Origin of the sequence: Parabacteroides goldsteinii DSM 19448 = WAL 12034 (assembly GCF_000969835.1) — a bacterium.
GTDB classification, from domain to species: Bacteria; Bacteroidota; Bacteroidia; order Bacteroidales; family Tannerellaceae; genus Parabacteroides; species Parabacteroides goldsteinii.
The window spans coordinates 1,134,216-1,191,886 of sequence record NZ_KQ033912.1 but is presented as its reverse complement, the minus strand read 5'-3'; the positions used below and the strand labels follow the sequence as shown (position 1 = coordinate 1,191,886).

General features: G+C 41.0%; 39 protein-coding genes and 1 pseudogene (1 of these 40 only partly in view). 29 read left to right on the top strand and 11 right to left on the bottom strand.

Annotated elements, in window-relative coordinates:
• Positions 1-1,415, top strand: partial view of a type I DNA topoisomerase gene (topA, locus tag HMPREF1535_RS04630; protein ID WP_010801879.1) — the 3' portion only. 934 nt of this gene lie to the left of the window's left edge; only the last 1,415 of its 2,349 coding nucleotides appear in the window; the start codon falls outside the window, past its left edge; its stop codon occupies positions 1,413-1,415.
• A gap of 82 nt (positions 1,416-1,497) precedes the next feature.
• Here topA and argS read toward each other — a convergent pair whose 3' ends face one another.
• Positions 1,498-3,291, bottom strand: coding sequence for an arginine--tRNA ligase (argS, locus tag HMPREF1535_RS04625; protein WP_046145426.1), 1,794 nt, complete (start codon positions 3,289-3,291; stop codon positions 1,498-1,500).
• Positions 3,292-3,810: 519 nt separating this feature from the next.
• Between argS and HMPREF1535_RS04620 the strand changes: the two genes are divergently transcribed.
• The 6 genes from HMPREF1535_RS04620 to HMPREF1535_RS04595 all read left to right on the top strand — a co-directional run bounded on the left by HMPREF1535_RS04620 (position 3,811) and on the right by HMPREF1535_RS04595 (position 13,854).
• The gene (locus tag HMPREF1535_RS04620) at positions 3,811-6,783 is read left to right on the top strand and encodes a hypothetical protein (protein ID WP_046145425.1); all 2,973 of its coding nucleotides are present in this window, start codon (positions 3,811-3,813) and stop codon (positions 6,781-6,783) included.
• Positions 6,784-6,788: 5 nt separating this feature from the next.
• Positions 6,789-8,645 carry a BACON domain-containing protein gene (locus HMPREF1535_RS04615; protein ID WP_082207495.1) on the top strand — a complete coding sequence of 619 codons (1,857 nt, stop codon included), beginning with the start codon at positions 6,789-6,791 and terminating at the stop codon, positions 8,643-8,645.
• Positions 8,646-8,656: 11 nt separating this feature from the next.
• Positions 8,657-9,223, top strand: coding sequence for a DUF3575 domain-containing protein (locus tag HMPREF1535_RS04610; RefSeq protein WP_007655137.1), 567 nt, complete (start codon positions 8,657-8,659; stop codon positions 9,221-9,223).
• A 7-nt stretch (positions 9,224-9,230) separates the two neighbouring features.
• A complete protein-coding gene (locus HMPREF1535_RS04605; RefSeq protein ID WP_010801884.1) occupies positions 9,231-10,739 on the top strand; it encodes a DUF3868 domain-containing protein in 1,509 nt (502 codons plus the stop codon).
• Between the two features lie 37 nt (positions 10,740-10,776).
• Positions 10,777-12,582: an Mfa1 family fimbria major subunit gene (locus HMPREF1535_RS04600; RefSeq protein WP_046145424.1), complete on the top strand. Its 1,806-nt coding sequence runs from the start codon at positions 10,777-10,779 to the stop codon at positions 12,580-12,582.
• A 306-nt stretch (positions 12,583-12,888) separates the two neighbouring features.
• Positions 12,889-13,854: a FimB/Mfa2 family fimbrial subunit gene (locus tag HMPREF1535_RS04595; protein WP_046145423.1), complete on the top strand. Its 966-nt coding sequence runs from the start codon at positions 12,889-12,891 to the stop codon at positions 13,852-13,854.
• A gap of 530 nt (positions 13,855-14,384) precedes the next feature.
• Here HMPREF1535_RS04595 and HMPREF1535_RS04590 read toward each other — a convergent pair.
• Positions 14,385-14,657 carry an HU family DNA-binding protein gene (locus tag HMPREF1535_RS04590; RefSeq protein WP_007655130.1) on the bottom strand — a complete coding sequence of 91 codons (273 nt, stop codon included), beginning with the start codon at positions 14,655-14,657 and terminating at the stop codon, positions 14,385-14,387.
• Positions 14,658-14,841: 184 nt separating this feature from the next.
• Between HMPREF1535_RS04590 and HMPREF1535_RS04585 the strand changes: the two genes are divergently transcribed.
• From HMPREF1535_RS04585 to HMPREF1535_RS04575, 3 genes are read left to right on the top strand one after another with little or no spacing between them, the layout of a single operon-like run.
• Positions 14,842-15,552 carry a rhomboid family intramembrane serine protease gene (locus HMPREF1535_RS04585; protein WP_007655129.1) on the top strand — a complete coding sequence of 237 codons (711 nt, stop codon included), beginning with the start codon at positions 14,842-14,844 and terminating at the stop codon, positions 15,550-15,552.
• A complete protein-coding gene (locus HMPREF1535_RS04580) occupies positions 15,533-16,411 on the top strand; it encodes a rhomboid family intramembrane serine protease (protein ID WP_044245943.1) in 879 nt (292 codons plus the stop codon). Before HMPREF1535_RS04585 ends, HMPREF1535_RS04580 begins: the two co-directional genes overlap by 20 nt.
• Positions 16,408-17,523, top strand: coding sequence for an endonuclease/exonuclease/phosphatase family protein (locus HMPREF1535_RS04575; RefSeq protein ID WP_007655125.1), 1,116 nt, complete (start codon positions 16,408-16,410; stop codon positions 17,521-17,523). Before HMPREF1535_RS04580 ends, HMPREF1535_RS04575 begins: the two co-directional genes overlap by 4 nt.
• Positions 17,524-17,581: 58 nt before the next feature.
• On the opposite strand, the gene HMPREF1535_RS04570 is transcribed toward HMPREF1535_RS04575, so the two are convergent.
• Both HMPREF1535_RS04570 and HMPREF1535_RS04565 read right to left on the bottom strand, forming a co-directional pair.
• Entirely contained in the window at positions 17,582-18,154 is a 573-nt protein-coding gene (locus HMPREF1535_RS04570) for a DUF4468 domain-containing protein (RefSeq protein WP_010801889.1), read from the bottom strand.
• Positions 18,142-19,179 carry a DUF4468 domain-containing protein gene (locus HMPREF1535_RS04565; RefSeq protein WP_046145422.1) on the bottom strand — a complete coding sequence of 346 codons (1,038 nt, stop codon included), beginning with the start codon at positions 19,177-19,179 and terminating at the stop codon, positions 18,142-18,144. The genes HMPREF1535_RS04570 and HMPREF1535_RS04565 overlap by 13 nt, the downstream gene beginning before the upstream one ends.
• Positions 19,180-19,348: 169 nt before the next feature.
• Between HMPREF1535_RS04565 and secDF the strand changes: the two genes are divergently transcribed.
• The 17 genes from secDF (at position 19,349) to lepB (ending at position 46,728) form a co-directional block, all read left to right on the top strand.
• On the top strand, positions 19,349-22,372 hold the full coding sequence (gene secDF, locus HMPREF1535_RS04560; RefSeq protein ID WP_046145421.1) for a protein translocase subunit SecDF: 3,024 nt from the start codon (positions 19,349-19,351) through the stop codon (positions 22,370-22,372).
• A gap of 184 nt (positions 22,373-22,556) precedes the next feature.
• Entirely contained in the window at positions 22,557-24,554 is a 1,998-nt protein-coding gene (gene hutU, locus HMPREF1535_RS04555; RefSeq protein WP_046145420.1) for a urocanate hydratase, read from the top strand.
• 4 nt (positions 24,555-24,558) lie between these two features.
• Positions 24,559-25,464 (top strand): glutamate formimidoyltransferase, encoded by a 906-nt coding sequence (ftcD, locus tag HMPREF1535_RS04550; RefSeq protein WP_046145419.1) that lies wholly within the window; start codon positions 24,559-24,561, stop codon positions 25,462-25,464.
• A 3-nt stretch (positions 25,465-25,467) separates the two neighbouring features.
• A complete protein-coding gene (gene hutI / locus HMPREF1535_RS04545; protein ID WP_007655114.1) occupies positions 25,468-26,718 on the top strand; it encodes an imidazolonepropionase in 1,251 nt (416 codons plus the stop codon).
• A gap of 42 nt (positions 26,719-26,760) precedes the next feature.
• On the top strand, positions 26,761-27,384 hold the full coding sequence (locus tag HMPREF1535_RS04540) for a cyclodeaminase/cyclohydrolase family protein (RefSeq protein WP_046146402.1): 624 nt from the start codon (positions 26,761-26,763) through the stop codon (positions 27,382-27,384).
• 1 nt (position 27,385) lies between these two features.
• Positions 27,386-28,876 carry a histidine ammonia-lyase gene (gene hutH / locus HMPREF1535_RS04535; protein ID WP_046145418.1) on the top strand — a complete coding sequence of 497 codons (1,491 nt, stop codon included), beginning with the start codon at positions 27,386-27,388 and terminating at the stop codon, positions 28,874-28,876.
• A gap of 474 nt (positions 28,877-29,350) precedes the next feature.
• Positions 29,351-29,905, top strand: coding sequence for an RNA polymerase sigma-70 factor (locus HMPREF1535_RS04530; RefSeq protein ID WP_224263527.1), 555 nt, complete (start codon positions 29,351-29,353; stop codon positions 29,903-29,905).
• Between the two features lie 144 nt (positions 29,906-30,049).
• Positions 30,050-31,180, top strand: coding sequence for a FecR family protein (locus HMPREF1535_RS04525; protein ID WP_046145417.1), 1,131 nt, complete (start codon positions 30,050-30,052; stop codon positions 31,178-31,180).
• A 55-nt stretch (positions 31,181-31,235) separates the two neighbouring features.
• Positions 31,236-34,766: a SusC/RagA family TonB-linked outer membrane protein gene (locus tag HMPREF1535_RS04520; protein WP_046145416.1), complete on the top strand. Its 3,531-nt coding sequence runs from the start codon at positions 31,236-31,238 to the stop codon at positions 34,764-34,766.
• 17 nt (positions 34,767-34,783) lie between these two features.
• Positions 34,784-36,667, top strand: a complete 1,884-nt coding sequence (locus tag HMPREF1535_RS04515) for a RagB/SusD family nutrient uptake outer membrane protein (RefSeq protein ID WP_007655107.1) — start codon at positions 34,784-34,786, stop codon at positions 36,665-36,667.
• Between the two features lie 137 nt (positions 36,668-36,804).
• Positions 36,805-40,410 carry a glycoside hydrolase family 38 N-terminal domain-containing protein gene (locus HMPREF1535_RS04510; RefSeq protein WP_046145415.1) on the top strand — a complete coding sequence of 1,202 codons (3,606 nt, stop codon included), beginning with the start codon at positions 36,805-36,807 and terminating at the stop codon, positions 40,408-40,410.
• 733 nt (positions 40,411-41,143) lie between these two features.
• Positions 41,144-42,433, top strand: coding sequence for a hypothetical protein (locus HMPREF1535_RS04505; RefSeq protein WP_046145414.1), 1,290 nt, complete (start codon positions 41,144-41,146; stop codon positions 42,431-42,433).
• Between the two features lie 17 nt (positions 42,434-42,450).
• Entirely contained in the window at positions 42,451-42,882 is a 432-nt protein-coding gene (locus tag HMPREF1535_RS04500) for a hypothetical protein (protein WP_046145413.1), read from the top strand.
• A gap of 106 nt (positions 42,883-42,988) precedes the next feature.
• Positions 42,989-44,185: a 6-bladed beta-propeller gene (locus HMPREF1535_RS04495; protein ID WP_046145412.1), complete on the top strand. Its 1,197-nt coding sequence runs from the start codon at positions 42,989-42,991 to the stop codon at positions 44,183-44,185.
• 4 nt (positions 44,186-44,189) lie between these two features.
• On the top strand, positions 44,190-44,795 hold the full coding sequence (locus HMPREF1535_RS04490) for a hypothetical protein (RefSeq protein WP_046145411.1): 606 nt from the start codon (positions 44,190-44,192) through the stop codon (positions 44,793-44,795).
• Positions 44,796-44,822: 27 nt separating this feature from the next.
• Complete coding sequence (locus HMPREF1535_RS04485; protein WP_046145410.1) at positions 44,823-46,025, top strand: 6-bladed beta-propeller; 1,203 nt, start codon at positions 44,823-44,825, stop codon at positions 46,023-46,025.
• Between the two features lie 25 nt (positions 46,026-46,050).
• Positions 46,051-46,728: a signal peptidase I gene (gene lepB, locus HMPREF1535_RS04480; RefSeq protein WP_007655091.1), complete on the top strand. Its 678-nt coding sequence runs from the start codon at positions 46,051-46,053 to the stop codon at positions 46,726-46,728.
• Between the two features lie 61 nt (positions 46,729-46,789).
• Here lepB and HMPREF1535_RS04475 read toward each other — a convergent pair.
• Positions 46,790-47,188 (bottom strand): annotated as a pseudogene (locus HMPREF1535_RS04475) (DUF302 domain-containing protein); the annotation flags it as partial.
• 250 nt (positions 47,189-47,438) lie between these two features.
• Here HMPREF1535_RS04475 and HMPREF1535_RS04470 point away from each other — a divergent pair.
• Both HMPREF1535_RS04470 and HMPREF1535_RS04465 read left to right on the top strand, forming a co-directional pair.
• Positions 47,439-47,990: an RNA polymerase sigma factor gene (locus tag HMPREF1535_RS04470; protein ID WP_007655089.1), complete on the top strand. Its 552-nt coding sequence runs from the start codon at positions 47,439-47,441 to the stop codon at positions 47,988-47,990.
• Positions 47,987-49,285, top strand: a complete 1,299-nt coding sequence (locus HMPREF1535_RS04465; protein WP_044214808.1) for an outer membrane beta-barrel protein — start codon at positions 47,987-47,989, stop codon at positions 49,283-49,285. Before HMPREF1535_RS04470 ends, HMPREF1535_RS04465 begins: the two co-directional genes overlap by 4 nt.
• A gap of 106 nt (positions 49,286-49,391) precedes the next feature.
• On the opposite strand, the gene HMPREF1535_RS04460 is transcribed toward HMPREF1535_RS04465, so the two are convergent.
• From HMPREF1535_RS04460 to HMPREF1535_RS04430, 6 genes are all read right to left on the bottom strand, one after another.
• Entirely contained in the window at positions 49,392-49,994 is a 603-nt protein-coding gene (locus HMPREF1535_RS04460) for an RNA polymerase sigma-70 factor (protein ID WP_046145409.1), read from the bottom strand.
• 369 nt (positions 49,995-50,363) lie between these two features.
• Positions 50,364-51,512, bottom strand: coding sequence for a 6-bladed beta-propeller (locus HMPREF1535_RS04455; RefSeq protein ID WP_232312495.1), 1,149 nt, complete (start codon positions 51,510-51,512; stop codon positions 50,364-50,366).
• A gap of 493 nt (positions 51,513-52,005) precedes the next feature.
• Entirely contained in the window at positions 52,006-53,310 is a 1,305-nt protein-coding gene (locus tag HMPREF1535_RS04445) for a hypothetical protein (protein WP_046146401.1), read from the bottom strand.
• 277 nt (positions 53,311-53,587) lie between these two features.
• Positions 53,588-54,697, bottom strand: coding sequence for an Mrp/NBP35 family ATP-binding protein (locus HMPREF1535_RS04440; protein ID WP_046145408.1), 1,110 nt, complete (start codon positions 54,695-54,697; stop codon positions 53,588-53,590).
• A 24-nt stretch (positions 54,698-54,721) separates the two neighbouring features.
• On the bottom strand, positions 54,722-55,480 hold the full coding sequence (gene trmB, locus HMPREF1535_RS04435) for a tRNA (guanosine(46)-N7)-methyltransferase TrmB (protein WP_046145407.1): 759 nt from the start codon (positions 55,478-55,480) through the stop codon (positions 54,722-54,724).
• Positions 55,481-55,497: 17 nt separating this feature from the next.
• A complete protein-coding gene (locus tag HMPREF1535_RS04430) occupies positions 55,498-57,582 on the bottom strand; it encodes a right-handed parallel beta-helix repeat-containing protein (RefSeq protein ID WP_046145406.1) in 2,085 nt (694 codons plus the stop codon).
• Positions 57,583-57,671 lie beyond the last annotated feature (89 nt).

The following is a 57,671-nucleotide window of genomic DNA, read 5'->3' as shown; positions in this document are numbered from 1 at the left end:
AATATTATAAATTCCGCCAGTATCATACAAAGAGTAAAGGTGCACAGGAAGCGCACGAAGCGATCCGTCCTACTTATATAAGTAATACGGAAATCAGCGGATCGGCGCAGGAAAAGAAATTATATGAATTGATCCGTAAACGGACGATCGCGTCACAGATGGCTGATGCTGAACTGGAACGTACGACAATCTCTGTTTGCATCAATAATAAGAAAGAAAAATTCGTGGCTGTCGGTGAAGTAATCACTTTCGACGGTTTCCTTCAGGTATATCGTGAAAGTTACGATGACGAAAACGAAAAGGAACAGGAAAACGGTTTATTGCCGCCGGTTGAGCTGCATGAAGTGTTGACACTGAACGATATTGTGGCTACGGAACGTTTTACGCAACGTCCTCCGCGTTATACGGAAGCCAGCCTGGTTCGCCGCCTGGAAGAATTAGGTATCGGACGTCCTTCTACCTATGCTCCGACTATTCAGACGATACAGAATCGTGAGTATGTGATTAAAGGAGATAAGGAAGGGGTAGAACGTATTTATAGCGTGATCACACTTGCTAAAGATAAGATAAAGGAAGCTGACAAGAAAGAGATCGTAGGTGCCGACCGTAATAAGTTGATGCCGACCGATATCGGTACTGTCGTGAACGACTTTTTGATGGCTTATTTCCCGGATGTGTTGGATTATAATTTTACAGCCAGTGTGGAAAAAGAATTCGATGCTGTTGCTGAAGGAGAAATGGTCTGGACGGAAGCGATTGATAAGTTTTATAAGCTATTTCATCCGATCGTAGAAGAAACGGCTGCCATAAAGACTGAACATAAAGTGGGAGAACGCCAGTTAGGTGTGGACCCGAAGACTGGAAATCCTGTATTTGTAAAGATCGGTCGTTATGGTCCGGTCGTGCAGATCGGACAGGCCCATCCGGATGATAAGGAAGCACCGAAACCTCAGTTCGCTACATTGATGAAGGGACAGTCTATTGAAACGATTACACTGGAAGAGGCACTGAAGTTATTCGATCTTCCCCGTACCATCGGTGAATATGAAGGAAAAGATATGGTTGCAGCCGTAGGCCGGTTCGGACCGTTCATCCGTCATGACGGCAAGTTTATCTCTATCCCGAAAGATCTGAATCCGCTTTCCATCACTGCGGAAGAAGCGATCGAACTGATTGATGAAAAACGGAAAAAAGATGAACAGCGTTATTTGAAGAAGTTTGACGAGGATCCAGAATTGGAGATCCTGAATGGACGTTATGGCCCTTACATTACGTATAAGAAAGCCAATTACCGGATACCGAAGACGGTTACCCAGCCGGAAAAACTGACTTATGAAGAATGTATGAAGATCATAACCGAAGCAGCGGAGAAGCCTGCTACACCGAAGAAGCGGACAACCAAGAAAAAAGCGTAAAAGTAAATATCCTTTGGGATAACAAAATAAAAAACCTCCTGGTGATCATTCAGCAGGAGGTTTTTCGTATTATACTTGGTTGTTACATTCTTTCCGGAACCTCGATGCCCAGTAACGACATGCCTGATTTTACGACTTTGGCGACATTTTCAGATAATACCAGACGGAATTGTTTGATTTCCGGATTCTCTTCACGGAGGATAGAGAAGTCGTGGTAGAACTGGTTGTATTCTTTTACCAGGTCGTAAATGTAATTGGCAATATAAGCCGGGCTGTATTCTTTCCCTGCTTCTTTAACTGTTACAGCGTAATCGGCAATCATCTGGACTAACCCTTCTTCTTTTTCAGAGATGGGAGTATTGGCCGGCAATTGTTTCGGTAATACGATGCCTTGTTCAGCAGCTTTTCGTAAAACAGAACGGATACGTGCATATGTATATTGTATGAATGGTCCTGTATTTCCGTTAAAATCAATAGACTCTTTCGGGTTGAAGGTCATATTTTTGCGCGGATCGACTTTTAAGATGAAGTATTTCAGAGAACCTAATCCGACAATGCGGGAAATATTGGCAGCTTCTTCCGGAGTCATTTCATCCAGTTTACCCAGTTCCTGCGAAATTTCATGAGCAGTACCGATCATTTCTTCCATCAGGTCGTCTGCATCGACAACCGTACCTTCACGGCTCTTCATCTTACCTTCCGGAAGTTCTACCATTCCGTAAGAGAAGTGTACCAGACCTTTTCCGAATTCAAAGCCCAGTTTATCCAGTAAGATGGAAAGAACCTGGAAATGATAGTTCTGTTCGTTTCCGACTACATAGATCATTTTATTGATGGGATAATCGTCGAAGCGCAACTTCGCGGTACCGATATCCTGTGTCATATATACGGAAGTTCCATCGGCACGGAGCAGCAGTTTCTCATCCAGTCCGTCCTTGGTCAGATCAGCCCATACGGAACCGTCTTCGCGGCGGTAAAAGATACCTTTTTCAAGACCTTCCATCACTTTTCCTTTCCCTTCCAGATAAGTTTGTGATTCGTAATAGATCTTGTCGAAGTCTACGCCCATCATCTTATAGGTTTCATCAAAACCTGCATATACCCAACTGTTCATCTTTTCCCACAAGGCACGGACTTCTGCGTCGCCGGCTTCCCATTTGCGGAGCATTTCGCGGGCTTCGGCCATCAAGGTCGACTGCGCTTCTGCTTCTTCTTTGGTAAGGCCTTTTTCTTCCAGTTCTTTTAACTCCTGTTTGTAATGTTTGTCAAACAATACATAAAAATCACCGATCAGGTGGTCACCTTTCTTTCCGGATGATTCGGGAGTAACGCCCTCGCCCCATTTCTGCCAGGCAAGCATAGACTTACAGATATGGATACCGCGGTCGTTTACGATATTGGTCTTAACCACTTTGTTACCATTGGCTTTCAAGATCTCAGACAAGCTATAGCCCAACAGGTTGTTACGTACGTGACCCAGGTGTAACGGTTTGTTTGTATTAGGTGAAGAATATTCGATCATCACCAGCGGAGATTGTTCCGTAACGGGAACTATTCCGTATGAAGGTTGCTCATTGATCGTGTTCAGCAAGTCGATCCAGCACGGGCCGGCAACAGTCAGGTTCAGAAATCCTTTGATTACATTGAACTCAGATACGGCCGGTTCGTTTTTCTGCAAATATTCGCCGATTTCCTGTGCTGTTTGTTCCGGTGATTTCTTCGACGCACGGAGGAATGGGAATACAACCAGGGTAAGATGTCCTTTAAACTCTTTTTTTGTCTTCTGTAACTGTATCTGGGCGGCAGGAACTTCTGCTCCGTACAGTTCTTTTATGCCGGCAATGATCGCACCGGTAATCTGCTGTTCAATAACCATATTCTTACTTCTATATATTCGGATTTTATTTTGCCTGCAAAGGTACATGATTATTTTCTAAAAACCTGCGTATGGATATTTTGAATTAGCAGTTTGTCTATCCTTTGCTATATCCTCCAAAAGAGAGGGAACCGAGTTTACATATTTGTTGGTAATATTTACAAATCGTGCAGTATGTATGCTTATTTTTTCATTTTTTGAAAATGAAGTGAAAATAATCATCATTATTTTCAAAAAAGTGGAATCGTATTTGGATTTACTCTTGAAATGAGTCGTAAAGGGGAGTGTTAACGCATAATATCAGAAACAACAATAGAATAGTAATTTGTTTGATAACAACGATCTTTGTAATTGAAGGGAAGAGTGCTATTAGGATTCTTTTTCTTTGAGATAATAATGGATGCTTGAGTTTTGCTGATTTGGTAGCAAGATTTTGGGATACTACCGAAAGTCGGATAAGCACGAAATGTTATGACTTGGGATAGTTTGTATATGCTGATTTAGAAAGTAATGTTATTAATGATTGTAAGCGAATATAAAATATATAGAGTATTAATTTATTGTTTATTGCTGGTTACCTTTTTCGCTTGCGCGGATGAAAGTTTTGTCGGCGAAAACAATAATGGGGAGTTCTTGTCAATTACTGGTATCGGTCCTCTGAATGTGACACATGACGGGACTGCCGAAGATCATATTGTGAGTACCCTTCGTATTATAGAATTTGATCCTGCAACCGGTATTTGTCTGTCAAATGTTCTGTACACGAAAGAGCAGTGGACCAATAACATAATAAAGCACTCAATAAAACAGGGAACTTATGATTTTGTATTTCTCGCCAATGAGGCTACTAGTACATCTGTCCTTAATCAGTTAAACGGAGTTTTAAAATATGGAGATTTAAATAAAATAGCTTATCCTGCAAGTGCTTTTTCTTCTGATCTTGACATTCCTATGATACAGGAAATCAAGAAGGTTACTGTTTTGCCAAAAGGAGGAGGTATTGAATTGAGTGATGGAACGCAACAATCTTTTTTGAAGCTGGCATTGAACAGATTGGGAGTACGAGTCGATGTCGTATTGGAAGCCGAAGATGATTTTGAAGCCGTTTTTACCGGTGTTGTATTCAGCAATATACCTGATTTAGTCCCTTTGACAGCTAATTATAGCGGAAGTATCGGAAGGAGTATCATACGTAAATTTACATTAAGTGAAAATGGAAGTTATTTTTCAGACGGAACTCCTTCTGCTGTGGGAATAACCTGGGCAAAGAATATAAATCGGATTATTTTACCTTCAAGTGAGCCTGTGGATAAATCAGAGAAATCGGAAGCTGTCGTTTTTACTGTTAATATGGGGACTAATTATAATCCTTCCTGTGAGTTGGAGATAAATTCGAATCCGGTAGATTATAGTCTTCCGATGAATAGTAAGCTTGATTTGACGGGTATTATCCGGGATGCTTTGCATGTAAATGTAAAAGCTTCGGATTGGAGTGAATATGATGGAAACTGGATTATATCCGGCAATAAAAAGCTGAATGTTTCACATACACAAGTCAGTATAACCGATTTTAATGGGGCACGGATTTCATTTTGGTCGAATATGCCTGAAGTGAAGGTGTTGCCTGAAGTCTTTATAGGAGCGAGTACAGTTACGGCAGAAACAGAAAGTATTTTTAATGATTTGGTGTTGAAAGATATAGATGTAACGGATAATGGAACGACAGTTACTTATGCAACTTCCCGGTTTTCTTATACTTATGATAAAGTTTCCGAATCAGGTTCCGGTTATATGGATATCCTGCTTGATGAGCAGAATGCCGCCGGGCAAAATATATACCGGATCATTTTGTCGGCTGAAGATGAATACGGAGGAAAATTGCAAAAAGAGATAGAAGTGAAAACCAGTCAGTATGGCGGACGTCATGCTTTTACAGAAGGAACAAGGTATGTCGGAGCTTTTTACCGGAAAAATGAAACCGGAGAAAGGGTTGTTACCGGACAGCAGGAAAGGAATAATGACTTGCCGGAATATGACGGACTTACAACATGGAAAGCAACCGTTATCGACGGAGATTTTGTTGTACTAAGTACAACTCCCAGCTTCGATCCGGGCATAGGAACATACAGTCCCGGAAACCCGGAGAAATATCCGGTTACTCCAAATGAATATAAGGGAGAAAGTGGGCGTATGGTAGAAGGTAGAGGACGTATTTATTTCCGTATCGGCCTTAATTCGACGCATAGCGGAGACAAGCCGAGATATGCCCTGGTTTTGGTGGAACGGTATGGAGGTATCTGGGGAGGTGGATATTGGACGTATAAAGATTCCGTCTTTATTCGGCAGGGAGAAGATCCGGATTATATTTTAAGGCCAGGCACTGAGGATGCGATAACCTCGGGGCAGTTGCAAGGCCAGCCGCGCAATGCGGCCAGAATGTTTTCACCGTTTAACTTGACCGCTCCTGAATTTAAAAATGGTGGTGAGGCTGCTAATTATCAGGTTGGTCATAAAAATGGAGTTTTTGTTAAATATCCCAGTCAGGCTGGTGCCTTCTTTCAGTGGGGGCTTCCTGACAGTACGCATTTGGAACCGTATTTTCGCCAGGCTTATCATCCGGTTAATCCGGTGATTGCGTCTTACTGGAACAAGACGTTACAGTTTTTAACGACCAACAGTAGACTATTTTTACCAGTATGGAATACTGCAACAGGAACAGCTGATCCGATATATGACTATGGTTATAAAGATATTTTTGAGATTTGTCCGGAGGGGTATCATCGCCCCAGTGATGGATATACTGACCGGATTTCCTGGAATGGTCTGTATCCTAATATGGTTAAGTATGTGAATGGGGTGAAGGTCGGTACTGCATATGTTGATGTGTTTGAAAAACAAAAGGATACAATCGCAGTAGACCACGGGGAGGATATTGCTTATTCTGAATGGAGGCAGTCGCTTTTCAAAAATCCATTGGCCGGTGATGCTGCGCGATTGGAAAATATAGGAGGATGGGACGGTTCATCGGAAAAAAATGGTATTAAAATAGATCGAGAACCTAATTTTTGGCAGGATCCGAATGATACGGAAGAAGCGAAAAGGCACATCACTTTTGCTTTCGGTTTTTATGCAGACGGCTATTTTGACCGCCTTCCGGTTATAAAAAAAAGTGAGTATTCTTTTGGGGTATCTGTTGATAATGCACAGGTTGCTTATCGTGGTATTTTAGTTTATAATAAAGATAATGAGAATGCTTCGGTTTTCTTCCCTTCAGCGGGGAGACGGGCTTCTGTTTCCGGACAGGTTGAATTTTCAGGTTCGACAGGTTATTACCAGTCATCGTCTATCGGTCCTTATTCTGCGAATACACCTCAGAGTGTGTGGAGTATTAGTTTGGGGAAGTGGCCTAATCCGGGGCTCTATTACCAACTACCGACTTTTGCAGAATCAGCCCGTTGTGTCAGGGATGAAACTCTTTCCCCAAATCGTTGACGACTATGTTTTTTGAAGGTAATAAAATGAGGAAAATTATAATACATATAAACTATCTGTTTCTTTTAGCTATTCTGCTATTTGTGACCAGTTGTGAACATGAGGTTTTGATATCGGAAGATCCAGAAGAAATAGTAGATGATAAAGTAAGAATTGAGATTTTTACCCGTGCAGATTCATATAAGCTTCCTGTTACCAAAGGTTTGAATGATGAAAACACGGTAGGTATTACTCCTTGGATACTAGTGTTTAAAGGAAATGACGAAGCTTCAGCGACTTTTGTAGAAGCTGTCCAGGCTTTTGAACTTATAGGGAAGAGATATGTTTTGCTTACTAGGCAACCTTCTGGTACGAAGTATCATTTATTAATATTGGCGAATCCGCAGAGTGAATTTTATTATGGAGATGCCGATTCGGGATATGAATTTGAAATTGAGAGTTTTACAGCTAATCTGAAAGTTGGTGTAACGACTTTGTCAGAGGCATGTTCCAACTTATTAACTGAGCCGTTGGCTATTCCTGCACAGTCGGTTGTTCCTTATAGTGGCGAAGGCGAGACAATTCCTATGAGTTACCTGTTAGAGGTTGATGAGATAAATAATTCGACAAGAATAGAGAATACAGATGGCAGTTCTTTGTTATTGAGCCGGGTTGTGTCTAAAATAGCCATAGTCAATGCTGCATCTAATTTCGATTTCACAGGCATTACGGCGATTGTGAATGTTCCGCGTCAAGGACAGTTACATAAATCCGATGGTGCTGTTTACAATACCTCAGGTTTAACTGAATTACGTTATGATGCGAGCTATTCGTCTCCTTTAATCGCAACCTCTGCTGTTTCCGGCGGTCAAAGTACGGCGGACAAGCCGATTTATTTATATGAATCGCCTGTATCTAATAATACTTATTTTATTATTCAGGGTACTTATGAAGGGCGTAATTATTTTTATAAAATAGCGATCGTGGATGATAATCTGACTTTGATGAATCTGGTGCGTAATAAGTTATATACGTTTACTATAAACAAAGTTCATGGGCCGGGATTTGATACGGTTGCCGATGCTAAAGTTTCCAAGCCATCGAATACGGCACTTGATTATAGCGTACTGGTCGATGATAGTAATACATATGAGATAATAGCCAATAATGATTATTATTTGGGCGTAAGTAACTCCGTCTTTTTTGCTTATACGAATGAAACTGCCGAATATGAGGCTTTTAGGGTAATAACCGATTGTAAGACTATTTTTCCAAATTCGAATAAGATAAGTGATGAAAGAAGTTTGGCTGATTATGCATATAGATTGGTTTCTCCTTTTGGGATTTCTATTGCAGGTGCTGGTTCTTCGGACCCTAATGTAACTCCCGTAAATGTGGAAGTAAAAAATTATTTACAGTTTTATGATGAATTTCAGTTTAATCAGGAGGGTACAGCACTTAGACAAAATGCTTACATCACACTTAAGCTAGGAAATCTGGAGAAGCAGATCCATATTAATCAGAGAAAGGCTATTAATGCCGGAGGGGAGACGATACAATATATGCCGACGACAAACAGGGACCCTCAGTATAGAAAGGTAAACTATACTTGCTTGTCTGGCTATGTGGAAGATAATGCGGTATATAGTCCTAAAAACTGGATAAAGTTGCGTCCTTCTTCCGGTGAAGAACGAAATGATACGGATAATATCACAGTAGATGACGGAGCAATATTTATAGAAGTTTTGCCTAATCCGGGCACAGATACGCGAAACGGAATTGTGTATTTGACAACTATTGATAATAATTCATCATCCGGCATGGCGACACAGCGTATTAAAATAGATATAACTCAGTTAGGAAACAGTATTTCCGTAAATTAAAAGTAATATAGATGAAAAGAGCCTTTATACTCCTGTTCTTCATGCTCGGATGCCTGGTCATCGAGAGTAAAGCGCAGAAAATTGCAGTCAAAAGCAATCTATTATATGATGCAACGACGACGGTGAACTTGGGATTGGAATTTGGACTGGCCCGTAAATGGACATTAGATATTCCTGTCAACTATAACCCGTGGAAACCGGATAATGGCCGCCGCTTGCGTCACTGGGGCGTACAACCGGAGGTGCGTTACTGGTTTTGCGAAAGTTTCAACCGTACGTTCGTAGGGTTGCATGGACATTATGCCGACTTCAATGTCGGTGGCTTGCCGGGTATTTTCAGCAAAAATATGCAAAAGAACCGGTATCAGGGACATCTGTATGGAGGCGGTATTTCGGTCGGGCATTCCTGGATATTGAAAAAACGTTGGAGTATAGAAGCGTCTGTCGGTCTGGGATATGCACGTATAGAATATGAAAAATATCCTTGTGCGGAGTGCGGCTCTAAACTGAAAGATACCGGACGAAATTATTTCGGCCCGACGAAAGCAGCTTTGTCAATTATTTATCTGATTAAATAAAAGAAGAGTGATGAAAAGAAATATACAATTCATTATATGCCTGCTGGCTTTTACCTGTCTGAATGTTCTTCAGGTAAAGGCACAGTCGCGCTCTTTTGAAGGAAGTATTACGGTAAATCCCGTACGGCTGGAACAGGTGGGAGACTCTCTTTATATAGATATGGACATCGTCCTGAATGGAGTGAAAGTCAAATCGACTCGTGGTGTGGACCTTATCCCGCAGCTGGTTTCTTCAGAAAAGAGTTGTAATCTGCCTGAAGTAACAATGAAAGGGAGAGATGAATATCGGGTTTACGAACGTTCGCTTTCTCTGATGAATGCGGCGGAGAAAGCCGGTTATGAAAAACCTTATATTGTTAAGCGAGTGCATAGGCCGACAAGCGAAACGATTCAATATCGTTATATCCTTCCTTATGAATCATGGATGGCTGATGCCCATCTGGATATTCAACGAGATGAATGCGGTTGTGGTGAGACATTATTGATGAAAGTGGAACCGGTTGTAGACAGAGTAACACTGGAATATATACCGGAACCCTACGCTATTGTACCGCATATGGCTTTTATTAAACCGGTAGTCGAAGAAATTAAACGCCGTGATATACAGGTGGAAAGTTTTCTGGATTTTGAGGTGAATAAAGTAGATATTCGTCCTGAATATATGAATAATCCCCAGGAACTGGCTAAGATACGGACGATGATCGATGAGTTGAAGTCGGATCCGAGTGTTGAAGTTAAAAGTCTGGATATTGTAGGATATGCTTCTCCGGAAGGCTCGCTGGCTAACAATAAGCGTTTGTCCGAAGGACGTGCGATGGCATTACGTGACTATCTGGGTTCCCGTTATGACTTCCGCAGGAATCAGTATCAAACCATTTTCGGGGGTGAAAACTGGGACGGTCTGGTGAAAGCACTGGAAGCCGGAGATATGGATTATAAGGAGGAGGTGCTGGCTATCATTGATAACTATCCGCTTGAAACAGAAAGAAAAGCGAAGTTGAAACAGCTTCAGAGCGGTATGCCTTATCAATATTTGCTGAGAAATGTATATCCGCGTCTGCGTGTTGCTGTTTGTAAAGTCAACTTTAACGTAAAGAACTTTGATGTGGAAGAAGCGAAGGAAGTTATTAAAACGCGTCCGCAGAACCTAAGCCTGAATGAAATGTTCATGGTTGCCAATAGTTATCCGGCCGGCTCACAGGAGTTTGTCGATGTATTCGAAGTGGCTGTACGGATGTACCCGGAAAATGAGATAGCCAATATGAATGCGGCAGCGGCAGCTATCTTGCGTAAAGATCTGGTTGCGGCCGAGCGTTATCTGAATAAGGTGGATTCAAAAGAACCTGAATATATTAATTCACGCGGTGTAGTAGCTTTATTGAAAGGAGACTATAAACAAGCTGAAAAATATTTGAAAGCAGCCGCAGGTTCAGGACTGGAAGCTGCCAAAGATAATCTGGATGAGTTGGCAAAGAAAAAGGCGAATATTGCTGAGATTGAGAAGACAATTAGATAAATAAATGAGTGAAAATTACTAATTAAAATTGAGTGAAATGAAAAAGAAGAATCTTTTTATGTTTGCGCTTGCATCCTTTATGTTTGCAGCGTGTAGTGAAAATCTGCCGGATGGTGGAGATGACGGCGGCGGTACTGGAGCAGGAGGTGATGCTTGGGTTTCTCTGAATGTTGTGACAACGACAACTACCAAGGCTTTGCATAATCCTGATCAGGAAAATGGTACGGCTGATGAATCGAAAGTCAATACAATGATGGCTCTTTTCTTTGATAGCCATCTTACAGGATCGAATAATCCGGCATTGTTGACTAAATTGTCATGGGGGACGGGAGAGCCTGAAATAGGAACTCCGGGACAGCCTGACGGAACCCCGACAAAGGCTTTTAAAGTGGATAAGAATTCGAAAGCTTTTATGATCATATTAAATCCATCTACTGAATTTACAACAAATGTGGCTTCTGCCAGTACATTCGATGATGTAAATAAAATTATTGCTAAGACTAGTGTAGGTGCAGTTATCGGCGGTACAAATCAGAATAACTTTATGATGACCAATGCCAAAGGCAAGCTAGAACCGACAACGGTTACAGATGCAGGTGGTTCGGTTACTGTAACAGATAATGATCTGGTAACTTATGCGACTGCAGGTGAGGCGGAAGGCAAACCTTATAAAGTTACCGTAGACCGTGTAGCTGCAAAAGTTCGTTTGTTTGCGGATGTTAATTATCCGCAATCCACCTTGGATATTAATACTGTCGGATGGACATTAAATGTGACGAATAAAAAATATTACCCGATGTCTGAGAGAACTAAGACGTGGTTGGAAACAACGGCTCGTGGTTGTATCACTCCGTTTGATAAATGGCATTTCGGTTCTTACAGGGTAGACCCGAACTATGATGGGCAGAAAACGTCTATGGCGGATATAACAACCACTCCATATACGGATAATTATGATTATTATACGCATGCTACTGTATCGCCATCGACTTGGGTAGCTGCAACAGCCGACTCTACAGGTTCTAATGCCTCTAAGATCCCGGCTTTGTATTGCCTGGAGAATACGCAGGAAGAAAATGATAACTACCAGGCCTACACTACACATGTTTTGTTGAAGGTGGAAAGTCAGCCTAAAGGGTTGCTACTTCCGGATAATGGCGATAATTATACTGGCGGAGTTTATGACGGAACAGCAGCTGCTAACAGCGATGACGATGTGGATGCTTCAGGAAATGTTAAATCTGGAAGTGACTGGATTCAGATTGGTACTAATGGGTATTATTCTTACAAATTGGTACAGAAGTACATTGAGGCGGAATTAACGTCAAAATATAAGGATAAAGACCCGGATAATTACCTTCAGACTACGGTTACCAATTCATTTGGTGCTTACATTGATTCTTTAGTGAAATATAATGTATCAGGTGTGGATCCTGTTACTCTTCCTACCAAAGTTCAGTTTGATGCTAAAATTTCTGATGGAACTTATGCTTCTGTGGAGGATGGAGCGAAGAAAATTGCAACAGAATTCTATCAAACTGAAATTATAGCACATGGAGCAGCCGCTTATGGAAATGTATATTATTACAAAGGAGGAGAAGGCTATCATGTTATTATGATTAAGCATGATAATGATACGGATAACACGAACAATAAACTCGGAGAGTTTGGCGTGGTGCGTAATTCTGTATATGACATTGCTATCAAGGATATAAAGACTCCGGGTTATCCGATTATTCCTGAACCGGATCCAGGCAAGAAAGATGAAGAAGAAGAAAGTTTCATCTCTGTTGAAATTGGCATCAATCCTTGGACTTGGTATAGACAAGAGATAGATTTATAATTACGAAATCTTTTTAATATAAAAGGAGGTGTGTCAAAAGTCACTATCCTGTCATCCCGGGCTTGTCCCGGGATCGCATATTAATAATGTATTTAATCTAGTATGAGTTGGCGGATCAAGTCCGCCATGACAAACAGACTTTTGTGACACCCCCTTTATTTTTAGCAAAAGAGTTGCCGGAGACTTGATAAAACTCTGGGATTTGTATTTGACAGAACAGGCAGTTCTGTCCATTGAATTGGAAATAACGAGAAAAGAAGAAATATCTTTTCCTCTATATATAGAATAATTAGAAAACTGAAAAATATGAAGCTAAAAAGCCTATTACGTCACATAGCCATGTGGTTTGTCCTTATCGGCTCCCTGATAATGACTTCATGCGATAGCTTTAACGAAGATCTGCTGGAGTGCCGTTTGTTTGTTAAGTTTAAGTATGATTACAATATGGAATTTGCTGATGCATTCCATTCGCAGGTGGATAAAGTGGAGCTTTATGTATTTGATAAAGACGGCAAGTTCCTGTTTAAACAAGCAGAGGAAGGGAGTACATTGGGAACAGGCAGTTATTTGATGGAAGTTAAGTTACCTGTCGGACAATACCAGTTTATGGCATGGGCAGGTGCACATGATTCATATGATATAACATCGTTGCAGGCAGGTGTTTCCTCCATCACTGACCTGAAGCTACAATTGAAACGTGAGGAAACACTTATCATCGATAAGGAACTCGAGCCGCTTTGGTATGGCGAGATTAATAACGTGGACTTTACCGGTACCACCGATCAGACGGAGATCATCAACCTGATAAAAGATACCAATAAAGTACGGTTTGTTTTTCAGGGAAGCAATGAAGACTCCTGGGGGGTAGATGTGAATGCCTATACCTATGAAATAATCGAATCCAACGGTTATCTGGCACACGATAATTCGCTGCTTGGAGATGATAATCTTAGTTTCCGTCCTTATCATATCGAACAAAAGAATCTGGCAGCAGGTATTGTCGAACTGAATACGATGCGGTTTCTTGCGAACCGTAACGCCCGTTTTGTGGTAACAGAGAAGGCTACAGGTAAAAAGGTATTCAATATCAATCTGACCGATTTTCTGGTGATGACAAAAATCGAAGGGCATAATATGAGCGCTCAGGAATATCTCGACCGGGAGAGTGAATATAAGATCGTCTTTTTCTTTGCCGACAACGATCCCTGGCTGGTCCTTCAGATTAATATTAACGGATGGACCTGGTATTTCCAGCATGAGGGTGGTCTTTGATCGCATAATTCATTTGATTTACTCTATTCGTGCTGTGCGGAGCGGATGGTCTGCAAATTGAGAGTATATATGTTTGACGTATTCTCGTTGTTGCGGAAAATGAAATTAAGATAACAGCAGTTGCTTACAAAGAGGCTTTCTGGAGTCGCCTGGTGCGGCATGAGAACCATAAATGCAATGATAATTGATTGAAAAGCAGGATCTTTGTAATGTGATAGATGAAACGGGACCGAAGTCCCGTAATCATGTTTTGTTCGGAATAACAATACTAACCTGTGTAATCAGGTAAGTTTAATATTAATACTAGTGTGGGTTCCAGGGGGCAGTGATGTTCTCTGGAATTATTTTATCATATATTATGCGAAAAGAATATCATAATATATGAGAATGCAGTATCATAATATATGCGAATACTGTATCACAATATATGATAAAACAACATTCCAACAATGAAAGAATAAAGAAGGTGTTGTAAAACTGACAAATGACACTTTTGCAACACCTCTTCGAATATGAAAATATTCCGTTTCTTACTGAACCTTGTCGTTTAACTCTGCGCCGGGTTTAAATTTGATGGCTTTGCGAGCTGCGATTTCAATGGGTTGTTTTGTCTTTGGGTTAACGCCTTTGCGGGCTGCTTTTTCAGTTACGGAGAATGAACCGAAACCTAGAAGAGCAATTTTTCCTCCTGCTTTCATTTCGTCGGATACTGTTTCAACAAAAGCATCTACTGCTTTCTTGGCATCAGCCTTACTTAAACCGGATTTTTCCGCTACAGCTGTGATAAATTCTGTTTTGTTCATGATGGATTGATAATTAATATATTAAACAAATCTGTGATAGCCTGAAAGTCGGTTCAAATGTAGTTTTAATTTGATATTCTGCAAAGAAAAAATCTGTTTTTTTTATTGATTTACTATGTTTTAGTACTATTTGAAGGAAAAACAATCAAAATATATTTACCTTTGCCCGCAAATTGATATATGTATGATGAATCAAAATGGCTCCGGGTTCTTGAATAGTATACCGCCCGTTACAAAAAACCTTATCATTATCAACCTGCTATTCTGGGTAGCCAGTCTGGTGTTGCCGAAAGTAGGGATTGATTTGGTGCAACTATTGGGATTGCACTTTCCGGGTGTGAAAGATTTCTACCCGTTTCAGTTTGTTACTTATATGTTCATGCACGATACGCACTCTTTTGCACATGTCTTTTTTAATATGTTCGGGGTGTATATGTTTGGACGTGTACTAGAAAATGTGTGGGGACCGAAACGTTTCCTTACCTTCTATCTCGTGACAGGTATCGGTGCCGGTATCGTACAGGAACTGGTATGGGCCTATTCGGTTCAATCTTTTGCCAGTGCGAATGGTCTGACGTTGTTTGAACTGGTTCGTATGGATCCCTCGTTGAATATGATGATCACGATAGGGGCTTCCGGTTCAGTGTTCGGTATCCTGTTGGCGTTTGCTATGCTGTTCCCGAATGTGCCGTTGTTCCTGATGTTTATTCCGATACCTATTAAAGCTAAATATTTTGTTGTGTTTTACGGTCTGGCAGAACTATTTATGGGTGTTTCCAGTTTTGGTGGAGATACGGTCGCACACTTCGCCCATTTAGGCGGTATGTTGTTCGGCTTCTTTATGGTTCGCTACTGGAAAAAGAAAGATGCAGACAATGGAAAGTATTTTTACTAATCTGAAGAATACGTTCCGGGCAGGAAATATACTGGCAAAGCTCATATATATTAATGTAGGGCTTTTCATCCTGATCCGGTTGATGGGGGTGATATTTCTCCTTTTTAATATCCCCGGAATATCCTTTTTGCAATATTTGCAGATGCCTTCTTCGCCGGAGTTGCTGATGTACCGGCCGTGGACGGTCATTACTTATATGTTCACCCATTTCGACTTCCTGCATATCCTTTTTAATATGCTTTGGTTGTACTGGTTTGGTGGATTGTTTCTGACATTTTTCAGCGAACGGCAGTTGGGGGGATTGTATCTGCTGGGAGGTATTGCCGGTGCAATACTGTTTATGCTTGCTTATAATATCTTTCCGTATTTTCAGACGGTGGCTTCTTCAAGCTATCTGATGGGGGCTTCGGCTTCGGTGATGGCAATAGTTTTTGCCGTATCGTTCTACCGGAAAGATCTGGAGATAAATCTGTTCCTGATAGGACGGATCAAGTTGATCTATCTGGCACTCTTCACTTTTGTGATCGACCTGCTGGCTATTACTTCCGAGAATGCCGGTGGGCATATTGCCCATATTGGCGGTGCATTATTCGGTATCTGGTTTGCCATGCGGATTAAGGAAGGGAAAGACCTGACGGCACCGATGAATCGCCTGTTGGATTGGGTGGTGAATCTCGGAAAGAGAAAACCTAAAATGAAGGTGACGCACAAACGTGCAGAAACCGATTATGAATATAATGCCCGTAAACACCGGGAATCGGCAGACCTTGATGCTATTCTGGATAAATTGAAACGTTCCGGATATGAGAGTCTTTCAGCCGATGAAAAAAGGCAATTATTTGACGCAAGTAAAAAATGAGTGAAGGATTGAAAACACTGAAGCTTTTATTCAAATCATTGTTCGTTCTTGCCAATGTTTTGATTGTCGTGCTGTTTGTTATTTCAGCTTATTCAGATCGTGTTTCTCCTGATACTATCCTAAGTTTTTCTTATCTGGGATTGGTTTTCCCTATTTTATGTGTCCTGAACCTTTGTTTTATCCTCTATTGGCTGTTTTTGTGGGAATGGCGTTTCCTGCTGATCGGATTATGTTCTATCCTGATCTGCTGGGGACCGGTGAAAAAGTATTTCCCTTATCATAGCCGGACGAAAGATATTCCAAAAGAAAATGTATTGAAGGTGCTGACTTATAATGTAATGGCTTTTGCTTACCTGAACCATACGACGGAATCTCCTAATAAGATTCTCGAATATATTGCCGGTTCGGGGGCCGATATTGTCTGTTTGCAGGAGTACGCCGTGAGTAAATCCGACAAGTACCTGACATCTTCGAAGGTATATAAGGCACTTGATATGTATCCGTATCGTTCTGTTATTCCTATAAATAAGACTAGTTATGCAGATTATGGGATAGCAGTCTTTTCTAAATATCCGATCTCGAACAGCCGGAAGATAAAATATAAAAGCGATAGCAATGCTTCTTCTATTCATGAGTTGAATGTGAATGGGAAGAAACTGACTTTGATCAATAATCATTTGGAATCTTTTAAATTGACGATGGAGGACCGGAGCCGCTATACTGCTTTTATAAAAAATATCGGCACGGATACTTTCGATGGGATTAAAGGTGCGCTTGAACAAAAACTGGGCCCGGCCTTTAAGATACGTGCCCGGCAGGCAGATGCCGTCGCAGAAGAAATCTCAAAGGCAAAAGGTGATTACATCCTGGTTTGCGGTGACTTTAATGATACGCCGATTTCATATGCACATCGTACGGTACAGGGACCTTTAGTCGATTCGTTTGCCGAATCCGGACAGGGGATGGGAATAACCTATAATCAGAATATGTTCTGGTTTCGCATCGATAATATATTGCATTCAAAGAATATGAAATCCATGAACTGCACTATTGATAAGGTACGGTATTCCGACCACTATCCGTTATGGTGCTATCTGAGCCTGGAAGAATAAAATAAGGGAACCCCTTGCCGGAATCCCCTTACATTAATATATATAGTCTGTTTATTTTTTACTCGTCATTATCTGCTGCACTAAACACATCGGCAAATAAATTTTCTGCAAAAAAGAAGGTCGCATTACAGAAAAGTAATGGGTCTTTGATCAATGCGATCGTATTGCTTTTCCCATTGTTGGCAATAACGTTTTCGGCCGGATAGGTCTTATATTTCTTTTCGTTGTTCGGATCGTATTGATATGAAATATCCGTCAGCTCTACATTATATTTCTCGTCGTGGCAATAGATTCTCATCTTGTACTTGACGATTGTTTTATCCGTATCGTTCAGAAGTAGTTCGACCTTGGAGTTGATAAATATCGTTCCTTTCGATTTGTTGGAATTGACACTCGACAGGAAAACATCTTTCCCATAATTCTTCTTGGCCCATTTGTCGATCGCTTTAAACAATTCGCCTTTCTTTACGCCTTCAACGTCTACTTCGTCGCTGTAGCAAACCTTCCCCTCTTTCATCGGGGCACACGACTCTACACTGCCTTTATGTCCCTGTGCCATAGCAAGCACGGGACATATCAGCAATAGCAGTAATATTGTTTTCTTTATCATCTTTGTATTTATCTGATCCATACGTTAAGTATCTCTCCAATAACGATTTTCTGTTGTCCTTCGCTTGACTCGCCCTGCTTAACGCACTGAATCATGAACCAGGTTTCCGTATCATCTTTTTTGGTGAAAGTGATCGTGTAGATGTCGTTATCTTTGACTGCTTTGTAGACTTCACTTTCCGGGCTGATAGAAATAGAAGCGATATTCTTTCCGAACATCTTGCCCATTTCTTTCCAGGTGGCATATCTCTCGATCAGATTCTCTTTATCTGCCGGTGTTACCTGCATTCTGCTATCCGGCAGCATATTCAATAGGGTAGACGGGATTTTATCCGGTTCGAAAGCGGATAAACCCTGGCATACCTCTGTATTGTTGCCGACGGGAGCCTGTGCGATTTGCTGGGCAGGAGCTGCCGGTCTGACTGTTTGTTGCTGCTGTTGCACCGGAGTTGCAGGGGTAAGGGCATAAGCAGGTGTTACCGTACCGGCCGGCTGGATACCGAATGCGGCATCGGCACTCTGGAACATATTTTCCGCAAAATCAACTGTTTTACGACGGAACTTGCCGTTACCGCGATTCAGTTTATCTTTCTTTTTGTTCAGTGCATATTTGTCTGTGATCCATTCTTCTGCTGTGTACTTTTCAGGTTCACGCTGATAGGATACATTGTATTCGTAGCGGATGCCGGCCAGTTTAATTTTAGCTGCATTGTCTTCGCATTCGATGGTTACGCGGTAATCCATCAGTGTGCGGTCCAATGATAAAGCTGTGCTTTGGAATACCAGGTATTCTTCACCTACTGCTGCAATATCGCCTTTGTCCTTGTCAGAATAGACCAGTCGGCGTCCTTCTTCGCTGAAGAACTTTTCGGCCCATTGGTACATGATATCGTAAATCTGCCCTTTCGAAAGCAACGGCATATTTATCTCTTTGGTAAATACGACTTTGCCTCCTTCTTCAGGGATAGCACCGGCTAAATACTTTTGATCTTCCTGTGCCATAAGCAGGGAAGGAATAAATAAAAGGAATAATAATAGCTGTTTCATGGTCAATCTGTGTTTTTTTACTGGCAAAGATATATATTTGTACTTGAAATTAACTAAGAGAGTGACAAATAATTAATCTAATTACTATTTGACAAAGAAAAAAAGCCTATATTTGCACCCTGTGAAAAAACGAAAATAAATAATGTAATAACATAAACTCAAGATTCAAATGCAAAACAAAGGATTTGTAAGGGTCTTCGCGGTGTTACTTACGCTTGTATGTTTGTTCTATCTATCGTTCTCATTTGTAACAAGATATTACAACAATAAAGCCGCTGAGTATGCGGGAGGGGATCCGTCGAAAGAGAGTCTTTATTTGGACTCATTATCTACTCAGAAGGTGTGGCTGGGCTATACGCTTAAGCAATGCCGTGAAATGGAAATTAGTTTAGGACTTGACCTGAAAGGCGGTATGAACGTCGTTCTGGAATTGAATGTGGCAGATGTAATCCGTTCGCTTTCAAATAATAACCAGGATGAGAACTTCAACAAGGCTTTGGATTTAGCTTATGCTCGCCAGGCAACCAGTCAGAAAGACTTTATTGACTTGTTTGCAGAAGAGTACAAGAACCTGGATAATGGCGCACGTTTGTCTGCTATTTTCAGTACATTTGAGTTGAAAGATAAAATTACTCCGCAGAGCACAGATGCTCAGGTCGTTTCAGTATTAAAAGACGAACTGAAGAGTGCTATCGATAATTCATTCAACGTATTGCGTACCCGTATCGACCGTTTCGGTGTGGTATCTCCTAACATCCAGCGTTTGGAAACAGCAGGACGTATCCTGGTGGAACTTCCGGGTGTAAAAGAACCGGAACGTGTTCGTAAATTGTTACAGGGCAGTGCAAACCTGGAATTTTGGGAAACTTATCAGTTGCCGGAAGTTTACCAACAGTTGGTTGCTGCCGACAATGTACTGGCTACTGTTTTGAAAGAACATAACGACGAAGCAGCCGTAACTGAAACAGAAACTGTTTCTGCCGATGGTACTGAAACAACTGCTACGGAAACTGTTACAGATAATGCTGCCGCTACTAGCGAAGCTGATTCTCTGTTACAGCAGATCGCTCAGGATAAACCGGAAGCTCAGGCTAACCAGTCGATGGAAGAATTTGCAAAACAGCATCCGTTGTTTGCCTTGTTACAGATCAATCAGTATAACGGCCAGTTAGGTCGTGGTGCTGCCGTTGGTGTGGCTAACGTAAGAGACATTCCTAAGATTAACGAATACCTGGCAATGAAACAGGTGAAAGACGTGTTACCTCGTAACCTGTCTTTGAAATGGGGTGTTAAGGCTATCGACGAAAAAGAACAATTTTTCGAATTATATGCTATCAAGGTTACTAACCGTGACGGAACGCCTGCTTTAGGTGGTGACGTAGTAACTGATGCTAATGCAGACTTCGTACAGCAGGCTGGCCGTTCAGAACAGCAGGTTAGTATGGCCATGAACGCAGAAGGTGCTAAGGCATGGGCTCGTTTGACAAAAGAGAATATCGGTAAAGCTATCGCTATCGTTCTGGATGATATGGTTTATTCCGCTCCAAACGTAAATGACGAAATTACCGGAGGACGTTCTCAGATTACAGGTCACTTCACTCCGGAAGAAGCGAAGGACTTAGCTAACGTATTGAAATCAGGTAAGATGGCTGCATCTGTACATATCGTACAGGAAGACGTTGTCGGTCCGTCACTGGGTCAGGAAGCTATCAGCTCAGGTGTTATCTCCTTTGCTTTGGCATTGATCCTGTTGATGATCTATATGTGTGCATTCTACGGAATTATCCCGGGTCTGATCGCAGACGGTGCATTGGTATTGAACATCTTCTTCACGATGGGTATCCTTGCTTCTTTCCAGGCTGTACTTACTTTGCCGGGTATCGCCGGTATGGTGTTGACACTGGGTATGGCAGTCGATGCTAACGTGTTGATCTATGAACGTACAAAAGAAGAGCTTCGAGCCGGTAAGTCGTTGAGCAAAGCTATTGCCGATGGTTACAGTAACGCGTTCTCTGCTATCTTCGACTCCAACTTGACATCTATCATTACAGGTGTTGTATTGTTCTACTTCGGTACAGGTCCTATCCGTGGTTTCGCTACTACAATGATTATCGGTCTGTTTGCTTCTTTCCTTACTGCGGTCTTCCTGACTCGTATGGTTTATGAAGCATTATTGGCTAAGGATAAACTGAAGAATGTAACATTTGTAACATCTATCACGAAAGACCTGTTGACTAATCCGAAGATCAACTTCCTGGGTGCCCGTAAGACTGGTTATCTGATTCCTGCCGGTATCGTTCTTTTGGGAGCGATCTCCATGATGACGATCGGTTTGAATAACGGTATCGACTTCACCGGTGGACGTAACTATATCGTTCGTTTTGCACAGGATGTAAAAACGGATGAAGTTCGTAATATGCTGGACGAAAAACTGGATGGTGCTGTAAGTGTTATCACGATCGGTACACCGGATCAGGTTCGTGTTTCTACCAACTATAAGATCGACGATGCCGATCCTGCTGTAGACCAGGAAATCGAATCATTATTGTTCGAAGGCGTTAAACCGCTGCTTCCGGAAGGAACAACATTGGATCAGTTCACAACAACTTACATCCAGAGTTCTCAGAAAGTGGGACCGAGTATGGCCGACGACATCAAGAACAGCGCTATCATGGCGGTTATCTTCGCGATGTTCTGTATGGCAGCTTATATCCTGCTTCGTTTCCGTGACTGGTCGTTCTCAGTAGGTGCATTTGCCTCAGTAGCAGTGACAACATTGTGTATCATCTCTTTCTATACTTTATTATGGAAAGTGTTACCGTTCTCTATGGAAGTCGACCAGACATTTATCGCGGCTATCCTGACGATTATCGGTTACTCTATCAATGATACCGTGGTTGTATTCGACCGTATCCGTGAAACAATCGGTCTGTATCCGAAACGCGATCGTTACCAGGTGATCAATGACGCTTTGAACTCAACGTTGTCTCGTACATTCAATACATCATTGACAACATTGGTTGTAGTACTTTGTATCTTTATCCTGGGTGGTAGCACAATCCGTAGCTTTACGTTCGCTATCTTGCTGGGTATCATCGTAGGTACATATTCTACACTGTTCGTTGCAACTCCGATTGCATACGAAATACAGAAAAGAAAGATCAACAAAAAAGCTGCCGAAGCTGCTAAGTAACAGACAGTTTTTATGAAATAATGAAAAGGCCATCTCATTGCGGGATGGCCTTTTTTCTTGTTTACAATATGCTTCTAAACATATAGCCGAAATTGTCCGGTTGCACGGAAATATCTACCTTGTAGGCCACTTGCAATTGTTTTATTCTGACAAATTGTAAGTTTATTTTAAAACGTCATCAGTTATGGATATACATCTAGGTAGCCAATTGCCGGCATATCCTTCTTTTGTTGCCGGTATCCGCCGCGCCCCCGATCGCGGTTATTCCCTTACGTCTGCACAAACTGAAACAGCATTGAAAAATGCCTTAAGGTACATTCCGAAAGAACTTCATGAGACATTAGCACCTGAATTTATGGAAGAGCTTCGTACCCGTGGAAGAATATACGGGTATCGTTATCGTCCGGAGGGTGATCTGAAAGCACGTCCCATTGATGATTATCGAGGAAACTGCCTGGAAGGAAAAGCTTTCCAGGTAATGATTGACAATAATCTCTGTTTCGACATTGCCCTCTATCCTTATGAGTTGGTGACGTATGGAGAGACAGGTCAGGTCTGTCAGAACTGGATGCAATACCGGTTGATCAAACAATATCTGGAGATCATGACACAGGAGCAGACCCTGGTGATTGAATCGGGCCATCCGCTCGGTTTGTTCCGTTCCAGGCCGGATGCTCCCCGGGTGATTATCACCAATTCGATGATGGTCGGTATGTTCGATAATCAGAAGGACTGGCATGTGGCAGCCCAGATGGGGGTTGCCAACTATGGTCAGATGACAGCCGGAGGGTGGATGTATATCGGACCGCAAGGTATTGTACATGGAACCTTCAATACGCTCCTGAATGCCGGTCGTCTTAAACTCGGCATACCGCAGAATAAGGACTTGCGAGGACATCTTTTCGTCTCGTCCGGGTTAGGAGGAATGAGCGGGGCACAGCCGAAAGCGGCTGTTATTGCCGGTGCTGCCTGCATTGTGGCGGAAGTGGATCGATCGCGAATAGAAACACGCCATTCGCAGGGATGGGTTCAGTTGGTTACAGATAACGAGGCCGAGGCTTTTCGCCTGGCTACGGATGCTTGCCGTGCCAAAGAGCCTCTTTCGATTGCTTATCATGGGAATATTGTAGACCTGTTGGAATATGCCGCATCGGAATCTATTCCTATCGACTTGCTGAGCGACCAGACTTCGTGTCATGCTGTTTATGAGGGTGGATACTGTCCCGCAGGAATCTCTTTCGAAGAACGTACGCGTTTGCTTTCGGAAGACCAGGAAACGTTTTGTGCTCTGGTGGACCGTTCTTTGCGCAGGCATTATGAAGTGATAAAACGGTTGGTCGAGGGCGGAGCCTATTTCTTCGATTACGGCAATTCATTCCTGAAAGCGATTTATGATGCCGGTGTAAAAGATATATCCAGGAATGGTATCGATGAGAAAGATGGTTTTATCTGGCCGTCTTATGTGGAAGATATAATGGGACCGGAATTATTTGATTACGGCTACGGTCCTTTTCGCTGGGTTTGTCTGAGCGGGAAAAAAGAAGACCTGGTCAAAACCGACCATGCCGCCATGGATTGTATCGATCCGGACCGGCGGGGACAGGACCGTGATAACTACAACTGGATACGCGATGCCGAAAAGAACAATCTGGTAGTAGGCACACAGGCCCGTATCCTTTATCAGGATGCCGAAGGCAGGCTGAAGATTGCGCTCCGTTTCAATCAGATGGTTCGTGACGGAGAGATCGGGCCGGTGATGCTGGGACGTGACCACCATGATGTCAGCGGGACAGACTCGCCTTTCCGGGAGACGTCCAATATCTACGACGGTAGTAACGTCATGGCCGATATGGCTGTACAGTGCTTTGCCGGAAATGCAGCCCGCGGAATGAGTCTGGTAGCCCTTCATAACGGTGGTGGTGTCGGTATCGGTAAAGCGATAAACGGAGGATTCGGTATGGTTCTCGACGGAAGTAACCGTGTTGATGAAATATTACGTTCCGCCATGTTATGGGATGTAATGGGCGGTGTGGCGCGCCGTGCCTGGGCACGTAACCGGCATGCTCTGGAAACAAGTGAAACATTTAATAAGAATAATGAGAATCAGTATCATATCACTCTTCCTTATATTCCGGAGGAAGAATTGATACGAAAAACAATAAAGACCTCTTTAAATACCTGAATTTATGAGTAGTTGGAATAAAATTATGGAGTGTGTCCCCAATTTTAGTGAAGGTAGGGACTTAGGGAAGATAGAAAAGATTATTGAGCCGTTCAGAGCCAGGCAAGGAGTAAAACTGTTGGATTATAGCAATGATGAAGATCATAACCGCCTGGTCGTTACTGTAGTCGGTGAACCTGAGGCGTTGAAAGCCGCCCTGTTGGAGGCTGTAGGACAGGCAGTCGCTTTGATAGACCTGAACCGGCATAGCGGACAACATCCGCGGATGGGAGCTGTCGATGTGATCCCGTTCATCCCGATCAAAGGATGTACAATGGATGAAGCGATTGCTTTATCCAAAGAAGTTGGTGAACAGATTGCAACCTTATACCAGGTCCCTGTGTTTTTATATGAGAAGTCGGCAACCGCCCCTCACCGGGAGAATCTGGCAGCAGTCAGGAAAGGTGAGTTCGAAGGGATGGCTGAGAAGATTAAACTTGCAGAATGGCAGCCGGATTTCGGACCGTCGGAGCGCCATCCGACAGCCGGTACGGTTGCCGTTGGTGCCCGCATGCCGCTTGTTGCTTATAATGTCAATCTGGGTACGGCCGATCTGAATATTGCCAGCGATATTGCCCGTAAGATCCGTTTTATCGGCGGCGGTCTTCGTTATTGTAAAGCAATGGGAGTCGAACTGAAAGAACGGGGTATCGTGCAGGTCTCGATTAATATGACCGACTATACTCGTACGGCCTTGTACCGCGCTTTTGAACTGGTGAAGATAGAGGCTCGCCGTTATGGTGTTGCGGTTGTAGGTAGTGAGATTATCGGATTGGTTCCGATGGAAACATTGATTGATACAGCTTCTTTCTATTTAGGGTTGGAAAACTTTTCCATGAACCAGGTGTTAGAAGCTAGAATAATGGAATAAAACATGAAAGGAGATAAATTACTGATAAGGAACGCATCGCAAGTTGTAACCTGTTCCGGTTTTGAAGCAAAAAGAGGGACGGCAATGTCTGATCTCCATATTATAGAAGATGGAGCAGTGGTTGTTTCCGAAGGTGTTATAACGCATGTCGGTCCGACAAAAGAAATAGTACGTCAGGTAGATCCGGACGAATACCTGGAAATCGATGCCAGTGGAAGGGCATTGCTTCCCGGGTTTGTGGATAGTCATACCCATTTTATTTTCGGTGGTTATCGTGAAGAAGAGTTTTCCTGGCGGTTGAAAGGCGACAGCTATATGTCGATCATGGAGCGTGGCGGCGGTATAGTCAATACGGTCAATGCCACCCGTGAACGTGATTTCGAGCAACTGTGGAGTATCGGTTATGAACGGCTCGACGAAATGTTGGACATGGGCGTAACGACGGTGGAAGGGAAGAGTGGATATGGTCTTGATTTCGAAACCGAACTGATGCAGTTGCGTGTAATGGCAGACCTCAACGAGGAACATCCGGTCGATGTCGTGTCCACTTATTTGGGAGCTCATGCCGTTCCCCCTGAATATACCCACCAGACGGATGATTATATTACTTATATGATCGAACAGGTCCTGCCGGAACTTCGCCTGGAGAGAACGGTTACTTTCTGTGATGTTTTTTGTGAACAGGGAGTATTCTCGGTAAAACAGAGTGAACGTTTGTTACGTGCCGCCCGAAGCCAGCGGTTTAAGTTGAAGATGCATGCCGATGAGATCGTATCTATTGGAGGTACGGAACTGGCGGCCCGTCTGAAGGTTGTCAGTGCCGACCATTTGCTGCACGCTTCGGATGAAGGCATTCAACGGTTGGCACGCAGCGGGGTGATTGCCACCTTGCTTCCGCTCACGGCCTTTTCGTTGAACGAACCTTATGCCCGTGGTCGTGAGATGATTGACGCCGGTTGTGCAGTTGCGCTGGCTACCGATTATAATCCCGGCAGTTGTTTTTCCTGTTCTATCCCGATGCTTTTCGCTTTGGCGTGTATCCAGATGAAACTGACTCCGGAAGAAGCGGTTACCGCTTTGACGATTAACGGAGCTGCGGCTTTGGGGCGTGCCAATAAGATCGGCAGCATAGATGTTGGAAAGAAGGCCGACCTGATCCTGCTGAAATATCCGTCCTATAAATTCCTTCCTTATAATGTGGGAATGAATATCGTGGATACGGTGATTAAGGACGGAATCATTTATATGATTTGAGAAACAGTTTATTCATTGTTTAATACCTTAAATATAAATACCATGCTTGTAGACTTGACAATTAAAGAATTTCTGGCGGAAACAGCCAGTAACGCACCGGTTCCGGGCGGCGGAAGTATTTCAGCCTTAAACGGTGCTATCGCTACTGCATTGACAGAGATGGTCGCCAACCTGACCATCGGGAAAAAGAAGTATGCCGATGTGGAAGGGCAGATGAAAACGATCGCTACGGAAGCGGCCCTGATCCGTGAGCGCCTGATCCGCGACATCGACCGTGACAGTGAAGCCTACGATCGTGTGTTTGCCGCCTTTAAACTTCCTAAAGAAACGGAAGAGCAGATCGCCGAACGTGCCCGGGCCATTGAAGATGCCACGAAAGAGGCGGCTATTGTTCCTATGCAGGTTGCCGAAGAGATCGCGTCTGTGATGGAAACCGTCATTTATGTGGCACATAAAGGAAACCGGAATGCCGTTACCGATGCTTGTGTTGCCATGATGACTGCCCGTACCTGTGTCTTGGGAGCTCTGCTGAACGTACGTATCAACCTGGCTTCCATCAAAGACGAAGCTTTTGTGAAGCAGATGAAAGTGAAAGCCGACCATCTGGAATCGGAAGCGATCCGTATTGAAACGAAGTTACTGGATTGGGTTAAAACAATAGTATAACATGAGCAATGTCTATTATGTAGGTTCTGAACCGCTGACATTCGATAGCATTGAGTTGATCCTGACTCAGAACATGAAGCTCGAGTTAAGCCAGGAAGTGCGCGAACGCATCCAGCGTTGCCGCGACTACCTGGACCGGAAAATCGAACAACAGGATGGTCCGCTTTATGGCATTACAACCGGCTTCGGCTCGTTATGCAATAAAAATATCTCGCCCGACGAACTGAGTACCTTACAGGAAAACCTGGTGAAAAGTCATGCCTGTAGTGTCGGTGACGAGGTGAGTCCCGTCATTGTCCGGTTGATGATGCTGCTGAAAGCACACGCTTTGTCTTTGGGCCATAGCGGTGTACAGGTTATTACCGTACAACGTATCCTCGATTTCTTCAATAATGATGTCCTGCCGATCGTTTATGACCGGGGGTCCCTGGGAGCTTCCGGCGATCTGGCTCCGTTGGCGAATCTCTTCCTGCCGCTGATCGGAGTGGGAGATGTCTATTATAAAGGAAAGAAGCGCGAAGCGATCAGCGTATTGGATGAGTTTGCCTGGAAGCCCGTACGCCTGAAAAGTAAAGAGGGACTGGCTTTACTGAACGGAACACAGTTTATGAGTGCAAATGGCGTTTTTGCCCTGATGCGTGCTTTTCGTCTTTCCCAAAAGGCGGATACGATAGCGGCCTTGTCTTTGGAAGCCTTCGACGGTCGTATCGATCCTTTTATGGATTGTATCCAGCAGATGCGTCCTCATCCGGGACAGATTGAAACGGGAGCAGCTTTCCGCCAGTTGTTGGAGGGAAGCGAACTGATCAACAGGAAAAAGGAACATGTGCAGGACCCTTATTCTTTCCGTTGCATCCCGCAGGTTCACGGAGCGACAAAAGATGCGATCAATTACGTTTCCGGCGTATTGCTCACGGAAATTAATTCGGTGACGGATAATCCGACCATCTTCCCGGAAGAAGACAAGATTATTTCGGGTGGTAATTTCCATGGTCAGCCATTGGCCATTTCTTTCGACTTTCTGGCCATCGCTTTGGCTGAATTAGGAAATATATCCGAACGCCGTGTCGCCCAATTGATCATGGGACTTCGCGGTTTACCGGAATTTCTTGTAGCCAATCCCGGACTAAACTCTGGTTTTATGATCCCGCAATATGCTGCTGCAAGCATGGTCAGCCAGAATAAGATGTATTGTTATGCCGCCAGCAGCGATTCGATCGTATCCAGCAATGGTCAGGAAGATCATGTCAGCATGGGAGCCAATGCTGCAACCAAACTATTCAAGGTAATGGATAATCTCGATCATATCCTGGCGATTGAATTAATGAATGCGGCACAAGGAATGGAGTTCCGCCGTCCGGCCAGGACTTCACCTGTCCTTGAAAAATTCCTGAGAGACTTCCGGAAGGAGGTCCCTTTCATAGAGGATGATATTGTAATGTACACGGAGATCCATCGTACGGTGGCTTTCCTTCGGAGGTATCCGTTGTAGTTACGCTGATCGTAGATAGTTCAGCTATATGTTTTGAGAGACCTTTGTTTCTGAATTATCCGTGTGGATATGGCCTGATTGTAGAGCCGAAGCTTTTGAATATAAAGCTTCGGCTCTAATTTTTTATGAGAATTTAACTGACTAAAAAAAACGATCGTTTTTTTTAGTCACCGCGAAGGTACTCACATTTTTTTATTTATAGATGTTTATAAAAAGAAAAAACGACTGATTCATTGCATTTTATACTTAGAAATACGCTCATAAATCAGGTGTCTTCTTTTACTCAAAAACAGCTAAAATCGTGACTAGAAAAAACGATCGTTTTTTCTAGTCATTCAATATTTTCATATAAAGAAAATCCACTGTTACAGAGGTTTGTATTTATATTTTTGGCTTTGATTGTGTAATAGAATTCTAAGTAGACGCTTTCTGATGGATATAAGCATACGGCAATTAAGAAATAGTAATGAGCAAATGTTTAAAAGTATTGTAGAATCTTATTGGCCCCGTTTACATAAGTTCGCCCAGATTTATGTATTGGATAGAGAGGTGGCCAAAGAGATTGTGCAGGATACTTTCCTTGTTTTGTGGAAACAACGGGAAAAATTGGACAAAGAGACCTGTCTGATAACTTATTTAATGGTGATATGCCGGAATAAATGTTTTAATTATTTGAAAGGTTTACAATTGGAGCAGGTCGAGATTAATGATTTAAATGAGTTTGCTATTTATCAAAGAAGTAATGTTTACGTTTTGGAAAATGATTCGTTGGAAATACTGATGACAAAAGAGTTGGCATCGGCTATAGAAGCTTCATTATCGAAATTATCTGCACGTACAAGAGATATTTTTATGATGAGCCGTTATGACGGTTTCAAAAACAAAGAGATAGCCGAAAGTCAGTGTATAACGGTTAAAGCTGTCGAGTTTCATATCAACAAGGCCCTGAGTCATTTGAGAGATGATCTGTCCAAAGAATATCTCATTCCTATTATTTTTTTGATTTTGTATATAGGATTGAAAAAATAATTGTATTGTTTGTGTGGTTGATTATCAAAGCTTTATGGTGTGGCTATGAAAAAACTTACCAAAAAGTGAAAAAAATCTCCATTTTCTACTAGGGTAAATTTAAAAAAAGTTGTTCCTCCTCTGTCTGGTATCAAAAGATAGATTATGAACAACGATTTAGTTATACGATTTATAGAAAGAGAATGCACAATAGAAGAAGCGCGTGAAGTTCTGCGGTGGATTGAGGCAACTGAAGAGAACAAGGCTGTTTTCTGTCAAATGCAGGCTGTACATGCTTCTATTGGAATTGATCATTCAGACCGTACAGAAAAAGTAAACCCGGAAGATGTCCGGAAGATAATGAAAGAAATAAGCCGCAAACGGTATCGGCTATTACCTTATGCCGCTGCGGTTGTTTGTGCTGCTGTGGCTGTCCTGTTATTTATTTTCTCCCCTTTGAATGAAAGAAATCTCAGAGAATATGAAAAAGTCCTGGCCGGAATTGAAGAAAAAAAAGAGATTACTCTGACTGTCAACAATGATAAGGAGATAGAATTGTCTGATACTTCGATTGTTGTTACGTATGATAAAAAAGGACAAATCCTGATTAATGATACAGTGGCTGTTCCCGGGGGGAGGGAGAATCTTGATCATTTGAATACGATCCGTGTTCCTTACGGGAAGCGTTCCACTTTGATTCTGGCTGATGGTTCCAAAGTGTATCTCAATTCTGGTTCGTCATTAGTCTATCCGGCTGTGTTTGCCAAAGATAAACGTGAAGTTTACCTGGATGGTGAGGCCTATTTTGAAGTATCGAAAGAAGCACGGCGGAAATTTGTTGTGCAAACGGCTTATAAAGCAGTGGAAGTATTGGGGACGAAGTTTAATGTATCGGTCGATAAAAGGCAAAGCCTGTTTGAAGCGGTATTGGTGACTGGTAAAATCGGTTTGGAAAGTAATACCGGCAAAATAGAACTTATCCCGAACCAATATTATGGTTATGATCCGGATTCCGGACAGGATGAACTGAAAACAGTAGATGCCAGGGATTACATCTCCTGGATTGAGGGGAGGCTCAGATTTAATCGTGAGCCTTTGGATAAAGTAATCCATCGGTTAGAGAAATCTTATAATATAAAAATAGAAATTCTTGATTCTAAATACCTCAAATATCAAATATCGGGTAATCTGGATTTGAAAAGTACGCCGGAAGAGACAATGAATGTTCTGATGAGGATTCTTATTCCGGGTTATAATTCTCAAAAACAAAAGTTATACCAAATAAAAGAGAAATGATTATGAAAGCCTATGTAATTAAAAAATTATTGTTTAACAAAAAGAATCTATCATTATGAGAAAGAAGACAAGCACTAGTAAAGCTGGTCTATGCGGACGAGCATCCTGGAGAAGGTTCCTGGTTGTAGGTTTGTGTAGTTGTGTTTCATTGACAATGTATGCCAATGTATTAAAGTCACAGGTGAGTTTATCCTTCAATAATACTACATTGAAGGATGCTCTGGAACAACTTCAGGAACAAGCGGGAGTGAGTATTATTTATTCGAACAATGTGTTGAATGATGAGGCGGTTGTAAATCTTAATTCCAAAAAAATTTCATTGGAAGATGCTTTACATATTTTGCTTCTTAATCAGAATTGCTCGTATAAAGTGGAAAATGGGCAGGTTATATTGTACCCTGTGGAGAAAGTACAACCGGCAGTCACTGTAGTCGCTCAAGAAGGTTTTAAGGTAAAAGGTAGTGTTTCTGATGTTACAGGTCCTTTGGCTGGTGTAAATATTATGGTAAAAGGAACTATGACAGGTGTTATATCTGACATGGATGGTAATTTTGAAATTACTGCCCCTTATTCAGGAGCTAGTTTGATTTTTTCTTATATCGGTTATCAACCTCAGGAGGTACAGATAAATGGACGAAATACTCTAAAAATTACACTGGTGGAAGATACTAAAGCTTTGGAAGAAGTTGTTGTCATAGGTTATACTACTCAGAAAAAAGCAACAATTACTGGGTCTATATCGACCATAACTACCAAAGATTTAAAGCAAAGCCCGACCGCAAACCTGAATAATGCCCTGGCGGGTAGAATGCCTGGTTTGATGGCTAATCAGTTTGGTGGTGGTGAACCAGGTGTGGATGGAGCAGAGATACGTATCCGTGGTATGGGTACATATGGAGACAAATCTCCGATTGTCATTGTAGATGGTGTTGAACGCGACATGAGTTATCTGGCTCCTGAAGAAATCGAGACTTTTACAATTTTGAAGGATGCTTCTGCAACTGCTCCTTATGGTGTTCGTGGTGCTAACGGTGTTATCATTGTTACGACTAAACGTGGTAAAGCTTCTGAAAAGCCTAGTGTGAATTTTAAGGCATCGGTAGGGACAAATGCTCCGGTTAAATTTCCTACTTATTTAGGATCTGCGGATTATGCAACCTTATATAATGAAGCTATGATAAATAGTAATCCCGGAACAGATCCTTCAAAACTTGAGTTGTTTACGCAGGATGCTATTAACAATTACAGAATGGCTAAAGGAGATAATTCCGACGGTTTAGGCTATAACTGGGACTATTTTGATTATGCGTTTAAACCGGGAATTCAACAGGATTATAGTTTGTCTATCCGAGGAGGTTCTGAGCGTGCGCGTTATTATGTGATGGCTAATTATTATTCTCAGGATGGAAACTATGAGCATACAGATTTGACGGAACACGATACTCAGGCTAGGTTTAAGCGTTATAACTTCCGTGCAAATGTCGATGTCGATATTACAAAAGATTTTTATGTGCGGGTAGATTTAGGCGCTCGTATTACGGATCGTCATGCTCCGGGAACAACAGCATCTACAGTTGTTAGTTTATGTAATACGTTGCCTCCTTATTTGCCGATAACAGTACCTGAAAATGATAATCCTGATAATGAAGATTATGTATTGAATAATCCATACGGCATGTTGTATGGGGATTATAGGCATCGTAAAAATATTTTAGGAGAGTTATCAAGAACCGGATATCTGATTGAGAAGAAAACTTATCTGAACGGATCATTTGCAATCGGACATAAACTTGATTTTATAACAAAAGGATTGAAAATTGAAGGAGTTTTCTCTTATGATGCCTCTGAAGGTAACTGGGTCAATCGGAAACTAGGTGTCAATAAAGATGGTTATATGGAGTTTACTAAATATGCTACATTCCAGCCAGCAGAAGGTAGTTACGGTTCATTTTATATGAATAATCCGAATTATACGGGTAAATATATATTAGGAAATCCCTGGTATGACAAAGATGAGACAATAGAGAATACATTTAGCCATAATGCAGCTGAAAGTAAGACTTATTATCAGTTAAAGCTAGATTACGCACGTACATTTAATGATCATGATGTTACGGCTATGGTTTTGTTAAATCGTTCAAACCGGAGTTATGACAATCGTGTTGCTTATCGTTATCAGGGGCTGACAGCAAGAGCGACATACGCTTTTCAGAATAAATATTTGGCAGAGTTCAATATTGGATATAACGGTTCTGAAAACTTTGCACCGGGTAAACGATACGGAACATTTCCTGCCGGATCTATCGGATGGGTTATTTCCCGGGAAAAATTTATGAAGGGAACCGATAAATGGTTGAGCAATCTTAAATTGAGAGCTTCTTATGGTTTAGTTGGTAGTGATAAAATTTCTGATAATAATGATGACCGTTTTGCTTATTTGCAATTTTTTCAGGGAGGAGACGGTTATTCGTATGGTGTGAATGAATTTGGAAATGGATACAACGGGTTGAAAGAGGGGAATTTTGCGAATCCGAATTTAACTTGGGAAAAAGCACGTAAGTTGAATATCGGTATTGACGCTTCTTTCTTTAATGAACGTCTGACTTTCTCAGCTGATTATTTTTATGAACATCGTTTTGATATTATAACTAACTTAAGTAATTCCGGAAAATTGGGATATCCAGGAATAGTCGGAAAGGATGCACCATTTGTTAACTCAGGTATTGTGGATAATAGAGGTATAGACTTTGAGATCGGCTGGAATGGTAGTATAGGAGATGATTTCCGTTATTATATCAAGCCAAATTTCACATTTGCACGAAATAAGATCAAATTCATGAATGAAGTATCGTATGATAATGACTGGCGTGCAAATACCGGAAAACGTATTGATGAATATTTTGTTTATGAAGTAGACCATTTCGTGTATGACCAGGCGGAAGCTGATCGTTTGAACTCTATGAATAACGGGGAAGGTTTCCAACCTTGGGGAACGTTATATCCAGGTGATGTAGTTTATAAAGATTTGAATGGAGACGGAAAAATAGATGACGAACATGACCGTCGTGCGATGGGAAATCCTCGTACACCGGAAATTCAATTTGGTATTCCTCTTGGTCTCCAGTATAAAGGTTTTGACTTGAGTCTGTTATTTCAGGGAGCTGCCAACTCAAGCATTTTGTTGAACGGTGCAGGTGTATGGGATTTCCCACAGTATGATAATGACCAGATTGGTAAGGTAAAACCGATGCACATGAACCGGTGGACTGAAGAAAGCAAAGATTTTGCAACTTATCCTCGTTTGACAATTGGAAAGAATGACAATAATAAGAATGAGAACAGTAGCTTATTCTTATATAATGCTTCTTATTTGCGTTTGAAGAATGTTGAGATTGGATATACTTTACCCAAAAGTGCTATTCGCTTTGCCGGGTTGCAGAATGTTCGTTTTTATGTACAAGGCATGAACCTGCTTACTTTTGATGGGTTGGATCATGTGGATGTTGATCCTGAAACAAATAATGGAAACGGTGCTTGGTATCCTATCCAGCGCATATTCAATTTTGGTGTTGATATTACTTATTAATTTAATAACAAACGACAATGAAGAAATTATATATATTAGCCGGCTTGGTTGTAGGATTATTATGTGTGACATCCTGTGATGATTATTTAGACCGTACTCCGGATGACAAAACGACAGAACAGCAAGTTTTCACACGTTATGATAAAGTCGAGTCATTGGTTACCGACTTATATGCACATGCAAAATATGCACAGCATCCATTGATTTACTTTAATCATTTCGGTTTGTCGAGTATTTCGGATGAATGTAGTGCAAGTAGCCATGAAGGGGCAATTCCACATCAATTTCATACAGGTAATTATGGTCCTTCTCAAGGAATGCCCTCTGGCAGTAGCGCAGGACAATACTGGGATGATTTGTATTCTACTATTCGCTCTTCTAATATAATATTGGAAGGTATTGCAAAATACAATACACCGGATAATCCGCAGGATGGACGAACGGGAGATTTAAAAAGGCGTATTGGTGAAGTTTATTTTTTGAGAGGTTATTTGCATTTACTTTTGATCCGTTCTTATGGTGAAGCTGTTTATGTCAATCGTGTAATAAATCCGGGGGATGATATGACTTTTGAGAAAGAATCGTTCCATTCGATGGTTGAAAAAATCTGTGCAGATGCTGATTCGGCTTATAATCGTGTTGATAGCTGGAATGGAGGACAATACTTCGGTCGTGTCGATAAAGGAGCATGTTTGGGCTTGAAAGCTATGGCTCGTTGGCTTGCAGCTACACCTCTTTGGAATGGTGGTAATTTACCGAATGATAATCGTATCTTCAAGTCCGAATACGGTTATGACCAGAAACGTTGGGAATTGGCAAGAGATGCAGCTAAGGCTGTATTGGAATGCACAAAAGAGGACGGCTCTTTACGTTATAAATTATACGAAACCTATACAAAGGATGACTTCAGAGATGTTGATGGTAAAACTGATACGAATAATAAAAAAGTCCAGCAACGTTTGTGGCAGATGATGTATGATATGAATGCTATCCAGGATGAATGGGTTTGGTTCGTAACAAGAGATAAAGATACGGGCTGGTCCGGCGACGTATTGCCTCCGTCACAAGGAGGTCATGCCCGTCAACGACCTTTGCAGGAACAGGTTGATGAATATGAATATATTGCTCCGGATGGATATGGTTATCCTATCTATTGCAATCATGCAGAAAAAGATGGATACGATGATGGCAATCCTTATGAGGGCATTCAACGTGATCCTCGTTTGTATCGTGATATTCGTTATCATGGTTCCTGGTATGGAGGTAACCAGTTGAATACAGCTGAAGGTAATGATGCGGTCGGGGGGAGTTATTTGGATCAGGCTTCTCATACGGGGTATTATTTGAGAAAGTTCTATAAAGATGGTTGGGATCGTGGTCATGGTGGCCATACTATTAACGGACCGGCTATTTGGCGCTTACCGGAATTCATTTATATCTATTGTGAGGCCGTTAATAATCTGACAGGTCCTAATGATGAAATTTATAATTTGATTAACAAGGTTCGTGACCGTTCTTTTATGGCGCCAATGCCACCGGCTGCAAAATCGGATAAAGAATTGATGGAAGAATATATTCAACGTGAACGTCGCGTAGAGTTATTTTATGAAAATAATCGTTATTGGGTTGCCCGTCTTTATCTCCAACCTGGAGATTATAACACGACCTCCAATGTAAAAGCTTCGGAATGGCCATATCCGAAAGATCAGCGTCAGTCTCATGGGATGAAACCGGTAGAAGATCCTAATGGAAAAATAGAGGTTAATGGAAAAAAATATCGTATGGAGCGTTTTGTTGTAGAAGATAACCGTGTGTTTAGTGCTCCCAAATCGTATTTATGGCCGATTTTACAGGAAGAACTGAAGCGTTGTCCTTCCCTGGTACAGAACCCCGGCTGGTAAGATAAGCCGGAACTCCTTTGTGTTTTTAATTTGATGAAAAGCCTGCTGTTTCAATTGAGCGGCAGGCTTTTTTTATCAATAGATCCGTTGAAGTTAAATAATTCATTATACATTTGTAAACTTAATTTTTTAGACAAATGAAATTATCAGTAGCAATCCTTTCGCTCGCAATCCTATCGGGCGGGAATGCCTCGTTTGCCCAAACCGACAAACAAGACAAAAAGGCGAAGGCCTATATGGTAGCCGACGCTCATCTGGATACCCAATGGAACTGGGATATCCAGACAACGATCAAAGAGTATGTTTGGAATACGCTCAGTCAGAATCTGTTTCTGCTGAAACGCTATCCCGACTATGTGTTCAACTTCGAAGGTGGTGTGAAATATGCCTGGATGAAGGAATATTATCCGGCGCAGTATGAAGAAATGAAAGAGTATATCAGGAACGGCCGCTGGCATATCTCCGGCAGTAGCTGGGATGCAACGGATGTGCTGGTGCCTTCTACCGAGTCGTTTATCCGCAACATTCTGCTCGGACAAGAGTATTACCGGAAAGAGTTCGGAGTGGAGAGCACGGATATCTTCCTGCCAGATTGTTTTGGTTTTGGCTGGACATTGCCGACGATCGCTGCCCATTGCGGTCTGATCGGTTTCTCCTCCCAGAAACTAGACTGGCGTAACCATCCCTTTTACGGAAAAAGCAAACATCCTTTCATGATCGGTTTGTGGAAGGGAGTGGACGGTGCTTCCATCATGCTGGCTCATGGTTATGATTATGGCAGAAGATGGAAAGATGAAGATCTGTCCGAAAGTAACTATTTGCTGGAACTCAGCAAACGTAATCCCTTCAATATCGTCTATCGTTATTATGGAACAGGAGATACGGGCGGTTCACCAAATCTCGCCTCTGTCCGTTCTGTTGAAAAAGGTATTAAAGGCGATGGCCCGGTGGAAGTGATCAGCGCCACCAGCGACCAAATGTTCAAGGACTTTATGCCTTATGACAAACATCCTGAACTGCCGGTTTTTGACGGCGAATTGTTGATGGACGTGCACGGTACGGGTTGCTATACCTCGGAAGCTGCCATGAAATTGTATAACCGTCAGAACGAAGTACTGGCAAATGCCGCCGAGAATGCTGCCGTTGCCGCAGATTGGTTGGGAACTGCCGCTTATCCGTTGAATACATTGACTGATGCCTGGAAACGCTTTATCGTTCACCAGTTTCATGACGACCTGACGGGTACAAGTATTCCCCGAGCCTATGAATTTTCATGGAACGACGAACTAATCTCTCTCAAACAGTTTGCCGGTGTACTGACTTCTTCTGTGAGTGCGGTTGCCGGTCAGTTGGATACTCGTGTAAAAGGTATTCCGGTTATACTTTACAATGCCCATTCTTTTCCGGTAACCGACCTGGCGGAAGTTGTGCTGGATATGCCGAAGTCACCGAAAGGATTTACCGTTTATGACGATAAAGGAAAGAAAGTTGCGGCCCAGATGCTTTCTTATGATAATGGGAAAGTCCGCTTGTTGATCGCAGCTTCCGTTCCGGCAAGTGGTTATGCCGTTTATGATGTTCGTGAAGGAGGTTCGGTAACCCGTATGGTTTCAGTTGAAGCGAACGCATTGGAAAACTCCATGTATAAGATCCGTCTGGACGGAAAAGGAGATATCGTCTCTCTTCTCGATAAAAAGAACAATAAAGAACTGGTGAAGGAAGGTAAAGCGATCCGTCTGGCTCTTTTTACAGAAAACAAATCGTATAACTGGCCTGCCTGGGAGATTATGAAAGAGACGATAGACAAAGAACCAGTCTCTATTACCGAAGATGTAAAGATCTCTCAGATCGAGAACGGAGAGTTGAGGAAATCCCTTTGTATAGAGAAACGTCATGGACAGTCCGTATTCAAACAATATATCCGTTTGTATGAAGGTAGCCGTGCCGACCGTATTGATTTCTACAATGAAATAGACTGGCAGTCGACCAATGCTCTGCTGAAAGCTGAGTTCCCGTTGAGTGTCTCAAATCCCGAAGCAACCTATGACTTGGGTATCGGAAGTGTTAAAAGAGGAAATAATACGCAAACAGCCTATGAAGTATATGCACAGTATTGGGCAGACTTGACGGATGCAAACGGTTCCTATGGTGTATCTGTCCTGAATGACAGTAAGTACGGTTGGGATAAACCGAATGATCATACAATCCGGTTGACTTTGCTTCATACGCCGGAAACCAAAGGCGGTTATGCTTATCAGGATCGTCAGGACTTCGGTTATCATACATTTACTTATAGTCTGTTGCCTCATTCGGGAGGATTCGGGAAAGCACAAACAGGTGTCTGTGCCGATAAGTTGAACCAACCGATCATGGCATTTGCCGCCAACAAACATGCCGGTCGTCTGGGTAAATCTTTCTCTTTTGTCAATTCGGATAACACAAGTGTCGTTATCAAGACATTAAAGAAAGCCCAGGTATCCGACGAATTGGTGGTTCGTGTCTATGAAACCGGTGGAGTAAAGGAACAGATTGCCGAAATTTCTTTTGCCGATGCCATTGTCAGTGCAAGCGAAGCGGACGGAACGGAGAAGACGATTGGTAAAGCTAGTTTCACTGGTAATAAGTTACAGGTATCTGTTAAACCCAATTCGGTGAAGACGTTCAAGGTTAAGCTCAAACCATCGGATGTTTCGGTCGACAAACTGCAATATGCGAGTCTGCCTTTGAATTATAACAAGAAATGTGTCAGTTGGAATGAATTCCGTCGTGAAGCCGATTTTGCTTCCGGTTACTCTTATGCCGCAGAATTACTTCCTGATTCGATCGTTGTCAGCTCCATTCCTTTCAGGTTGGGTGAAAAAGAGGCTGTAAACGGTTTGACTTGTAAAGGAGACACGATAGAACTACCGGCAGGTGACAGCTATAACCGCATTTACTTCCTGGCTGCATCGAGGGAAGGTGATAGCGAAGGAACTTTCAGACTGGGAAAAACGGAACATGCGATAACAGTTCCCGAATATACCGGCTTTATCGGTCAATGGGGACATCTGGGGCATACGGAAGGTTTCCTGAAAGAGGCAGAAATCGCTTATGTCGGAACTCACCGCCATGCTCCGGAAGGAGACGAAGCATACGAATATACCTATATGTTTAAATTTGGTATGGATATTCCCAAAGGGGCGACCCAACTGGTTTTACCGGATAATAAAGATATCGTGCTATTTGCGGCAACGGTGGTGAAAGAAGAGAATCCGCAGGTGACTCCTGCCTCCGGGTTATTCCGTACGGCATTGAAACCTCAGCAGGGCGATAAGGCAAATGCTCCGAAAGTCAATCTGATGAAAGGGGCGAAAGTGATTGCCTGTTCCGGTTTCGTCAATGAGGAAGAATCTCCCGAATGCATGATCGACGGTGATACGCAGACGAAATGGTGTGATATTACCGGCGTGCCTAATTATGCAGACTTCGATCTGGGTGAAACAAAAAATGTCAGCGGTTGGAAGCTGGTGAATGCCGGACAGGAAAGCCATTCTTATGTGACCCGTACTTGTTTCCTCCAGGGAAAGAACAGTTTGTCGGAAGAATGGAAAACATTAGGACGCCTGGATGACAACCGTAAGAATGAAGTAACCGGTTTGCTTACAAAACCGGAATCAGTCCGTTATATCCGTTTGTTGATCGCCCAGCCGTCGCAGGATACAGGTAGTCGTGACGCCCGTATTTATGAGTTGGAGGTTTATTGACGGATTGTCTGACAAAACATATTAATTTATTAAACTAAAGCGTCTGAATCGGATTTTATTCTGATTCAGACGCTTTTTTTGCTCTCCGAAAAAGTTTGTACACTTCTCCTTTCAGGTTTCATTCGCATGGCAGCCTTGAAAAATAAAGAACTGAAATGAAGGGTTGTATGTTTAGGCTTTTAAAATGCCGATGGCTGGTTATTCGTTCGTCTACCAATAGTTATCCATTTATCTACGGATAGTAGTCCGCTGGTAAAGCATAGGTGTTTCGAAATGTTAAGTCAGGACTTTTGATAACGAAACATATATGTTTTGAAGACAAAAGTCCTATGTTTTGCCAGTCGTTATTTTACCTTGAATTTTCGTATACATTTTTTCACAGTTTCATCCCTTCAGCCGGATACTTTGAAAAACACTCCATTCGTAGCTGACTGAAAGCTGAAAGCAATAGCATGCAATAACATAGAGAGGTGGAGCCAACTAACAAACGGATTCATGCTATATTCAATTTAACTCAGAAAACAGTTGTATTTGATTTCAAATACTTAAGTATTTAGTTACAAATACAATTGTATTTGAATCCGGAAATAATAGTGTTTTTTCTACTATCCTTTGCTCTGATATGGGCGTGCTTATATTTTATTCATGTAATACTCATTTTTTCGTTTTTTCAGCTAGGGTAAATTGAGAAAAAGTTGTTCTTCTTCAGATTCATATAATTAAAAAATCTGTTATGAAAAGAAGAATAGCCTTTTGTCTTTTACTGTTAGTCTGTGTACTTGTTTATTTTAAAGTTCTTCAAGCCGATTTCCTTTATTATTGGGATGATCAGGTTATCGTAATGAATCAGTATACTGTCGGAGGTTGGAGTTGGAATAATCTGTGGCATATTTGTACTGATTTCCATGCAGGACAGTATGCTCCTGTCATGGAGATGAATTTCCTCACGTTATATACTTTCTTCGGTTATAATCCTTTTTGGTTTCATTTGGCGAATCTGTGTTGGCATTTAGGGGGTGTTTGTCTGACCGGACTGTTTATTGTAGAGTTATTAAAAACACATGGCTGTTTTTCAAATAAAGAGATTCATCTGATTGCCTTTTTGACTGCGTTTATTTTTTCTATTCATCCGTTTAATGTAGAGTCTGTAGCATGGGTCAGTGCTGTGAAGATTTTGATATATAGTTTTTTCTATTTATTGGCTGCCATTTGCTATCTACGGTATATTAAAACGATGAAGGAAAAGGATTATCTGCTGACTCTTTTTTTATTTGCCGTTTCGTTTCTGGCGAAGGAGCAGGCTGTTACACTTCCTTTGTTATTGATACTCATAGACTGGTTTTGCCATCGGAATTTGAAAGAAAAGGCATTATGGGTTGAGAAACTCCCATTTTTCATATTGTCTTTGTTTTTTGGAATAATTACGATCCTCTCTCAGGCTGGGGGAGGAGATGCTCCTGTTTTTCCATTCGGACAACGTATTGTTTTGGCCTGTTATACACTCATTGAATATTTAACAAAGTCGTTATTCCCCATCGGGTTAAATTATTTATATCCGTTTCCGATTCTTCCCGAAGAGAGTTTACCTGTAAGGTTTTGGATTTATCCATTGTTGGTGATCTGTATAATTTCCTGGTTATGGGTTAATAGGAAAAATAAGTTATTACTTTTTGGTGCATGTTTCTTTGTCATTCACCTATTGGTTGCTTTAAATATTATTTCCACATCCAGACAAGCCATAGTGGCAGACCGGTATTCTTACATGAGTAATATTGGAATAATCTTTTTAGTTGTGGTCATGCTCGTCCGGTTAAAAAGTAAATGGGGGAATACGTATAAATGGAAGGGGGCACTTGTCGCTTTCTTGATGTATAGTTTCTATTTGGGAGGATATACATATATCTACTCAACACGCTGGGAAAATACAGAGACTGTTAAGCTGCATATCAATGAGTTGTTGAAAGAGAGAGAAACAGAAGAGAAAAATCAGGCTCAGTCAGAATCGGTTGAGTCGAATTATTAATATAAATATTTTACATTATGAAAAAGAAAAACATTATTTCTTTAGCTGGTGTGGTAGCTCTGTTAATGGGGCTGGGTTTGAATCTTGAATACGCACTGGATGATTATGGATTAAAGAGTAACTCATTGAATTTATTTGTGTTGGCACAAGCTAGTAATTCGGGAGGAGATCAATCTTATGGGCATCAGCAATCAACGACTGCCCACTGTGGGAAAACAACAACAACGGTTACAACTACGACTTCCGGAAATTCTTCTTCTGTAGGTGGAGGTGTTTCCGCAGGGATGGGAGGTGCTTCTGCTGGAGTTTCAGGAACTACAGGTAGTTCTAGTGGAAATACGACAACAACTACTGTAACAACAACAGAAGAGTATGATGCCGAAAAGCTATATTGTGAAGATGCTACTAACATGGTAGAAGTCTGTGTAAACTTTAATCCTTGTAGATAATAGAGATTATCTTGGACAAGTGTTTTTTGAGTTGATAATTAGCTTAAAAAATACTTGTCCGATGTAATTTGAATATGAATTATTATATTTATAATATGAATTGAACATGAAAAGAAATATCTTATTATTTTTATTTACTTTAATTGTGATTTTTTTATCTTGTAGGAAAAATTCCCCCAATTTTTCTGATAAAAAGGAGGAGATTTCTCTTTTAAGAAATATAGAAAATCCAATAGAAGTTCATATTGATTTGAACAATGATTGCTTGCCTTTTGATAGCTTGATGAATAAAGTAAACTATGTAAAGTTGGAAACTACAGGTGATAATCTTATAGGAGAAATTTCTCAACTTTTGTTTGTAGATGACAAAATCATAATAGTAGATGCTGGACAATCTAAAACAATTACAGTTTATAATGAAAAAGGCCATTATCTATATAAAATAGGAGCCTTTGGACAAGGACCAATGGAGTATGGAGCGTTGAATCATGTAGCTTTTACTCCGGGGAAAGAAATGCTTGTCATAACAGATTTGAAGAGTGGACGTCTAAAATATTATAGTATAGATGGGCATTATGTGAAATCGGTGAAATTACCTTATTGGTTTAGTCGTTGTGAGTTTATAACTGATAATTTGATTGCTGGTTTTTGGTCAGGAGGGACTGTTATACCAGGGGAAAATAAGAATTATAAGCCACTTTTGGTAGTTACAGACTTATTGGGAAATATTTCTTCTTCGGCGTTTCAGAGTTATTATAGGAAGGAATATACGAGTACAATTTTCGAACCGATTCGAAAATTCGAGGATCGTGTACTGTACAATAATCCAAATACAGATTCTATTTATCTATTGACCTCCAATAGTATTGAGTTAGCTTATCATCTGAATATAAAAGGAGCTAAACCAATGATAATAAATGAAGATATAACAAATGATCTATTGAGAGAGCATCGTCGGAATAACCCATTTTTCAATGGTGATTTTATCGAATTAAAGGATGGTGCTATATTTCATATTTTTGAATCAGGATTTCCTGGTTATCGTTTTGGTATTTATTCTAATGCTAAACAGCGTACTTTTTGTTGTAATGACATTCGTTATAGTCCTTTTTTCTGTTTTTTTGATGCTCCTAAAGCTCGCTATGGTGATAATACGGTAGTTGTAGATACTCGTTCGGATATTGTTCTTGCTTATAAAGATGAACTATACAAGCTTGGAAAGAAAGAGGAAATAGATGAGTTTTATAAAGATTTGACAGAGGATAGTAATCCTGTCCTATTTTTTTATGAATTAAAATTTTAGTTTTATGTATAAAGTGAAAGTAATAATTGCCATTTTGCTTTTGGTTGATATATTGTTGAGTGTAATATGTTTGAACCTGTTCAAAGATAAAGCTTCGTTGACTGCCGAAAAACAATCTGTAAAGGATGATAGATTAATAGAAGTACTGGAAAATAATTTTAAAATAGGTGTTTATAATGATAATTCTATTTTAGATACAACTACTGTGGTTTATGATTTGAATAAGAATGAAGTTGGTCTGTCTGAAATTTTAACAGATAAGCCTTGTTTGATTATTCGATTTGCGGAAACAAATTGTGAAGAATGTGTTCGCTTTCTGCTGATTAAAGTAATGAGATTGTATAATAGTGATCTTTTCAACAAAAGAATTCTGTTATTCGCTTCTTATCCAAATCGGCAAGCACTTAAAATATTGGTAGATCGTTTGAATATTAAATATCCAGTTTATCTAGTCGATAAACTGCCGATATCCTGTGAGCGGATAAATTTTCCTTATTGCTTTATGTTGGATAGTACAATGCGGACAAGTCATGTTTTTGTCCCAGACAAATATGAACCTCAGATTGCAAATACTTATTTCGAACTAATAGAAAATAGATATTTTAAATAGAAGTTGTATCAAATAACTATATAACAGATGAATAAAATTATATTAGGAATGACTTTGGTCTCTATTTCTTTTTGGTCATGTCATAAATCTTTTCAGAAACTTCAGGAAAAGATTGATAACTCTGTTCCAATAGCTTCTATGATAAGTCACCAGAAGTTTGTAGAGGTGAATATTGACTTAAATAAGGATTGCTTACCATTCGATAGTTTAATGACTAAAGTCAACTATGTGAAGTTGGAAACTACAGGTGATAATCTAGTTGGAGGTATTTCTCAAATTTTGTTTGTTGATGACAAAATTATTATAGTAGATGCTGAGAAATCTAAAACAATAACAGTCTATGATGGGAAGGGCCATTTTTTATATAAAATAGGTACATTGGTACAAGGACTAATGGAGTATGGATCGTTGGATCATGTCGCTTTCACCCCGGGGAAAGAAATGCTTGTCATAACAGATTTGAAGAGTGGATGTCTAAAATATTATAGTATAGGTGGAATCTACGTAAAATCAGTAAAACTTCCTTACTGGTTCAGTGAGAGTGAGTTTTTAACAGATAATTTGATTGCAGGTTTTTGGTCAGGAGGAACAGTTATACCTGGAGAAAATAAAAATTATAAGCCTCTCTTGGTTATCACAGACTTGTTTGGAAATGTATCTAGTTCAGCATTTCAAAGTTATTATAAAAAAGAATATACGAGTACTATATTGGAACCGATTCGACAATTTAATGATCGTGTATTGTACAATAATCCAAATACAGATTCTATCTTTTTGTTGACTCCTAATGGCATTGAGTTAGCTTATCATCTGAATATAAAAGGAGCTAAACCAATGATATTAAATGAAGATATAACAAATGATCTATTGAGAGAACAACGCCGGAATAACCCATTTTTCAATGGAGATTTTATAGAATTGAAGGATGGTGCTATATTTCATATTTTTGAATCAGGATTTCCCGGTTATCGTTTTGGTATTTATTCTAATGCTAAACAGCGTACTTTTTGTTGTGATTGCTTTCGTTATAGTCCTTTTTTTTGCTTTTTTGATGCGCCGAAAGCTCGTTATGGTGATAATACGGTAGTTGTAGATACTCGTTCGGATATTGCTCTTGCTTATAAAGATGAACTATACAAGCTTGGAAAGAAAGAGGAAATAGATGAATTTTACAAAGGCTTGACAGAAGACAGTAATCCGATCTTGTTCTTTTATGAATTAAAATTTTAGTTCTATATTCTCTGAAAATGAAAGAATGAAAAGAATATCTGTTATAGGTCTACTATTTATAATCTTATGTGTATTCTTCAGAGTTTTTGGAGGAGAGATCTGTCTTGTGCCGTCTTCGAGTATGGAGCCTGCAATTCTTATCGGAGATTGGTTGTGGATAGATAAATTGACTTATGGTGCTCGTTTGCCTGTTCGTTGGAGTGATATTCCATTAATAAATGTGTTTACATGGAACAGGACTTTATGGGAAAAAGATAGAGGAACAAATTGGGGGTATCGCAGAATAAAAGGTTTTAGAAGTCCATGCATCTCTGATATCATTGTTTTTAATAGTCCTGAAAGACCTGATATTTTGTTGGTGAAAAGGGTTGCAGGAGTTATTTCTGCCGGAGATACTATTACTTTTAATAGGGAGAATTATTCGAGTTTGAAGAAAATACTTGATAATGAGTATGTCTCTTCCTTTATGAGGAAAAATAACATCTATATAAATGGTAGGGGTGATTCCTGTTACCGGGTAAAGCAGAATTATTATTTTGTGTTAGGGGATAATTCCTCCGAATCTTACGACAGTAGATCGTTTGGTTATATTCCGGAGAGTTCTGTGGTTGGAAAGGTTGACCGTGTGTTGTTTTCGATCGATTGTGATCAGAAGGAATTTTGTAGATTTCGCTTTTTCAGATTGTTTCATCGTTTGCATTGAGATGTTTGCCCGTACTTGACATTACAACAGTCAAGTACGGGAGAGAAGGGCCTTTTGTTCATTACTTATTGTTATCGGTCGATTGATTGACAATCTTTTCCAGTAATTCCTGCATCTTCCCGATAACCGGTTCTTTTTCCAACCCATATTCCGATGCCAAGTGTTCCATTTGAGGGAAAGAAGTCCATACTTTGCCGTTCTTGTCTTCCCAAACAGAAATTTTAAGGGGTAACTCGATGGAGATGGCCGGGTTTTCCTGCATCAACTTTGTTCCTACCTTCGGAGATCCGAAGACAATAACCTGGTTCGGGCGTAAATCTAACCCTACTTCTTCTGCGTTTTTCTGATGATCAAATTTGGCGAATACCGGGATATCCATTTTCTGAAGGATTTGCTCGATCCGTCCCATCGTTTCGTCTACACTGAATTTGCTTGCCTGATTATTCATATTATTTGCTCCTTTTTGTGCCAGCACCACTCCTGCAAACAGGAGCCCTGCCAGAATAGATAAATACTTTCTCATGTTACACCTTTTATTATAGATCATTATTTTACAAAAATAGCGGAATGAGATGCTTTGTAAGATAACAGTTTTGCCTGTTGATTTGTCAATTTTCCGTATTATTTTACTACTTTGGCAGAAAATTTTTGAAATTGCATGCAGTATTCCCGCAGTCATTACATTTATATAATAAACACGCGCGGCGTTGATGGGTGAAGCAGAACTGATAAAGCAGTGTATGCGGGGTGTGAATGCAGCCCGTAAAGAACTCTACGATACTTATGCGGAACAAATGTTAAGCATTTGCTTCCGGTACACAGGAGGTATGGACGTAGCTTACGATCTGTTGCATGACGGATTCTTGAAAGTATTCTCCTCTTGCTCAAGTTTTTCGTATCGCGGAGAAGGGAGTTTGAAAGCGTGGATGAGCCGTATATTTGTAAATACGGCGTTGGAGTACCTTCGGAAAAAGGATGTCCTCAAACAAGTAGTCCCCCTTGATATTATTGCTGAAACAGAAGAAGAGCCTCCGGAGGAGATCGAACAGATCCCGACGTCGGTCCTGATGCAATTCGTCCAGGAGTTACCAACGGGATATCGCACCGTGTTTAACTTATATACATTTGAAGAACGAAGTCATAAAGAGATTGCCGAGCTTCTGCATATAAACGAACGATCATCATCGTCACAACTATGCCGGGCAAAAGCAATGCTGGTAAAGAAAGTAAACGATTACATTCAGAAACAAGCCGGAAGATGAAAATGGAAGATAAATTAATAGAGGAATACCGGAATCGGTCGGTTGAATACCGTCTGCCGTTGCCGGAGGATGGCTGGGAGAGGCTGGAAGCTGCGTTCGCTCCGGCTCCTGCTGAAGTTCGTCGCTTCCCTTATCGTTGGTTGGCGGCAGCAGTGTCTTTTTTGGCAGTTTTAGGTTCTGCTCTTTACTTTATGGGGATAGATAAAGAGATAGAGCCGGTCTTGTCGGATATCGTTCTTCCTGCGGAAAAAGTGGAGAGTCCGTCTGCTCCGGTTGTGCCAGTAGAGCCGATCAAACCGCAACCGGTAGTGAAAAAACTGGCGGCTACAGTGAAAACGGCTGAACCGCAGTTGCCAGACTTGTCGCAGGTAGTATCGGAGGTTTACATGTCTATTTCCGCTTATTTTCATGCGGAGATAGGAGAAGAGCATGCGACGGAAAGTAATTCGTACAATAACCGTTCCGTAGTGGAAAGCGGGCAGTACGAATATGTTCCGGAGAAGAGTTACGAGCCGTTACCGGTGGAACCGGCTCCTTCTGCTAAAGGATGGAGTTTTAGTTTGTATGCCGGGAATATGTTTGACCGCTATTCCTCTGCCACAGGAGGATTGCAGATGTTTAATGCGGCAACCCGTTCGGATGTAAGTGTGAATAATAACCCGGGTTCAGGGACATTTGACGACTACATGAAAGATGTGGCGTCGAATGCTCCTAACTTCGGGGATCCGGCAGACTTTACAATGTTTGAGAAGATTGCCGCTGCGAATTATCAGAAATCGACCGGAACGAAGATGAAGCACAGATATCCTTTGTCTGCCGGCCTTTCGGTTAAGAAGCGGATAAGCGACCGGTTGTCTTTGGAGAGCGGGTTGATTTATACCTTCCTTTCTTCGGAGTTGACCGCCGGTGAAGGTGATTTCTATAAACAGGAACAACGCCTGCATTATCTGGGAATACCTTTGAAGGTGAATTATACGATCTGGAAGAAAGACCGTTTGTCATTCTACGCTTCTGCCGGTGCTATGGCGGAGATGTGTGTGGATGGCAGTCTGAATACGGATTATTATCTGAATAACGTCCGTCAGCGTAAAAGTAAGACAGACCTTGATGTTGATAAAGTACAGTTTTCTGCTTTAGCAGCTCTTGGCGTACAATATGATATAGCAAAACCCGTTAGTATCTATGCCGAACCCGGTATCGCCTATTATTTTGATGATAAGAGTGTGGTTGAGACGATCCGGAAAGAGCAGCCACTCTGTGCATCGGTACAGTTCGGCGTGAGATTTGCTTTTTGATGACTAGGTGATGTTGATTTCCTGTACAGGAAAAAAGATGAGCAGAGTTTCCGACGGGAGGCTCTGCTCTTTCTTTTATATGTGTATATCTAATATTAAGTTACGTTTATTTTTTCATCCAAATAAATTGGAGAATGCAGATGGCAACAGTAAAATAGTCCTGCATAAGATCACATTTCAGTTGTTTTAAAGCGTTGTTGATATGGTATTCAACATTTTTTGTTGAAATTTCCAGTTGATCTGCAATTTCTTTATTTCTAAGACCGCTGTATCGGCTTAGCATAAAAATCTCTCTGGTCCGCATTGGCAATTTTTCTAATGAGATTGCTATTGCCTGGTTCAGTTCCTTTGTAATAAGTATTTCCAGTGAATCATCTTCAAGGACATATATATTGCTCCTTTGATAAACGGTATATTCATTCAGATCATCTATCGGTATTGTATTTAGTTGCAGGCTTTTCAGATAGTTTAGGCATTTATTACGGCTGACAACCATCAGATAAGTGATCAGGCAGGTATTATCATCCAGAATCTTTCTTTGATCCCAAAGGACCAGAAAGGTATCCTGTACAATTTCTTTTGCTGCCTCTTTGTTTATCACATAAATATTGGTAAATGCATATAAACGAGGCCAGTAAGATTTAACTATCTGTTCAAAGGCTTTTTCATTGCCATTCTTTAGTTGCTGTATCAGAAAAGATCGGCCCATAGTCCAATGGAGTTTTATCCATCAGTTCCCGAAGTGGATGGTTTGTATAAAGGAAGCGTGAGAACTGTTGATATATCTGGATCTGAGGCTCTCGACTGCCCACAACTCTGATATAAACAACAGACTCACGCTCTTTATCCTGAATACACAAGTATATAACATACCTGTCAGTGTATAACAAGGAAAAGAACATGAGCGTTTTGTTGTCTATTATCCAGAGTTGTTGAAATTGTCGAGATTTCAGATACAGGATAATATCTTTAAACGCTTATGTTTTGCTAATAAGTTGCATCCGGCAACGCTTTGCCTGTCTGCATATCATTTGCAAATATAAACAGAAGATATGAAATTCTTTAGTTTCTGCTCAATTTATTGCATTTTCGTTTTCATGTGATAAAATAATAAGATCGGATTATCATCTTCCGTAAGACCATCTAATAATAATTCAGCTAACTTTGAATCGCATTTTTGGAGTATATCATTTCTAGCTCCCACAATCTTGCTGGCACTAACCGGAACAACGATTGTATTATCTCCATAATAAAACCAAGGAATATGAAAAAAGCTAAATAGTGGATTTTTGCATTTCCCATTGTTTTCATAGGTTCTATCCTCTGATTTTACATATACTCCCCATGTTAAATAATCGACATTACTCATGTAATGAAAAACAGCGACATCTTTTAAATCAATAAAATGACTATTGAAATAATCGATGTTTCTCATTTGTTCTCTAAAATCGTCATCAGTTGTTGTCTCATCGATATGTAAATGGTTACCCCCTGCTATATTAAATGCATATTTTGCTTTAAAACTATTTTTGTTAACTTCAAATATAGTATCATTGAAAGGAGGATTAAAATAAATATTTGAGCCAAATCGATGAAGGGGATACCCTGTGGAATAGTGGAATTTATTACTATAATAACTTTTGTATTGTGAATAATATACTTTTCCATTCAAATCCGTTATTATAAATGTCGGTTTATCCGGTGTGCCTGGAATTTCATTTCCTGCATCATAATATCCAATCACAAGCTGATCCGTTATAAATTCCATATTAGAGAATGTATAGGGACGATGTTCTGTTTTTGCTAAAGAAGAGCCTGTTAATTGCCCTCCATTGTCATTAAGATAAAAATATTTCAGAGTCATATTCCCTGTATCCATGATTACCACTTGAGAACTATCAGGAGTTAAGGTCACATAGCTTAAAAATGCATATTCGTCCGGGGCTTGTCCCAAGCGTGAAATTTTGTTCAAAAACCGTCCTTGTTTATCATAAACAGTGACTGTCTTTGAGTTTCCTCTGTCCACCGCAATAATATTATCTTTTGTAAATAATAAATAGTTTATATGACCAATCAGGTTCTCATCCGTAGTCTCCAGTTTTACGAAAGAAACACTATCTATCAATTCATCATAGAAATAACCTTTTCCATGAGGATTCAATTTTATTTCTTTTACATTTTCCAGTGATGGAGCAAATATAGATACTTCAGGCTGATCTTTCTCCATAATCACAGATTTATCCTTTTCTCTTTTACAAGAAAACAAAAATAATATCACTATACAAAATAGAACACAATATTTATTCATAACTTTATATATGAGTAATTCAACATTTGCAAAGTTCCGCCGATGGGGTATTTCCATCGGCGGAACTGTTAATTTTTTAATAAAATCCATCACATGGATTATAATTCACACATCTCTCAACCAAATTGCTTCCATCACACCAGTAATGTTCTCCTGTGGTAGTCTTAATTGTAGTAGTACTCCCATAAACCGTTTCAATACTACACTTTATCCCTTCTTTACGTTGATGTCCATAATCGCTTGAACTGGAACTACCTCCTCCTCCAGATTGAGCCAATACCATAATTGGCAAAGAGTTAGTTTCAATACCATAATCAGCTAGTGCATACTGAACATTCATTACTAAACCTAACATTAGAACTATTGCTCCTAATGTTACAAATACTTTTTTCTTTTTCAGAACAATTATTTATTAGTTATTATTGAATGGTTCTCCATGCTTTTTTAAAGGAGAACTGTTTTCTCTATTTTTAATTAGTTTTCTAACATGACTTTTTAATGTATCTGTGTCTTTCCAGTCTTTTGTGTAGGAGAAACAGTAAGTACCTAAATAAATTAGATATAAAGCAAAACAAGCCGAAATAAGTAACCTTTTCCATTTCTCTGATAAGGCTTGAATAAAATGAAAAAAAATCCAAACTGTTAAAAAAGAAGTTCCTATGCATCCTAAATAAAGATAGCGGTCAGCTACTATGGTAAAACGGGATATTGAAATTAGATGTAAGGCTACTGCAACATGTAGAACCAGAAATAAAATGGAAAACATTACAATTTTATTTTTCCTGTAAACAAATAACATTCCAGATCCTGTCAACACTATAATAGGATAAAACCATAAACGTAAAGGAATAGACTCTTCCGGTAATACAGGGAATGGATATATGTATGATAAATTTACAGGTAAAAATGATTTAACCATATATTCGAATGTTGTATAGCAGGCAAATAGAATTCGGTAATCCAACGAATAAATAAGTTCCTCTCCTTCGCTTCCTTGTGAAAGGATTGTTAGAATCCCTCCTAATAAAGACAAAGAGAAAAAAGAGATTTTTTCTACCCATAGTTCTCTATTATGAAAATCTCTGCCGACAAAATAATCTATGAGAAGTAAACAAACCGGTAATGTGACAGCCTGTTCTTTTCCTAAGAACGAACAGATAAAGAAAAACAGAGTTAACAGAAAATATGTGTTTCGTCGATTTTGCACATATTTTAGATAACAAAGTAAAGACAGCAAATAAAAAAACGTATATATTAAAACTTTGGAGGCACTAAGCCATGCTACAGATTCTACATTGACCGGGTGAATTCCCCATAGTAATGCGGTGAAAAAGGCTATAATTCTAATATTATACTCAATGTAGACATTACTCTTACTCAATAGCATAATAAAGAATCGATAAACTAAACAAACATTAGCTAAATGCCAGCATAGACTGGTAAGATGAAAAAATGAAGAATCATAACCAAATAAAGTATGTAACAACAAGTAATTCAATTCATTAAAAGGAGCATATTGGCCATGGTAAAAATCAGTTAGTATATACCATAAATTATTAATATTTATTCCTCCTGTGGTGTAATGATTCATCACAACCCATTGATCATCCCATTGATACAGAAAATTATGGTTTATTACTGGGCAATATACCAATATAACTATTGATATGAGCATCAGATAAGGCCAAACAGTGTCGAATGTAGTGTTTTTTTTCATACAATATTTAAAGTTTACAAGGATTGCTTTTACAAGAGGAACAACTTTTTTGGATTTTACCCTAGCTAAAAAATGAAATATTTTTACTTTTTCATCAAAATAAATTGGAGGATGCAAATGGTTACAATGAAATAGCCTTTCAGAAGATCATTTTAATTAGTTGTAATTCGTAAAGGTCATCTATCGGTGTGAGGGGATTTTAGATAAGGTTGAGGTGTTGATTTTCTATACAGGCAAAAAGAAGAGCAGGACCTCCTGTCGGAAATCCTGCTCTTTTTTACTTTTTACTAACATGTACCCGTTGAGTGGGTGCCATATTGTCGTTGCGGTAGTTGATCTGTTCGACTACGTTTTCTGCCAGTTCGCGGAAAGCTGCTCCGGTGATCGTGTCGGGATTCAAAGCGACAGGTGTTCCGTTGTCGCCTCCTTCGCAGATACTCTGTACGATGGGGATTTGTCCTAACAGGGGAATATTCAGTTCTTCTGCCAGACGTTTGGCTCCTTCTTTTCCGAACAAGTAATATTTGTTCTCTGGAAGTTCGGCAGGAGTGAACCAGGCCATGTTTTCAACTAATCCTAAAACAGGGACATTGATCTTTTCGCCGGTAAACATGCTAATACCTTTGCGGGCATCGGCTAAGGCTACTTCCTGAGGGGTGCTGACAACGATAGCGCCTGTGATAGCCAATGTCTGTACCAGAGTCAGGTGGATGTCGCTTGTTCCCGGCGGCAGGTCGATCAGGAAATAGTCGAGATCGCCCCAGTTGGCGTCGCCGATCAGCTGCTTCAAAGCATTGCTAGCCATAGCTCCGCGCCATAGAACCGCATCTTCTTTGTTTACAAAGAAACCGATCGAGAGTAGCTTTACTCCGTAGTTTTCTGCCGGTTGTATCAATTCGCGGCCGTCTACCTCTTCCATATAGGGACGGGCGTCTTCTACATTAAACATCTTAGGCTGGGAAGGACCAAAGATATCGGCATCCAGCAAACCTACCTTATAGCCGAGTCCTGCCAGGGCTACAGCCAGGTTAGCGGCAACCGTACTTTTACCTACGCCTCCTTTACCGGAAGATACGGCAATGATATTTTTTACCTGCGGAAGCAGTTTGTCCGGTTCGGGGCGTGCTGCCTGACGTGCCAGAACTTCGATGTTTCCTTTGATGTTGACATCTTCGCCGACATAAGTCAGGATAGCTGTCTCGGCTGCTTTTACGACTGATTTGATAAACGGATCGTTGGGTTTCTCGAAAAGGAGGGAGAAGCTCACTTTATTGCCTTCGATCCGTATGTTGTCTTCTACCATGCCCATTTCGACAAGGTCTTTTCCTGTACCCGGATAGCGCACTTTTGCAAGTGCGTCCATGATAAGTTTAGGATATATAGCCATAATATGATTGTATAATTGGTTGTCTTATTTGCCTGAAGCCAGTGCGCTGCGCTTGCTTCGGTTGAAACTGCGGTAAGGATCGAGCTCGATCTCTACGTCCGGTTCTACCAGTTCGTCTCTTTCTTCACACACAAACTTGATGTATTTGATGTTCAGTCCGCGGTCGAGCCATTGTTGTTCGTAATAGGTTTTGATAGACAGAATATCGTCTACCAACCCTGAATGATACAGGTCGTTGTTGCTGAACAGGACTGGATAGTTGTTGGCTTTTACCATTTCACAGGTGTAAGTGTACATAAAGTTACTGTCGGTTTTGAGGTGGATGATGCCATCACCTGACAGTATTTCGCGGTACATCTTCATGAAACGGGTGGAAGTCAGTCGTTTGTTTACCTTTTTCATTTGCGGGTCAGGGAAGGTAAGCCATATCTCGGCTACTTCGCCGGCTGCAAAGAAATGTGAGATCAGTTCGATACTGGTACGCAGGAAAGCTACGTTGGTCATTCCCGAGTCATAGGAATCTTTGGCCCCGGTCCACATACGGGCTCCTTTGATATCTACGCCGATAAAGTTTTTGTCGGGGAACAGGCGTGCCAGTCCCACCGTATATTCACCTTTACCGCAACCCAATTCGAGCACGATCGGGTTGTCATTCTTGAAAAACTCCTTATGCCAGTGTCCTTTCAATTCAAATCCTTTCTCTTGCAGAACGGCAAACGGATACTGGAAAACATGCGGATATCCCGCCATATCGTCAAACTTTGCTAACTTATTTTTTCCCATGCTGCAAAGATAATACTTTATTCAAACAATGCCGATACCGACTTTTCTCTTTCCCGTACGATCCTGTCGAATTCGTCTTCCCGTTCTTTCGGTAACCGGGCTTTTTGTATCCATTCATCACTTCCGTAGACACCGGCTTTTTCGTAATCGAACGGTTTGAACCTGATTTTCCGGATCGCTTTTTGATTCTTGAAATGGAAATCTAAGCGATAAGGATCTTTGAATGCAGGGTCTTGTATGATAGAATGTTTGTCTTTGATGCCTTTCCAGGCTTTCCAGTCGTTGTCCAGGAACTTGGGAGGCATATTGTTACGCAGGTCCCAATAGCAATTGTAGTCCATATCTATGTTTGCTTTGTCCCAGGGACCTGACAGATATACTCCGTGATCCATCAGTATGATATTGGAAGTAAAGCTGAACGACTGATGTTCTTCGACCCGCGTAAATTGCAGTTGCTGATGATGGTTGAAGGCGAAAATATTGTTTCGTATGCTATTCTTTTCTCCGTAATGCTGATGGAAACCTCCGCTTTTACAACCGTATACCAGATTGTTTTCCATAACGACACCGGTACTTCCCTCATCAGTATAAAGTCCCCAGCCGCCATAATCATAAGAATAAATATGATGGATTACATTGTTGTGGATACGGGTTCCGGGAGAGATACCCAATGTGTAAACGGCTCCCATATCGGACAATTCTCCCCAACCGATATGATGAATATTATTGTAAGCGATCTCATTATTAACGGCGTAGCTTTTACCATAGCCCCAGACCCAGCCGACGGAAACTCCTGAATACAATAAGTCGGATATTTCGTTATGGGTAACTTTGTTGTCGGAAGAATTGAAAATGGCGACACCGACCCCGCATGGAAAAACAAATCCGGTTTTCTGTATGATATTGTTATCGACTGTAATCTTTTTGGTGAGAAGGTTCGGATCGGGAGTTTCATATTCTCCGATCTTTACAGCCCCGGCTCCCAGGTCAGTCAGATAAGAATGTTCCAGATTACAGTTCGTACAGGCTTTTCTGAACCATATAGCGTAGTTTCCTGTATGTTTGATTTCACAGTTTTCGAAACGGATATTATCCGCAAAGTCGAGATGGATTGCAGCATCGACAGGTGAAGCGGCCTGGGCCGGATTATTACCGGTCTTCGGCATGACATACCCTGAATGTTCAAAAGAGAGGTTACGGAATGTGACGTTTTTGACCGGATAGCCTTTTTCTCCCTTTATTGTGAGTAGCCTGTTTAAAACCGGGGCATGGGCGATGCTTGTTTCTATGATTTCTCCTTTACGGGGAATATAATATAAGTCGCCGGAAGGTTCCATAAACCATTCCCCTTCGGCCGTCATGGCTTGTTTGTAGTTTTCGAGGATGAAACGGCTTCCTTTTTGTATGGGGTTCCAGGGTTTCATCCCTTGTCCGTTCAGGAAAAAATAACCGGAGTCAGGTATTGCCATGGAGAGATATTTACGGGTATTATCCCATTTATGATAGCACATAACCATTACTTCATTCAACTCTTCCTCCGAGAGACCTTGCAGGGATGCCATATCTTCCGGCTTTGCCTGAATACGTTGTGTGGCATATTCCGGAGAACGCCCTGTCCCTTTATAATGGATGGTCTCATCTGCTTTTTCCACAAAGAACCATCCGGTGTCGGGAGTCCGGGCCCGGGTGGCTCTGTTTCCATTGACGTACAGTTGCTCGATCTTTAATCCATAACGGGCAACTTCATCGACGTGCGTTTTCCACCATCCTTCGGGAGTTTTCTCCCAGGAAGTGAGAGTTATTGCCCCGCTTATTACCGGCTTGTCTTTCCCTTCTCCTTCAATGACAACCGGTACGGAAGGAGATTTATCTATCCGTAATGTTTGGTTCAATGGATAAAAACCGGATTGGATGCGGATATGAACCGTATCCAATCCGGTAGTATTAAGTCCTTGTTTCAGGGCTTCTTCAATTGTCCCATAAGGAGATTCATAAGTCCCTTTTTGAATGCCGGTCGTTCCGGGAGATACATAAATCGTATTCTGTGCAATGATTGCAGATGAACAGACGGATAACAGATATAAGAATAAATGCCTTTTCATATGTAAATAAATTGCGCTCCCTATCTCAAGAGAGCCGTTTAAACCATTAATAAATTGATTTTTTTAGAGTTCAGACAAAACAAAAGAGA

Excerpts from the sequence above, each read along its gene's own strand:
- argS (WP_046145426.1), bottom strand. The coding sequence starts at position 3,291 with ATGGTTATTGAACAGCAGATTACCGGTGCGATCATTGCCGGCATAAAA.
- HMPREF1535_RS04620 (WP_046145425.1), top strand. The coding sequence starts at position 3,811 with ATGATTGTAAGCGAATATAAAATATATAGAGTATTAATTTATTGTTTA.
- HMPREF1535_RS04615 (WP_082207495.1), top strand. The coding sequence starts at position 6,789 with ATGTTTTTTGAAGGTAATAAAATGAGGAAAATTATAATACATATAAAC.
- HMPREF1535_RS04610 (WP_007655137.1), top strand. The coding sequence starts at position 8,657 with ATGAAAAGAGCCTTTATACTCCTGTTCTTCATGCTCGGATGCCTGGTC.
- HMPREF1535_RS04600 (WP_046145424.1), top strand. The coding sequence starts at position 10,777 with ATGAAAAAGAAGAATCTTTTTATGTTTGCGCTTGCATCCTTTATGTTT.
- HMPREF1535_RS04595 (WP_046145423.1), top strand. The coding sequence starts at position 12,889 with ATGAAGCTAAAAAGCCTATTACGTCACATAGCCATGTGGTTTGTCCTT.
- HMPREF1535_RS04590 (WP_007655130.1), bottom strand. The coding sequence starts at position 14,657 with ATGAACAAAACAGAATTTATCACAGCTGTAGCGGAAAAATCCGGTTTA.
- HMPREF1535_RS04585 (WP_007655129.1), top strand. The coding sequence starts at position 14,842 with ATGATGAATCAAAATGGCTCCGGGTTCTTGAATAGTATACCGCCCGTT.
- HMPREF1535_RS04580 (WP_044245943.1), top strand. The coding sequence starts at position 15,533 with ATGGAAAGTATTTTTACTAATCTGAAGAATACGTTCCGGGCAGGAAAT.
- HMPREF1535_RS04575 (WP_007655125.1), top strand. The coding sequence starts at position 16,408 with ATGAGTGAAGGATTGAAAACACTGAAGCTTTTATTCAAATCATTGTTC.
- HMPREF1535_RS04570 (WP_010801889.1), bottom strand. The coding sequence starts at position 18,154 with ATGGATCAGATAAATACAAAGATGATAAAGAAAACAATATTACTGCTA.
- HMPREF1535_RS04565 (WP_046145422.1), bottom strand. The coding sequence starts at position 19,179 with ATGAAACAGCTATTATTATTCCTTTTATTTATTCCTTCCCTGCTTATG.
- secDF (WP_046145421.1), top strand. The coding sequence starts at position 19,349 with ATGCAAAACAAAGGATTTGTAAGGGTCTTCGCGGTGTTACTTACGCTT.
- hutU (WP_046145420.1), top strand. The coding sequence starts at position 22,557 with ATGGATATACATCTAGGTAGCCAATTGCCGGCATATCCTTCTTTTGTT.
- ftcD (WP_046145419.1), top strand. The coding sequence starts at position 24,559 with ATGAGTAGTTGGAATAAAATTATGGAGTGTGTCCCCAATTTTAGTGAA.
- hutI (WP_007655114.1), top strand. The coding sequence starts at position 25,468 with ATGAAAGGAGATAAATTACTGATAAGGAACGCATCGCAAGTTGTAACC.
- HMPREF1535_RS04540 (WP_046146402.1), top strand. The coding sequence starts at position 26,761 with ATGCTTGTAGACTTGACAATTAAAGAATTTCTGGCGGAAACAGCCAGT.
- hutH (WP_046145418.1), top strand. The coding sequence starts at position 27,386 with ATGAGCAATGTCTATTATGTAGGTTCTGAACCGCTGACATTCGATAGC.
- HMPREF1535_RS04530 (WP_224263527.1), top strand. The coding sequence starts at position 29,351 with ATGTTTAAAAGTATTGTAGAATCTTATTGGCCCCGTTTACATAAGTTC.
- HMPREF1535_RS04525 (WP_046145417.1), top strand. The coding sequence starts at position 30,050 with ATGAACAACGATTTAGTTATACGATTTATAGAAAGAGAATGCACAATA.
- HMPREF1535_RS04520 (WP_046145416.1), top strand. The coding sequence starts at position 31,236 with ATGAGAAAGAAGACAAGCACTAGTAAAGCTGGTCTATGCGGACGAGCA.
- HMPREF1535_RS04515 (WP_007655107.1), top strand. The coding sequence starts at position 34,784 with ATGAAGAAATTATATATATTAGCCGGCTTGGTTGTAGGATTATTATGT.
- HMPREF1535_RS04510 (WP_046145415.1), top strand. The coding sequence starts at position 36,805 with ATGAAATTATCAGTAGCAATCCTTTCGCTCGCAATCCTATCGGGCGGG.
- HMPREF1535_RS04505 (WP_046145414.1), top strand. The coding sequence starts at position 41,144 with ATGAAAAGAAGAATAGCCTTTTGTCTTTTACTGTTAGTCTGTGTACTT.
- HMPREF1535_RS04500 (WP_046145413.1), top strand. The coding sequence starts at position 42,451 with ATGAAAAAGAAAAACATTATTTCTTTAGCTGGTGTGGTAGCTCTGTTA.
- HMPREF1535_RS04495 (WP_046145412.1), top strand. The coding sequence starts at position 42,989 with ATGAAAAGAAATATCTTATTATTTTTATTTACTTTAATTGTGATTTTT.
- HMPREF1535_RS04490 (WP_046145411.1), top strand. The coding sequence starts at position 44,190 with ATGTATAAAGTGAAAGTAATAATTGCCATTTTGCTTTTGGTTGATATA.
- HMPREF1535_RS04485 (WP_046145410.1), top strand. The coding sequence starts at position 44,823 with ATGAATAAAATTATATTAGGAATGACTTTGGTCTCTATTTCTTTTTGG.
- lepB (WP_007655091.1), top strand. The coding sequence starts at position 46,051 with ATGAAAAGAATATCTGTTATAGGTCTACTATTTATAATCTTATGTGTA.
- HMPREF1535_RS04470 (WP_007655089.1), top strand. The coding sequence starts at position 47,439 with ATGGGTGAAGCAGAACTGATAAAGCAGTGTATGCGGGGTGTGAATGCA.
- HMPREF1535_RS04465 (WP_044214808.1), top strand. The coding sequence starts at position 47,987 with ATGAAAATGGAAGATAAATTAATAGAGGAATACCGGAATCGGTCGGTT.
- HMPREF1535_RS04460 (WP_046145409.1), bottom strand. The coding sequence starts at position 49,994 with ATGGGCCGATCTTTTCTGATACAGCAACTAAAGAATGGCAATGAAAAA.
- HMPREF1535_RS04455 (WP_232312495.1), bottom strand. The coding sequence starts at position 51,512 with ATGGAGAAAGATCAGCCTGAAGTATCTATATTTGCTCCATCACTGGAA.
- HMPREF1535_RS04445 (WP_046146401.1), bottom strand. The coding sequence starts at position 53,310 with ATGAAAAAAAACACTACATTCGACACTGTTTGGCCTTATCTGATGCTC.
- HMPREF1535_RS04440 (WP_046145408.1), bottom strand. The coding sequence starts at position 54,697 with ATGGCTATATATCCTAAACTTATCATGGACGCACTTGCAAAAGTGCGC.
- trmB (WP_046145407.1), bottom strand. The coding sequence starts at position 55,480 with ATGGGAAAAAATAAGTTAGCAAAGTTTGACGATATGGCGGGATATCCG.
- HMPREF1535_RS04430 (WP_046145406.1), bottom strand. The coding sequence starts at position 57,582 with ATGAAAAGGCATTTATTCTTATATCTGTTATCCGTCTGTTCATCTGCA.